Origin of the sequence: Pseudomonas sp. CFBP13528 (genome assembly GCF_005233615.1) — a bacterium.
Taxonomy (GTDB): Bacteria; Pseudomonadota; Gammaproteobacteria; order Pseudomonadales; family Pseudomonadaceae; genus Aquipseudomonas; species Aquipseudomonas fluorescens_AM.
On record NZ_QGAJ01000001.1, the window covers coordinates 1 to 56,028 of the forward strand.

General features: G+C 60.6%; 54 protein-coding genes. 32 read left to right on the top strand and 22 right to left on the bottom strand.

Annotated elements, in window-relative coordinates:
* Positions 1-261: 261 nt before the first annotated feature.
* Both PspCFBP13528_RS00005 and PspCFBP13528_RS00010 read right to left on the bottom strand, forming a co-directional pair.
* Positions 262-1,482 carry a CaiB/BaiF CoA-transferase family protein gene (locus PspCFBP13528_RS00005; RefSeq protein WP_137199439.1) on the bottom strand — a complete coding sequence of 407 codons (1,221 nt, stop codon included), beginning with the start codon at positions 1,480-1,482 and terminating at the stop codon, positions 262-264.
* Positions 1,483-1,495: 13 nt separating this feature from the next.
* The gene (locus tag PspCFBP13528_RS00010) at positions 1,496-2,677 is read right to left on the bottom strand and encodes an acyl-CoA dehydrogenase (RefSeq protein WP_065953426.1); all 1,182 of its coding nucleotides are present in this window, start codon (positions 2,675-2,677) and stop codon (positions 1,496-1,498) included.
* Between the two features lie 158 nt (positions 2,678-2,835).
* Here PspCFBP13528_RS00010 and PspCFBP13528_RS00015 point away from each other — a divergent pair, with 158 nt between their 5' ends.
* From PspCFBP13528_RS00015 to PspCFBP13528_RS00105, 19 genes are all read left to right on the top strand, one after another.
* Positions 2,836-3,735 (top strand): LysR family transcriptional regulator, encoded by a 900-nt coding sequence (locus tag PspCFBP13528_RS00015; RefSeq protein ID WP_162515413.1) that lies wholly within the window; start codon positions 2,836-2,838, stop codon positions 3,733-3,735.
* A gap of 451 nt (positions 3,736-4,186) precedes the next feature.
* Positions 4,187-5,308 carry a Re/Si-specific NAD(P)(+) transhydrogenase subunit alpha gene (locus PspCFBP13528_RS00020; protein ID WP_065953425.1) on the top strand — a complete coding sequence of 374 codons (1,122 nt, stop codon included), beginning with the start codon at positions 4,187-4,189 and terminating at the stop codon, positions 5,306-5,308.
* Positions 5,309-5,323: 15 nt separating this feature from the next.
* A complete protein-coding gene (locus PspCFBP13528_RS00025) occupies positions 5,324-5,644 on the top strand; it encodes an NAD(P) transhydrogenase subunit alpha (protein ID WP_003187417.1) in 321 nt (106 codons plus the stop codon).
* A complete protein-coding gene (locus tag PspCFBP13528_RS00030) occupies positions 5,644-7,080 on the top strand; it encodes an NAD(P)(+) transhydrogenase (Re/Si-specific) subunit beta (RefSeq protein WP_065953424.1) in 1,437 nt (478 codons plus the stop codon). Before PspCFBP13528_RS00025 ends, PspCFBP13528_RS00030 begins: the two co-directional genes overlap by 1 nt.
* Before the next feature lie 178 nt (positions 7,081-7,258).
* On the top strand, positions 7,259-8,752 hold the full coding sequence (locus PspCFBP13528_RS00035) for an acetyl-CoA hydrolase/transferase family protein (RefSeq protein ID WP_065953423.1): 1,494 nt from the start codon (positions 7,259-7,261) through the stop codon (positions 8,750-8,752).
* A 318-nt stretch (positions 8,753-9,070) separates the two neighbouring features.
* Entirely contained in the window at positions 9,071-9,286 is a 216-nt protein-coding gene (locus tag PspCFBP13528_RS00040; protein WP_003187413.1) for a DUF1127 domain-containing protein, read from the top strand.
* A 333-nt stretch (positions 9,287-9,619) separates the two neighbouring features.
* Positions 9,620-9,940: a DUF2388 domain-containing protein gene (locus PspCFBP13528_RS00045; protein WP_065953422.1), complete on the top strand. Its 321-nt coding sequence runs from the start codon at positions 9,620-9,622 to the stop codon at positions 9,938-9,940.
* Positions 9,941-10,032: 92 nt separating this feature from the next.
* Positions 10,033-10,341 carry a DUF2388 domain-containing protein gene (locus tag PspCFBP13528_RS00050; protein ID WP_137199441.1) on the top strand — a complete coding sequence of 103 codons (309 nt, stop codon included), beginning with the start codon at positions 10,033-10,035 and terminating at the stop codon, positions 10,339-10,341.
* 38 nt (positions 10,342-10,379) lie between these two features.
* Complete coding sequence (locus tag PspCFBP13528_RS00055) at positions 10,380-10,700, top strand: DUF2388 domain-containing protein (protein ID WP_065953420.1); 321 nt, start codon at positions 10,380-10,382, stop codon at positions 10,698-10,700.
* A complete protein-coding gene (locus PspCFBP13528_RS00060) occupies positions 10,697-12,658 on the top strand; it encodes a DUF4105 domain-containing protein (RefSeq protein ID WP_137199442.1) in 1,962 nt (653 codons plus the stop codon). The genes PspCFBP13528_RS00055 and PspCFBP13528_RS00060 overlap by 4 nt, the downstream gene beginning before the upstream one ends.
* Positions 12,659-12,964: 306 nt before the next feature.
* Complete coding sequence (locus PspCFBP13528_RS00065) at positions 12,965-14,272, top strand: CitMHS family transporter (RefSeq protein WP_017530601.1); 1,308 nt, start codon at positions 12,965-12,967, stop codon at positions 14,270-14,272.
* A gap of 68 nt (positions 14,273-14,340) precedes the next feature.
* Complete coding sequence (locus PspCFBP13528_RS00070) at positions 14,341-15,108, top strand: TerC family protein (RefSeq protein WP_065953418.1); 768 nt, start codon at positions 14,341-14,343, stop codon at positions 15,106-15,108.
* A gap of 212 nt (positions 15,109-15,320) precedes the next feature.
* Positions 15,321-16,979 carry a Na/Pi cotransporter family protein gene (locus PspCFBP13528_RS00075; protein WP_101220815.1) on the top strand — a complete coding sequence of 553 codons (1,659 nt, stop codon included), beginning with the start codon at positions 15,321-15,323 and terminating at the stop codon, positions 16,977-16,979.
* A 58-nt stretch (positions 16,980-17,037) separates the two neighbouring features.
* A complete protein-coding gene (locus PspCFBP13528_RS00080; protein ID WP_137199443.1) occupies positions 17,038-18,420 on the top strand; it encodes a pitrilysin family protein in 1,383 nt (460 codons plus the stop codon).
* 70 nt (positions 18,421-18,490) lie between these two features.
* On the top strand, positions 18,491-19,522 hold the full coding sequence (locus PspCFBP13528_RS00085; RefSeq protein ID WP_065953415.1) for a DUF5924 family protein: 1,032 nt from the start codon (positions 18,491-18,493) through the stop codon (positions 19,520-19,522).
* Between the two features lie 54 nt (positions 19,523-19,576).
* The gene (locus PspCFBP13528_RS00090; protein WP_137199444.1) at positions 19,577-20,725 is read left to right on the top strand and encodes an ABC transporter permease; all 1,149 of its coding nucleotides are present in this window, start codon (positions 19,577-19,579) and stop codon (positions 20,723-20,725) included.
* A gap of 5 nt (positions 20,726-20,730) precedes the next feature.
* The gene (locus PspCFBP13528_RS00095) at positions 20,731-21,525 is read left to right on the top strand and encodes an ATP-binding cassette domain-containing protein (RefSeq protein WP_164484675.1); all 795 of its coding nucleotides are present in this window, start codon (positions 20,731-20,733) and stop codon (positions 21,523-21,525) included.
* A 1-nt stretch (position 21,526) separates the two neighbouring features.
* A complete protein-coding gene (locus PspCFBP13528_RS00100) occupies positions 21,527-22,465 on the top strand; it encodes an MlaD family protein (protein ID WP_065953412.1) in 939 nt (312 codons plus the stop codon).
* Positions 22,462-23,073: an ABC-type transport auxiliary lipoprotein family protein gene (locus PspCFBP13528_RS00105; protein ID WP_101220818.1), complete on the top strand. Its 612-nt coding sequence runs from the start codon at positions 22,462-22,464 to the stop codon at positions 23,071-23,073. Before PspCFBP13528_RS00100 ends, PspCFBP13528_RS00105 begins: the two co-directional genes overlap by 4 nt.
* Before the next feature lie 93 nt (positions 23,074-23,166).
* Here the strand turns inward: PspCFBP13528_RS00105 and PspCFBP13528_RS00110 are convergent, their stop codons facing one another.
* The 5 genes from PspCFBP13528_RS00110 to PspCFBP13528_RS00130 form a co-directional block, all read right to left on the bottom strand.
* Positions 23,167-24,396 carry a spore maturation protein gene (locus PspCFBP13528_RS00110; RefSeq protein WP_005783476.1) on the bottom strand — a complete coding sequence of 410 codons (1,230 nt, stop codon included), beginning with the start codon at positions 24,394-24,396 and terminating at the stop codon, positions 23,167-23,169.
* Between the two features lie 98 nt (positions 24,397-24,494).
* Complete coding sequence (gene gltP, locus PspCFBP13528_RS00115) at positions 24,495-25,826, bottom strand: glutamate/aspartate:proton symporter GltP (protein WP_057725679.1); 1,332 nt, start codon at positions 25,824-25,826, stop codon at positions 24,495-24,497.
* A 712-nt stretch (positions 25,827-26,538) separates the two neighbouring features.
* Complete coding sequence (locus tag PspCFBP13528_RS00120) at positions 26,539-27,006, bottom strand: inhibitor of vertebrate lysozyme family protein (RefSeq protein ID WP_065953409.1); 468 nt, start codon at positions 27,004-27,006, stop codon at positions 26,539-26,541.
* A gap of 2 nt (positions 27,007-27,008) precedes the next feature.
* A complete protein-coding gene (locus PspCFBP13528_RS00125) occupies positions 27,009-27,173 on the bottom strand; it encodes a DUF1328 domain-containing protein (RefSeq protein ID WP_003187386.1) in 165 nt (54 codons plus the stop codon).
* A 78-nt stretch (positions 27,174-27,251) separates the two neighbouring features.
* Positions 27,252-27,536 (bottom strand): hypothetical protein, encoded by a 285-nt coding sequence (locus PspCFBP13528_RS00130; RefSeq protein ID WP_137199445.1) that lies wholly within the window; start codon positions 27,534-27,536, stop codon positions 27,252-27,254.
* A gap of 401 nt (positions 27,537-27,937) precedes the next feature.
* Here PspCFBP13528_RS00130 and algB point away from each other — a divergent pair, with 401 nt between their 5' ends.
* Positions 27,938-29,284, top strand: coding sequence for a sigma-54-dependent response regulator transcription factor AlgB (gene algB / locus PspCFBP13528_RS00135; RefSeq protein ID WP_057725682.1), 1,347 nt, complete (start codon positions 27,938-27,940; stop codon positions 29,282-29,284).
* A 10-nt stretch (positions 29,285-29,294) separates the two neighbouring features.
* Positions 29,295-31,082 (top strand): ATP-binding protein, encoded by a 1,788-nt coding sequence (locus PspCFBP13528_RS00140; RefSeq protein WP_065953407.1) that lies wholly within the window; start codon positions 29,295-29,297, stop codon positions 31,080-31,082.
* Between the two features lie 36 nt (positions 31,083-31,118).
* On the opposite strand, the gene PspCFBP13528_RS00145 is transcribed toward PspCFBP13528_RS00140, so the two are convergent.
* The 6 genes from PspCFBP13528_RS00145 to PspCFBP13528_RS27730 all read right to left on the bottom strand — a co-directional run bounded on the left by PspCFBP13528_RS00145 (position 31,119) and on the right by PspCFBP13528_RS27730 (position 36,523).
* Positions 31,119-31,895, bottom strand: coding sequence for an N-acetylmuramoyl-L-alanine amidase (locus tag PspCFBP13528_RS00145; RefSeq protein ID WP_101220822.1), 777 nt, complete (start codon positions 31,893-31,895; stop codon positions 31,119-31,121).
* 89 nt (positions 31,896-31,984) lie between these two features.
* A complete protein-coding gene (locus tag PspCFBP13528_RS00150) occupies positions 31,985-34,042 on the bottom strand; it encodes a GGDEF domain-containing protein (protein ID WP_137199446.1) in 2,058 nt (685 codons plus the stop codon).
* Entirely contained in the window at positions 34,039-34,917 is an 879-nt protein-coding gene (locus tag PspCFBP13528_RS00155) for an endonuclease/exonuclease/phosphatase family protein (protein ID WP_065953404.1), read from the bottom strand. Before PspCFBP13528_RS00155 ends, PspCFBP13528_RS00150 begins: the two co-directional genes overlap by 4 nt.
* A 10-nt stretch (positions 34,918-34,927) precedes the next feature.
* Complete coding sequence (gene dsbA, locus PspCFBP13528_RS00160; RefSeq protein WP_065953403.1) at positions 34,928-35,563, bottom strand: thiol:disulfide interchange protein DsbA; 636 nt, start codon at positions 35,561-35,563, stop codon at positions 34,928-34,930.
* Between the two features lie 168 nt (positions 35,564-35,731).
* Positions 35,732-36,343 (bottom strand): c-type cytochrome, encoded by a 612-nt coding sequence (locus tag PspCFBP13528_RS00165; protein WP_065953402.1) that lies wholly within the window; start codon positions 36,341-36,343, stop codon positions 35,732-35,734.
* 33 nt (positions 36,344-36,376) lie between these two features.
* On the bottom strand, positions 36,377-36,523 hold the full coding sequence (locus PspCFBP13528_RS27730; RefSeq protein ID WP_083218076.1) for a cytochrome C: 147 nt from the start codon (positions 36,521-36,523) through the stop codon (positions 36,377-36,379).
* Between the two features lie 268 nt (positions 36,524-36,791).
* Between PspCFBP13528_RS27730 and yihA the strand changes: the two genes are divergently transcribed.
* A complete protein-coding gene (gene yihA / locus PspCFBP13528_RS00175; protein WP_042943980.1) occupies positions 36,792-37,433 on the top strand; it encodes a ribosome biogenesis GTP-binding protein YihA/YsxC in 642 nt (213 codons plus the stop codon).
* Between the two features lie 269 nt (positions 37,434-37,702).
* Here yihA and polA read toward each other — a convergent pair whose 3' ends face one another.
* Positions 37,703-40,498: a DNA polymerase I gene (polA, locus tag PspCFBP13528_RS00180; RefSeq protein ID WP_137199447.1), complete on the bottom strand. Its 2,796-nt coding sequence runs from the start codon at positions 40,496-40,498 to the stop codon at positions 37,703-37,705.
* Between the two features lie 74 nt (positions 40,499-40,572).
* Here polA and PspCFBP13528_RS00185 point away from each other — a divergent pair, with 74 nt between their 5' ends.
* Together PspCFBP13528_RS00185 and PspCFBP13528_RS00190 are read left to right on the top strand one after the other, a co-directional pair.
* On the top strand, positions 40,573-40,863 hold the full coding sequence (locus tag PspCFBP13528_RS00185) for a DUF2782 domain-containing protein (protein ID WP_057725690.1): 291 nt from the start codon (positions 40,573-40,575) through the stop codon (positions 40,861-40,863).
* A gap of 56 nt (positions 40,864-40,919) precedes the next feature.
* Complete coding sequence (locus tag PspCFBP13528_RS00190) at positions 40,920-41,873, top strand: homoserine kinase (RefSeq protein ID WP_137199448.1); 954 nt, start codon at positions 40,920-40,922, stop codon at positions 41,871-41,873.
* A 113-nt stretch (positions 41,874-41,986) separates the two neighbouring features.
* Here PspCFBP13528_RS00190 and PspCFBP13528_RS00195 read toward each other — a convergent pair whose 3' ends face one another.
* Positions 41,987-42,916 carry a zinc ABC transporter substrate-binding protein gene (locus PspCFBP13528_RS00195; RefSeq protein WP_065953399.1) on the bottom strand — a complete coding sequence of 310 codons (930 nt, stop codon included), beginning with the start codon at positions 42,914-42,916 and terminating at the stop codon, positions 41,987-41,989.
* Positions 42,917-42,974: 58 nt separating this feature from the next.
* Here PspCFBP13528_RS00195 and PspCFBP13528_RS00200 point away from each other — a divergent pair, with 58 nt between their 5' ends.
* From PspCFBP13528_RS00200 to PspCFBP13528_RS00215, 4 genes are read left to right on the top strand one after another with little or no spacing between them, the layout of a single operon-like run.
* Positions 42,975-43,457, top strand: a complete 483-nt coding sequence (locus tag PspCFBP13528_RS00200) for a Fur family transcriptional regulator (RefSeq protein WP_101220827.1) — start codon at positions 42,975-42,977, stop codon at positions 43,455-43,457.
* A complete protein-coding gene (gene znuC, locus PspCFBP13528_RS00205) occupies positions 43,457-44,236 on the top strand; it encodes a zinc ABC transporter ATP-binding protein ZnuC (protein WP_065953397.1) in 780 nt (259 codons plus the stop codon). The genes PspCFBP13528_RS00200 and znuC overlap by 1 nt, the downstream gene beginning before the upstream one ends.
* Positions 44,229-45,017 carry a zinc ABC transporter permease subunit ZnuB gene (znuB, locus tag PspCFBP13528_RS00210; protein ID WP_065953396.1) on the top strand — a complete coding sequence of 263 codons (789 nt, stop codon included), beginning with the start codon at positions 44,229-44,231 and terminating at the stop codon, positions 45,015-45,017. The genes znuC and znuB overlap by 8 nt, the downstream gene beginning before the upstream one ends.
* A gap of 37 nt (positions 45,018-45,054) precedes the next feature.
* A complete protein-coding gene (locus PspCFBP13528_RS00215) occupies positions 45,055-45,774 on the top strand; it encodes a PA5502 family lipoprotein (RefSeq protein ID WP_065953395.1) in 720 nt (239 codons plus the stop codon).
* 100 nt (positions 45,775-45,874) lie between these two features.
* Here PspCFBP13528_RS00215 and katE read toward each other — a convergent pair whose 3' ends face one another.
* A complete protein-coding gene (gene katE, locus PspCFBP13528_RS00220) occupies positions 45,875-48,016 on the bottom strand; it encodes a catalase HPII (protein WP_065953394.1) in 2,142 nt (713 codons plus the stop codon).
* A gap of 265 nt (positions 48,017-48,281) precedes the next feature.
* On the opposite strand from katE, the gene PspCFBP13528_RS00225 reads away from it, so the two are divergent.
* From PspCFBP13528_RS00225 to PspCFBP13528_RS00235, 3 genes are read left to right on the top strand one after another with little or no spacing between them, the layout of a single operon-like run.
* Entirely contained in the window at positions 48,282-49,289 is a 1,008-nt protein-coding gene (locus PspCFBP13528_RS00225; protein ID WP_101220829.1) for a methionine ABC transporter ATP-binding protein, read from the top strand.
* Positions 49,289-49,981, top strand: coding sequence for a methionine ABC transporter permease (locus PspCFBP13528_RS00230; protein WP_038851116.1), 693 nt, complete (start codon positions 49,289-49,291; stop codon positions 49,979-49,981). The genes PspCFBP13528_RS00225 and PspCFBP13528_RS00230 overlap by 1 nt, the downstream gene beginning before the upstream one ends.
* A 51-nt stretch (positions 49,982-50,032) precedes the next feature.
* On the top strand, positions 50,033-50,803 hold the full coding sequence (locus PspCFBP13528_RS00235) for a MetQ/NlpA family ABC transporter substrate-binding protein (protein ID WP_137199449.1): 771 nt from the start codon (positions 50,033-50,035) through the stop codon (positions 50,801-50,803).
* A gap of 161 nt (positions 50,804-50,964) precedes the next feature.
* On the opposite strand, the gene PspCFBP13528_RS00240 is transcribed toward PspCFBP13528_RS00235, so the two are convergent.
* The 5 genes from PspCFBP13528_RS00240 to PspCFBP13528_RS00260 are packed head-to-tail and all read right to left on the bottom strand — an operon-like array spanning position 50,965 to position 54,888.
* Positions 50,965-51,600 carry an SCO family protein gene (locus PspCFBP13528_RS00240; RefSeq protein ID WP_065953392.1) on the bottom strand — a complete coding sequence of 212 codons (636 nt, stop codon included), beginning with the start codon at positions 51,598-51,600 and terminating at the stop codon, positions 50,965-50,967.
* Positions 51,597-52,496, bottom strand: coding sequence for a heme o synthase (gene cyoE / locus PspCFBP13528_RS00245; protein WP_137199450.1), 900 nt, complete (start codon positions 52,494-52,496; stop codon positions 51,597-51,599). The genes PspCFBP13528_RS00240 and cyoE overlap by 4 nt, the downstream gene beginning before the upstream one ends.
* Positions 52,484-53,563, bottom strand: coding sequence for a COX15/CtaA family protein (locus tag PspCFBP13528_RS00250; protein ID WP_101220831.1), 1,080 nt, complete (start codon positions 53,561-53,563; stop codon positions 52,484-52,486). The genes cyoE and PspCFBP13528_RS00250 overlap by 13 nt, the downstream gene beginning before the upstream one ends.
* Positions 53,564-53,573: 10 nt before the next feature.
* On the bottom strand, positions 53,574-54,158 hold the full coding sequence (locus tag PspCFBP13528_RS00255; RefSeq protein WP_101220832.1) for a hypothetical protein: 585 nt from the start codon (positions 54,156-54,158) through the stop codon (positions 53,574-53,576).
* Complete coding sequence (locus PspCFBP13528_RS00260) at positions 54,124-54,888, bottom strand: SURF1 family protein (RefSeq protein ID WP_137199451.1); 765 nt, start codon at positions 54,886-54,888, stop codon at positions 54,124-54,126. Before PspCFBP13528_RS00260 ends, PspCFBP13528_RS00255 begins: the two co-directional genes overlap by 35 nt.
* 32 nt (positions 54,889-54,920) lie before the next feature.
* Here PspCFBP13528_RS00260 and PspCFBP13528_RS00265 point away from each other — a divergent pair, with 32 nt between their 5' ends.
* A complete protein-coding gene (locus tag PspCFBP13528_RS00265; protein WP_057725706.1) occupies positions 54,921-55,124 on the top strand; it encodes a twin transmembrane helix small protein in 204 nt (67 codons plus the stop codon).
* A 6-nt stretch (positions 55,125-55,130) separates the two neighbouring features.
* Here PspCFBP13528_RS00265 and PspCFBP13528_RS00270 read toward each other — a convergent pair whose 3' ends face one another.
* Entirely contained in the window at positions 55,131-56,018 is an 888-nt protein-coding gene (locus PspCFBP13528_RS00270) for a cytochrome c oxidase subunit 3 (RefSeq protein ID WP_065953388.1), read from the bottom strand.
* Between the last annotated feature and the right edge of the window lie 10 nt (positions 56,019-56,028).

Consider the following 56,028-nt stretch of genomic DNA (forward strand, 5'->3'; position numbering starts at 1 on the left):
CGGGAGGCGAATTCTACAGCGTTACACGCTGCTGTCAACACCTCTTTTTCAACTTCCTGCTGGCTTCGATGAACTGAAGCAACTTGCTGCCGAAGCTACTTAACTCATTGTTTACCAAGGAATTTTCCGTTTCGACTGCGCCGGAAGTGGGGCGAATTATAGGCGCACAGAATCTGCCGTCAACGTCTAATTTCGTTTTCTTATCAAATAGTTAGAATTGATCAGAAAACGACCGAAGCTCCTCTATATAGAAGAGAGGTTTCAGATAACTCCAGCCTCTCTTAAAGCAGCCACGCTCGACGGCGCCAGCCCCAGCACACTTTGCAGCACTTGAATCGTATGCTCACCCAACAACGGGGGCGCACTGCGATACTCCACTGGAGTCTTGGAAAGACGAATTGGACTGGCAACCTGAGGCACCATCCCCGCCAAGGCATGAGGCAGCTCTATGGCCAACCCACGCGCCTTGACCTGCGGATCAGCAAACATCTGTGCCAGGTCATTGATCGGCCCACACGGCACACCTACTTTCTCCAGCTGCGATACCCACTCCGCCGTAGTCTTGAAGACAGTCGCCTGGCGAATCAGCGGAACCAGCGCCGCACGATTGGCAACTCGCATCTTATTGGTAGAGAACCGCGGATCATCCGCCCACTGGGGCTGCCCGGCCACCTCGGCGAACTTGCGAAACTGCCCGTCATTCCCCACGGTCAGAATGAAATCACCATCAGCCGTGGGAAAGTCCTGATAAGGCACGATGTTCGGATGCGCATTGCCCAGGCGTTTTGGCGAAACGCCGGTGGTCAGGTAGTTCATCGCCTGGTTAGCCAGACAAGCTACCTGCACATCCAGCAGCGCCATATCAATATGCTGTCCACCGCCGTCGTGATCCCGGTGAGCCAGCGCCGCCAGGATCGCTACGGTCGAATAGAGCCCGGTGAGAATATCGGTCAATGCCACGCCAACCTTCACCGGCCCCGCACCCTCATCACCCTCAGGCCGACCGGTGAGGCTCATCAACCCACCCAGCCCTTGAATCATGAAGTCATAGCCGGCACGGGTTGCATAAGGGCCGGTCTGGCCAAAGCCGGTGATCGAGCAATAGATCAGCTCCGGATTAATCTCCTTGAGCGACTCGTAATCCAAGCCATAAGCCGCCAAGCCACCCACTTTAAAGTTTTCGATCAGAATGTCCGACTTGGCAGCCAGATCACGCACCAGCTTCTGCCCCTCTGGCTTGGTGAAGTCGATGGTCACCGACTCCTTGTTCCGGTTGGCGGACAGGTAGTAAGCCGCCTCACTGGTGTTCTCACCATGAGCATCCTTGAGAAAAGGTGGCCCCCAGGCGCGCGTGTCATCACCATTGCCCGGCCTTTCGACCTTGATCACCTCGGCCCCGAGGTCCGCAAGTATCTGCCCGGACCAAGGGCCCGCCAGTACTCGCGATAAATCCAGTACCCGCAGATGCGAAAGCGCGCCCATGTCCGTGCTCCTATTAATAGAAGGCCTGAAGACCGGTTTGTGCGCGCCCCAGGATCAAGGCATGCACGTCATGCGTGCCTTCATAGGTGTTGACCACCTCCAGGTTGACCAGATGACGCGCCACCCCAAACTCGTCGGAGATGCCATTGCCACCCAGCATGTCCCGAGCCATGCGCGCGATATCCAGGGACTTGCCGCAAGAGTTGCGCTTCATGATCGAAGTAATCTCAACCGCCGCCGTGCCTTCATCCTTCATTCGGCCCAGGCGCAGACAACCTTGCAGCGCCAACGTGATCTCGGTCTGCATGTCGGCCAGCTTCTTCTGGATCAACTGCGTGGCCGCCAACGGGCGACCAAACTGCTGACGATCAAGGGTGTACTGGCGCGCGGTATGCCAGCAGAACTCCGCAGCCCCCAGCGCGCCCCAGGAGATGCCGTACCGTGCCGAATTCAGGCAAGTAAAAGGACCTTTCAAGCCACGCACGTCCGGAAAGATGTTCTCTTCGGGAACAAACACGTTGTCCATGACAATTTCGCCGGTAATGGACGCTCGCAGGCCGACCTTGCCGTGAATCGCCGGAGCACTCAGGCCTTTCCAGCCCTTCTCCAATACAAAACCGCGAATGTCGCCGGCGTCGTCCTTGCCCCACACCACAAAAACGTCGGCAATCGGGCTGTTGGTAATCCACATCTTCGCGCCGGTCAGGCTGTAGCCGCCATCCACTTTGCGCGCACGGGTAATCATCGCACCCGGGTCAGAACCATGGTCAGGCTCGGTGAGACCGAAGCAGCCGATCCATTCGCCGGACGCCAATTTCGGCAGGTACTTTTGCTTTTGCGCTTCGGTACCGAATTCATTGATCGGCACCATGACCAATGAGGACTGCACACTCATCATCGAGCGATAACCGGAATCGACACGCTCGACTTCACGGGCAATCAACCCATAGCTGACGTAGTTCAAGCCACTGCCACCGTATTGCTCGGGAATCATGGCGCCCAGCAAACCGGTTTCGCCCATCTCGCGGAAGATCGCGGGGTCGGTCTTTTCATGACGGAAAGCTTCAAGCACACGGGGAGCCAACTTGTCCCGAGCAAATTGCTCGGCACTGTCACGCACCATGCGCTCTTCTTCGGTGAGCTGTTGATCCAGCAACAGCGGATCGATCCAGTTGAAGCTTGCCTTGCCAGCCATGAATAAGTCCTCACGAAAAGAATCAAAACGTCGTGCAGGCAGACTAGGCCGGGGCGACGCAGAGGGCAAACGAGGTTTCTGCATGAGCTTGTGCTAATTTCTCACTTCGTGATGCCTTGAGAGGCCAAAAACGCGCCTTATCTGTGAGAACAATGTATATGCGCAGGAAAATCCCCAGCACCACCGCACTTGTCAGCTTTGAAGCAGCGGCCCGCCATGAGAGCTTCACCAAGGCGGCGCAGGAGCTTTCCATCACTCAAGGCGCTATCTGCCGACAGATCGCCAGCCTTGAAGAGTTTTTGAGTGTCGAGCTGTTTCGACGCTCGCGGCGCGGGGTAAAACTGACCGAGGCTGGGCTGTCCTATAGCCGCAGGGTGGCTACGCAACTGGATGCAGTCGAACGCGACACGCTGTCAGTCATGGGTCAACAGGGCGCGAATGTCATCGAACTCGCCGTGGTACCGACTTTCGGCACCCAATGGCTGATCCCGCGCCTGAAAGACTTTCAACAGCGGCACCCGGAAGTAACGGTCAACCTGACCAACCGCACGCGCCCCTTTCTGTTTGCCGACACCGAGTTCGACGCTGCGATCTATTTCGGCGATGCCGACTGGTCCGGCACCGAATCCCACAGGCTCATGGGTGAAAACCCTGCTCCCGTGTGCAGCCCACGCTTGCTCGGCGACCGCACACACTTGACCCCTCAGGAAATTGCCGACCAGCCTCTGCTGCAGCAGACAACGCGCCCTTATGCCTGGCGTCAGTGGTTCAACGCCCAACAGATGAGCGTTCCCCGCGACATGACAGGCCCGCGTTACGAGCTATTCTCGATGCTGTCCCAGGCGGCAATGCATGACATGGGCGTTGCATTGATCCCGCCCTTCCTGATCCAGCGAGAGTTGAAAGAGCAACACCTGGTGATCGCGAGCCATCAAACCCTGCGCAGCGACAAGGCGTATTACCTGATGATTCCGGAACGAAAGGTCGAATCCGCGTCCTTGCAAGCGTTCCGCGATTGGCTCATCGAGCAATCTCGGCGCTACGACCCCGATATTTAAGGCTAATCCACATTAGTTGACCCTGTAGTCAGTTAAATAAAAGCACTACAGATATACGTGGATGTCGCATTTAAACAGACTGTACCTGCTGAACAAAAAAGAGGCGCAAAGCCATGAACGATACGGCTTGCAGCGACTATCACGGTTCAATAACCGACTATTCACATTGACGATGGAAAAACCGAGCATTACTTCATACAAGCCCTTAAATACCTGTATTTAAAGAGGTTATTTCGGCGCATTGCGACAATCAGTCACAGGGTGACTTGTAGTTAATTTTTCGTCACCCGTCATAATCCCTTGAAGGCCGTAAAGTTCGCCTGCAAAATGCCGCGCCCCGCTGTCATTTCAGCGGGATCGTGCTGATCGGCCGCCCCAGCTGCGCCACTCACGGCGCACTGGCCTTTTTACAAAAAGATCAAAAGCAAAAAGATCATGCAGGAGATTTGACGTGCACATTGGTGTTCCTCTCGAAACCCAGACCGGTGAAACGCGGGTGGCTGCCACCCCGGAAACCATCAAGAAGCTGATCGGCCAGGGCCATAAGGTCACTGTACAAAGCGGCGCAGGCATCAAAGCCAGCATCGTCGACAGTGCCTATGAAACAGCAGGCGCAACCATTGGCAGTGCCAACGATGCGTTTGGCGCCGAACTGATCCTCAAGGTGGTTGCTCCCAGCGACAGCGAACTGGCGCTGCTCAAAAGCGGCACCGTATTGGTGGGCATGCTCAACCCGTTCAGCAACGAAACCATTGCCAAGCTCGCAGAGCGCGGCATCACGGCCTTCGCTCTCGAAGCTGCGCCACGTACCTCGCGGGCCCAGAGCCTGGATGTGCTGTCCTCCCAAGCCAACATCGCCGGCTATAAAGCGGTGTTGCTGGCGGCTCATCACTACCCGCGCTTCATGCCGATGTTGATGACCGCCGCAGGCACTGTTAAAGCGGCCCGCGTGCTGATCCTTGGCGCGGGCGTCGCAGGTTTGCAGGCCATCGCCACGGCGAAACGCCTGGGTGCGGTGATCGAAGCCTCTGATGTGCGCCCGGCGGTGAAGGAACAGATCGAATCCCTCGGCGCCAAGTTCGTTGACGTGCCTTACGAAACCGATGAGGAACGTGAATGCGCGGTCGGCGTTGGCGGATACGCGCGCCCGATGCCAAGCAGTTGGATGCAGCGCCAGGCCCTGGCTGTGCATGAGCGCGCCAAACAGGCCGACATCGTCATCACTACCGCCCTGATCCCGGGCCGCAAGGCGCCGACCTTGCTCAGCGCCGACACTGTCGCGCAGATGAAGCCCGGCTCGGTGGTCATCGACCTCGCCGCCGCGCAAGGCGGCAACTGCCCGCTGACCGTCGCCGACCAGGTGGTGGTGGAAAACGGCGTAATCATTTGCGGCCCCACCAACCTGGCCGGCGCCGTGGCAGCCGATGCGTCGGCCTTGTATGCGCGCAACCTGCTGGACTTCCTGAAGCTGGTCTTCACCAAGGAAGGGCAGTTTGAAATCAACCTCGAAGACGACATCGTCGCCGCGTGCCTGATGTGCCGCGACGGCCAAGTCATCCGCAAAAACGCCTAAGCAGGGATTCAGACGATGGAAGAGCTTATCTCCCCCGGTATCTACAACCTGATCATCTTTGTGCTGGCGATTTATGTCGGTTACCACGTGGTCTGGAACGTGACGCCCGCGCTGCACACGCCTTTGATGGCCGTGACCAACGCCATTTCGGCCATCGTGATCGTCGGCGCCATGCTCGCCGCCGCCCTCACAGTCACACCGCTGGGCAAGACCATGGGCACCCTGGCCGTGGCCCTGGCGGCGGTCAACGTATTTGGTGGTTTCCTGGTCACCCGGCGAATGCTTGAGATGTTCAAGAAAAAAGCCCCGAAAGTAAAAGAAGAGGCGCCCAAGTAATGAGCATGAACCTCGTCACGACGCTCTACCTGATTGCGTCGATCTGTTTCATCCAAGCCCTCAAAGGCCTCTCGCACCCGACCACTTCGCGGCGCGGCAACCTGTTCGGCATGCTCGGCATGGCGCTGGCGGTACTCACCACCGTTGGCCTCATCTATAAGCTCGGCGCTGAGCTGGCGACGGCCGGTATCGGCTATGTGATCGTCGGCCTGCTGATCGGCGGCACCGCCGGTTCGGTCATGGCCAAGCGCGTCGAAATGACCAAGATGCCGGAACTGGTGGCGTTCATGCACAGCATGATCGGCCTGGCCGCGGTGTTTATCGCCATCGCGGCTGTCGTCGAGCCGCAATCGCTGGGTATCGTCAAGCACCTGGGCGACGCTATTCCTGCGGGCAACCGCCTGGAACTGTTCCTCGGTGCCGCCATCGGTGCAATCACCTTCTCCGGCTCGGTGATCGCCTTCGGCAAGCTGTCTGGCAAATACAAATTCCGCCTGTTCCAGGGCGCACCGGTGCAGTTCGGTGGCCAGCACAAGCTCAACCTGGTGCTGGGACTGCTGACGCTTGGCCTGGGCCTGGCCTTCATGTTCAGCGGCAACCTCACGGCCTTCGCAGTGATGCTGGCCCTGGCCTTTGTACTCGGCGTGCTGATCATCATTCCAATCGGCGGCGCCGACATGCCAGTCGTTGTGTCGATGCTCAACAGCTACTCCGGCTGGGCAGCGGCGGGGATTGGCTTCTCGCTGAACAACTCGATGCTGATCATCGCCGGCTCCCTGGTGGGCTCCAGCGGCGCGATTCTGTCGTACATCATGTGCAAGGCGATGAACCGCTCTTTCTTTAACGTGCTGCTCGGCGGCTTCGGCAATGCGCCGGACGCCGGCGCTGCGGCAGGCTCCAAGGAAGCACGCCCGGTGAAATCAGGCTCGGCCGACGATGCCACTTTCTTGCTGACCAACGCCGACACCGTGATCATCGTGCCGGGCTACGGTCTGGCCGTGGCCCGCGCGCAGCACGCGCTCAAGGAACTGACCGAAAAGCTGACTCATCGCGGAGTGACGGTAAAGTATGCGATCCACCCTGTGGCAGGCCGCATGCCAGGGCACATGAACGTACTGCTGGCCGAGGCCGAAGTGCCGTACGACCAGGTGTTCGAGATGGAAGACATCAACTCCGAGTTCGGCCAGGCCGACGTGGTACTGGTGCTGGGCGCCAACGACGTGGTCAACCCGGCCGCCAAGAATGATCCGAACTCACCGATTGCCGGCATGCCGATCCTTGAAGCGTTCAAGGCCAAGACCATCATCGTCAACAAGCGCTCGATGGCCAGCGGCTACGCAGGCCTGGACAACGAGTTGTTCTACCTGGACAAGACCATGATGGTCTTCGGTGATGCCAAGAAAGTCATCGAAGACATGGTCAAAGCTGTCGAATAACACTGCGCCAGCGCAATACCCGAAACCCTGGCCTCCGATAGGCTGGGGTTTTTTATGAATGGATGAAACCGACCAAAGGCTCTAAATCGCCACTCGGCATTCGACCATGGTAGCGGGCCGAAACTTTTTGAAATCACTACACTGCCCAACTTGCTTCCGCAGCCTGAGATAACCATTCATGTACCGTGATCGTATCCGCTTGCCTTCGTTGTTGAACAAGGTCATGAGCGCGGCAGATGCCGCTGCACTGATCGAGGACGGCATGACCGTCGGCATGAGCGGCTTCACCCGCGCCGGTGAAGCCAAGGCCGTTCCCCACGCCCTGGCCGAGCGCGCCAAGACGTCACCACTGAAAATCACCCTGATGACCGGCGCCAGCCTGGGCAACGACCTGGACAAGCAATTGACCGAAGCCGGCGTGCTGTCACGTCGTATGCCGTTCCAGGTTGATAGCACCTTGCGCAAGGCAATCAACGCCGGCGAAGTGATGTTTATCGACCAGCACTTATCGGAAACCGTCGAGCAACTGCGCAACAACCAGCTCAAGTTGCCGGACATCGCCGTGATCGAAGCCGTTGCAATCACCGAACAAGGCCATATCGTGCCCACCACCTCGGTGGGCAACTCCGCCAGCTTCGCGATTTTTGCCAAACAAGTAATCGTCGAGATCAATCTGGCGCACAACCCGAACCTTGAGGGGCTGCACGACATTTATATCCCTTCCTACCGGCCAACCCGCACGCCGATTCCGCTGGTCAAGGTCGACGATCGTATTGGCAGCCCGGCGATTCCCATCCCGCCCGAGAAAATCGTCGCCATCGTGATCACCAACCAGGCCGACTCTGCCTCCACCGTGACGCCACCCGACAGCGACACCCAGGGCATCGCCAACCACCTGATCAACTTTCTGAAACAGGAAGTAGAGGCCGGGCGCATGACCAACAAGCTCGGCCCGCTGCAGGCCGGTATCGGCAACATCGCTAACGCAGTGATGTGCGGCTTGATTGACTCGCCGTTCGAAGACTTGACCATGTATTCGGAAGTGCTGCAGGACTCCACATTCGACCTGATCGACGCGGGCAAGCTGAGCTTCGCCTCCGGCAGCTCGATTACCCTGTCGGAACGACGCAATGCCGATGTGTTCGGCAATCTTGCGCACTACAAGGACAAGCTGGTGCTGCGCCCGCAGGAAATCTCCAACCATCCTGAAGTGGTGCGCCGCCTGGGCATCATCGGCATCAATACAGCGCTGGAATTCGATATCTACGGCAACGTGAATTCCACCCATGTCTGCGGCACGCGGATGATGAACGGCATTGGCGGCTCCGGGGACTTTGCGCGCAATGCGCACCTGGCGATCTTCGTCACCAAGTCGATTGCCAAAGGCGGCGCGATTTCCAGCGTAGTGCCGATGGTCAGCCATGTGGACCACACCGAGCACGACGTCGACATCCTGGTGACCGAAGTGGGCCTGGCGGACCTGCGTGGCCTGGCGCCCCGCGAGCGCGCCCGAGTGATCATCGACAACTGCGTGCACCCAGCGTATCGCGACGCGCTGAACGGTTACTTCGTTGCCGCCTGCGCTATCGGCGGGCATACCCCGCATATCCTGCGCGACGCACTGAGCTGGCACATTAACCTGGAAGAAACCGGGCACATGCTCAAGGCTTGATCGATACACGACCGGGTCGATACTTATACAGTTTTATCGACCCGGTGCTTTGATCGGCACATCTATCAAAAACTGTACTGCTGTACCGGTCATTTCCTACGGAAATATCCCACAACCCCCGTCAAAAAAGCCTAATTCGCACCGTTTAAGTGCGCACAGGTACAGTTGCCCCAATTTCGTACCGTACAGCCTCTATAAACAGTTAACTGGCCCCTCACAATACAGGTGAACTGTATCTAGAGACTCTTGCGTGCGAAGAGGATCATTGGCATCAGTTAAACCACTACCTAATCCCGCCACAAGCGGAAGGATGTCATCATGGAACGTACACTCAGTTCCGAACTGTTCTTCGAAGAAAAAGCTGTTAACACCCAGGCCTCCCTGCCTCTGCGCGTTCTCGCCAACCTGATGTTGTGGCAGCGCCGCATCTCCAGCCGCCACCAGTTGGCTCGCCTGGATTCGCGTCTGCTGGCTGACGCCGGTATCAGCGAAGCTCAACGCTACGAAGAGCTGAGCAAGCCGTTCTGGCGCTGATTGGCGCTCGCTGGCCCTGACCCGCCGGGTCCACCGCCAGCACTCTGATTTGCCAAAGCAAAGCCCGCCCCGGGTAACCGGAGGCGGGCTTTGTTGTATCTGGATAAATGAAACTGAAAACGGCAGTCTTCTGCCGGACAGGTACAGTTTTTACATTTCAAAATATAACCATAACAGTTAACCACAGGCTTCCGAATGAGCAAGCGGTGACCTAATATCCAGTCACCACGTGGCGAACCTTGTAGAACGGGCGTCAGATGCCCAATTGCCCAACGTCCGTTTCACTGTGGCCGTTCTGTGCCACCTTATTTGCTCATCTACAGGAGTTACCCCATGTCCCGTCTTCGCCTGCTGTGCACCGCCGCCCTGTTGGCCGTTGCTGCCAACGCCAATGCGAGCAGCTTTATCGTCACCACCGATTCGATCGTTGGCGCACTGAAAGCCACCTCCGACGCCACTTCCGATGCCACGTCTTCCCTGCGCGACAACAAGGTGGTGCGAGCCGCCCGTGACGACGCGGCCAGCTTTGTTGCCAGCGAAGGCGCCATCCGTGGCGTGAAACTGGAAAGCGCCCTGGCGCAGATCCGCCAACAGGCGCCGCAATTGACCACCGCCACTGACGCTCAGTTGGCCCAGGCCATCCTGGCGATCTAACGCCAGGGGCAAGCAGGGAGGGCCAGTCAGTGCACTGGCTCTCACCCGGTCATTGCGCTAGCCTTGGCGCTCGTTTTCGGTTGTCGAGTGCCATGGCTTTTTCATACCGCCTGTTGATTGTTCCCGTAATGTTCTGTGCCTGCTGGGCACCGTTGGCTTCGGCCTTGGATGTCTCCGTTCAGAGCACCGTTGTCAGCGCGTACGCCACCAGCAAGGTGACTTCCGCGCCGTTTGATAACAAGTTGGTTCGGGTTGCCAAGGATGATGCTGCTGCTTTCATTGCCACTGACGGCCAATGGCGGGGCGCACGCCTGGAGTCCGCGCTGGATTACCTGCGCCGCACCCAGCCAAAACTTCATGCAAGCGACCTTGAACTGGCGCAGGCAATTCTCGTCCAATAATCATCTTTGTATGTCCATCTTTGTCTTGGAGTCACCCCATGCGTAGCCCGTTGATCGTCGCCGCCCTCGGCCTGCTGTTTCTGGCTGATATCGCCCAGGCGCAAACCCTGAAGGCCACCAGTAACATCGTGGTTCGCGCTTCGGCGCGCACCATCGATTTCACCTCCGACACCACCACCTCCATCCGCGATTCCAAGATCGTGCGCCAAGCCCACGATGATGCCGCCAGTTTCGTCGCCACCCATGGCGAGATCCGTGGTGCACAACTCGAAGCGGCCTTCGACACCCTGCGCACCCGCGTACCGCAAGCCCGTGATGCCAGCGACCAGACGCTTGCCGAAGCTATCCTCGCTCTGTGAGGCGAGTCAAAGCCTGGCTCCTGGCCGGGGCTGTGCTGCTGTGTGCCGGTGCAGCCCAGGCCAGCCTGCAACTGCAGCTCAAGACCGATGGCCTGAGCCCGGCTGAACAGCAGGCCAGCCAGGCATTGCTCGATGAAGCGATGGGCGCCCTGCCGCCGCGCTTCATCGAGCAACTGGACCGCCGTATCGAGGTCGGCTGGACCGACAAGATGCCTGAAAACGCCTACGGCCAGGCCTCCCTGGTGTCCGAACTGGACCTGAACCGAAACCTGCTGGCCAGCCTGACCGACGGCAGCGCCGCCACCCGGAAAACCAACCGCCCCCACGGCACCGTGCGCCGGGAAATGCTCGCCACTGTGCTGCATGAACTGACCCACCTCTATGACCGTGCGCGCCTGTGGTCCAAAGACGAGCGCGCCCTGATTCAACGCTGCAGCCGCCAGAACAACATCACCGGCCTGATTGGCCTGCCCGATCAATGCCGTGGGCAGAACGACCGTCGCTTCACCCTGAGTGACGACCCTCGCCTGCTGGACCTCGCCGGCTGGCCGCAATACGTCGGTCGTCGCGGCGAACGCGAGCAGCACAACAACCAAGTGGTTCGCAGCCCGGATATCTACGAAACCACCAGCCCGCTGGAGTTCGTCGCGGTCAACATGGAGTACTTCCTTCTCGACCCCAGCTACGCCTGTCGCCGTCCCGCGCTGGCGCGCTATTACAAGGAACACTTCGGCTGGGCGCCGCCCGGGCAGGATAAGTGCGGCAATGCCTACGCTTTTCTGAACGCCGGCAACGATTTCGCCAAGACACCGCTGGGTCAGATTGACCCGGAACGCGTGTACGAAATCGACTACCTCCTCGCCGAAGCCAACCAGAACCTGGTGAGCCGCTGGGGCCATAGCATGCTGCGCCTGGTGATCTGTGCGCCCGGTCGTCCCCGCGGGCCGGATTGCCGCCTGGACCTGGATCAGCACCTGGTGTTGTCCTACCGCGCCTTCGTCGGTGACGTACAGCTGTCGAGCTGGGATGGTCTGGTGGGCAAATACCCGTCGCGACTGTTCGTGCTGCCGCTGGCCCAAGTCATCGACGAATACACCAAGACCGAACTGCGTGGCCTGGCGTCAGTGCCGCTCAAGCTCAATCGTCAGGAAATCAACGACACGGTCGAACATGCCGCCGAGATGCACTGGAGCTACGACGGCAATTACTTCTTCATTTCCAACAACTGTGCAGTGGAAAGCTTGAAGCTATTGCGCAGTGGCAGCGCGAATCCACAATTGACCGGCCTGGACAACATCACCCCCAACGGCTTGCTGGAGGTGCTCAACGCACGCGGGCTGGCCGACACCAGCGTGCTGGATGACAAGCGCGAAGCGTTGCGCCTGGGCTATCACTTTGACTCGTTCCGCGAGCGCTACCAGGCGATGTTCGATGTCTTGCGCAAGCGTCTGCCGATCAAGCAGACCCAGGTCGAAGACTGGCTGTCGCTGAATGCGCAGGAGCGCCGACAATGGTTCAGCCAGGCCGACTTGCGAACCAGCGCCGCGTTGCTGTTGCTGGAACAGGCCAGCTTTCGCAAACAATTGATGCTCGCCCAGGACGAAGTCAAACAACGCTACCTCAATGCCCGTGAGCTGAAAAACGGTGGCATGGAAAAAGCCAACAACACATTGCAGCAAATCCTCGCCAACAGCGGCTTCCTCAGTCGCCCCGCCGAGTTGCTCGACAGTGGCGGCTACGGCCTGCCGCAGCCTTCGGAGGCCAAGCGGCTGGAATCGGAAAGTGCCGAGCGCCAGAAGCAACTGCAATCGCTGACCGGTGAACTGGATAAAGAAGTAAGGGCGCTGCTCGATCCTTCCCGCGCTGCCGAGATTGCCGCTTGCGAGGCCAATCTCAAGCAAATGGGTGAGCATCTGCGAGCGTTGCATAAAGCGGCCGGCGGCCTCGAACTGCCGTAGATACTCAGCTAATCAAGTGATCCCAGTGTGGGAGGGGGCTTGCCCCCTCCCACACTTTTTATCTGCATAAGCCTCACGACCGAGTGTCACCTGTTTTCCCAACGAAAGCTGGCTGAAAGCTTACCCGTCTAGGATCGCCCCACTGTCGGCAATAGACCGACTGTTAACAACAACAATGGTGATTCCCGATGTCCGCCCGTACCCGTCTGTTTATCCCAACTCCCCCCGTACGCCTCGTGCCTTTCGTTCTGCGCTGACCCCACCCGGTTCGCCATTCCCTAGCCGCGCTACGCCTGGAGTATTCCTATGCTGACTTTCCTTGGCTTTGCCATGGTCATCACGTTCATGTTCCTGATCATGACCAAGCGCCTGTCTGCGCTGATCGCCTTGATCATCGTGCCTATCCTGTTCGCGCTGTTCGGCGGCTTCGCGCCGAAGATCGGCCCGATGATGCTCGAAGGCATCACCAAGCTTGCGCCGACCGGCGTGATGCTGATGTTCGCCATCCTCTATTTTGCCTTGATGATCGACTCCGGCCTGTTCGACCCGGCCGTGCGCAAGATCCTCAAGATGGTCAAGGGCGACCCGCTGAAAGTCTCGGTCGGCACCGCCGTGCTGGCCCTGGTGGTGTCCCTCGACGGTGACGGCGCCACCACGTACATGATCTGCGTGGCCGCCATGTTGCCGCTGTACCAGCGCATCGGCATGAGCCCGCGCATCATGGCCGGCTTGATCATTCTTGCCGGTGGCGTAATGAACATGACCCCCTGGGGCGGCCCGACCGCCCGCGCCGCCAGTGCGCTGCATGTGGACCCCTCGGATATCTTCGTGCCGATGATCCCGGCCATGGCCGCTGGCGTGGTCGCGATCCTGGTGATCGCCTACATGTACGGCAAGCGCGAACGTGCGCGCCTGGGTGAACTGCACCTGCAAGGTGACGAGATCGACCACAGTGAAATCAGCGTGTCGCAATTCCCGGATGCCCGCCGTCCCAAGCTGATCTGGTTCAACGGCGCGCTGACCCTGGCGCTGATGTGCACCCTGATCGCCGGTCTGTTGCCACTGCCGGTGCTGTTCATGGTGGCGTTCAGTATCGCAATGATCGTCAACTACCCGTGCCTGCAACAGCAGAAAGACCGCGTCGCCGCCCACGCCGGCAGCGTCTTGGCAGTGGTGGGGCTGATCTTCGCCGCCGGCATCTTCACCGGCATCCTGTCGGGCACCGGCATGGTCGATGCGATGTCCAAGAGCCTGCTGGCGGTTATCCCTGAAGCCTTGGGGCCGTACCTCGCGGTCATCACGGCGCTGGTGAGCATGCCGTTTACCTTCTTCATGTCCAACGATGCGTTCTACTATGGCGTGCTGCCAGTGCTGGCCGAAGCCGCCAGCCACTACGGCATCACCGCTGTGGAGATGGCGCGTGCGTCGATCGTCGGGCAACCGGTGCATCTGCTCAGCCCACTGGTACCCTCCACCTACTTGCTGGTCGCCCTGGCAGGTATCGAGTTTGGCGATCACCAGCGCTTCACCCTCAAGTGGGCAGTACTGGTATGCCTGTGCATAATGTTCGCCGCGTTGCTGATGGGGATTTTTCCGCTGTTCAGCACTCTATAATCGTACCGACTCACTCACCGCGCGGCGCTACAGTTCGCGCGGTCTAACACTTGCTCAAAGGAATACACATGGAATGGCTGACCAATCCGGAAATCTGGATTGCCTTCTTCACCCTGACGGCGCTCGAGATCGTCCTGGGCATCGATAACATCATCATGATTTCGATCCTGGTCAGCCGCATGCCCAAGCACATGCAGGCGCGCACCCGGATCTTCGGCCTCGCTCTGGCGATGGTCACGCGCATCCTGTTGCTGCTGTCGATCACCTGGGTCATGCAACTGACCGCCGACCTGTTCGTGGTCTTCGGCCAGGGCATTTCCGGTCGCGACCTGATCCTGTTCTTCGGCGGTTTGTTCCTGCTGTGGAAAAGCTCCCAGGAGATGTACCACGCCCTGGAAGGTGAAGACGAAACCCACGACGAGCCCAAAGGCGCCGGCGGCAAGTTCATCTACACCATCATCCAGATTGCGATCATCGACATCGTATTCTCCCTGGACTCGGTCATCACCGCCGTCGGCATGGTTTCCCATGTGCCGGTCATGGTCGCCGCGATCGTGGTTGCCGTATTGGTGATGATGCTGGCCGCCGGCACCATCAGCGAATTCATCGACAAGCACCCGTCGCTGAAAATGCTGGCGCTGTCGTTCCTGCTGGTGGTGGGGACCGTGCTGATCGCCGAATCCTTCGGTGTCCATGTACCAAAAGGCTACGTCTACTTCGCCATGGCGTTCTCGCTGGCGGTGGAAGCGGTGAACATCAAGATGCGCACCGCCATCGCGAAAAAGAAGAAGCAGCAGGATCCGGTGAAACTGCGCAAGGATATTCCGGGTCAATAAACCCGAGCCACACAAAAAACGGGGCGTTGATGCCCCGTTTTTTTCATCTGCAAAAAGCTGATTTCATGACAGTTTTGTTTCAATCCCGCGATCAGCTATGCGATGCTGGCGCAGAGCCCATTCGCCAACTACAGCTTAACTACAAGACGTAGAACGGCACGCGGCAACTTTCCTTCGCTCCTGCTGGAGCGCACCTATACGGGGGGCCGAGCATGCTGACCTTGCTCAATCTGCTTTCCGCCGTGACCCTGCTGATCTGGGGCACGCACATCGTCCGTACCGGCATCCTGCGGGTCTACGGCTCCAACTTGCGCCAGGTCATCGGGCAGAACATGTCCAAACGCTGGCTGGCGTTTGTCGCCGGTATCCTGGTGACCGCCATGGTGCAGAGCAGCAATGCCACGGCGATGCTGGTGACGTCCTTTGTCGGCCAGGGCTTGATGAGCCTTACGCCCGCCCTGGCCACCATGCTCGGCGCCGACGTCGGTACCGCGTTGATGGCGCGAGTGCTGACCTTCGACCTGTCCTGGTTGTCACCGCTGCTGATCTTCCTCGGGGTGATTTTTTTCCTGTCGCGCAAACAGACGCGGGCCGGGCAGTTGGGCCGGGTCGGGATCGGCCTCGGGCTGATCATTCTGGCCCTGCAATTGATCGTCGAAGCTGCCGGGCCGATTACCCATGCCCAAGGCGTCAAAGTCATCTTCGCTTCGCTGACCGGCGATATCTTGCTCGACGCCCTGGTCGGCGCGCTGTTCGCGATGATTTCCTACTCCAGCCTCGCCGCAGTGCTGCTCACGGCAACCCTGGCCGGCGCCGGCGTGATCGGTTTGCACGTGGCCATCGGCCTGGTGATCGGCGCCAACATCGGCAGTGGCATACTGGCCTTTCTCAGCACCAGCATGCAGAACACCGCCGGGCGGCAAGTCGCCCTGGGCAGTCTGTTGTACAAATTGATCGGTCTGCTGTTGATCATTCCGGTGCTCGACCCGCTCGTACGCTGGATGGACGGCCTGGACTACAGCACCCAGGGCATGGTCATCACCTTCCACCTGCTCTACAACGTCAGCCGCTGCCTGATTCTGCTGCCCACTATCGGCCCGATGGCGCGGCTGTGCGAATGGCTGCTGCCGGAGCGTCCCGAGACCAACGGCAAGGCCAAGCCGCGCCATCTGGACCTGGCCGCGCTGAACACGCCGAGCCTGGCGCTGGCCAACGCCGCCCGCGAAACCCTGCGCCTCGGCGACCTGATCGACAACATGCTCACCTCGATGCAGGAAGTGCTGCGCGGCAACCAAACCGCCATTACCCAGCAAATGCGCAGCCTCAGCGATGACGTCGAGGCGCTTTACAGCGCGATCAAACTTTACCTGGCACAAATGCCCCGTGAAGACCTGGGTGAGCAGGACAATCGACGCTGGGCAGAGATCATCGAGCTGTCGATCAACCTGAAGCTGGCAGGCGACCTGATCGAGCGCATGCTGCGCAAAGTCCAGCAGCAGAAGACTTCGCAACGTCGGCAATTTTCCGAAGTCGGCCTGGAAGAACTCAGCGGCCTGCACAGCCAGCTGATCGCCAATCTACGCCTGGGCCTGTCGGTGTTCCTCAGCGGCGACCCGGAAAGCGCCCGCCAATTACTGCGTGAGAAACGCCGTTTTCGTGCCCAGGAACGTCGCCTGGCCCACGCCCACGTCAGCCGCTTGCAGCGTAAAATCGTGCAGAGCCTGGAAACCAGCTCCCTGCATCTGGAGCTGATCGCCGACATGAAGCGCTTGAACTCGTTATTTTGCAGCAGCGCTTATGTCGTGTTGGAAACTTCCGACACTGGCGCACTCTCTGCTGAAGATATTGCCGACATCACCCATTCGCCCTGAACGTACGCCAGCGAGCGAAGTCAGTTAACAACGGACCTCACTCGCCAGGAAGCTTGTTATGCGTCGCCTGTTACTCGCCTGCCTGCTCATGGGCTCGGCACACACCTTTGCCTTTGACCGCCTGCAAGTCGAAGGCTATACCTTGCCCAATGGCCTGCAACTGCTGCTCAAACCGGGCACCGAGCGCGGGCATGTGGCCATCCGCCTGGTCGTCGGCGTGGGCCTGGACGATTTCAGCTGCGACCAGAAAGAACTGCCGCATTTGTTCGAGCACCTGTTGTTCAGCGGCATCGACGGCGGTAACGAAGGCGACCTCGAAGACCGCATGCAAGCCCTGGGCGGCGAATGGAACGCCTACACCAGCAACGCCGACACCACATTTGTCATCGAGGCGCCCGCGCAGAACCAGCGCAAGGTCCTGGACCTGCTGCTGGCAATCATCACCCGCACCCAACTGACCGACGCCAATATCAACGCCGCCAAGCAGGTGGTCGAGCGCGAGGACGGTGGCCATTACTCCCACTTGCAACGCCTGCTGGACCGCCAGGATCTCGGGCACAACGCCAGCAATCAGCTGGCCGTCGAGTTGGGCCTCAAGTGCGCCGAACGCGCCGAGGTCAACCCTCTGACCCGCGACCAGTTGGAGGCGCTGCGCAAAAACTGGTATGCACCGAACAACATGACCCTGATCGTCGTCGGCGATCTGGACAAACTGCTGCCTGCCTACCTGGAACGCACCTATGGCCAACTCGACCCGGTAGAGCCGAGCGAACATCGGCCATTGCCGCAAATCCAGCAGGCCGCCGCCAGCCATCGTGACCTGATCCACGGCTGGGTCGGCGACAATGCCAAACTGCATTGGCTGTTCCCGGAACCGTTGCTGGACGACCAGCATGATGAAACCTACGACCTGCTCAAGGACTACCTCGACTGGGCCTTGTACCGCCAATTGCGCCTCAGGCACGGCCTGTCCTACGGGCCGTGGAGCGAGCGAGAAGTGCTCGGCGGCGTCGGCTTCCTGAGCCTGAACGCCGACCTCGAACGGGAAAATCTCGAGGAAGCCGAACAGGTGCTGGAAGACCTCAAGGCAGGGCTGCTCAAGGATGGCCTCGAACCGGCGGTGTTCGCGCGCCTGCAGCAAGCGGCCATCGCACGCCAGGCCTGGGCCGTACAGGGCAACAGCGCGCTGGCCGACTATTACTGGAGCGCCGCCGGCGACTATACCGATGGGCGCTTCAGCAACCCGGCCAAACGTATCAAGGCCGTGAGCCTGGCCCAGACCAATCAGGCCATGCGGCAGGTACTGGAGCAGCCTGGCTACTGGCGCATCGAAAAACCGCTGTTGAGCTACAACGCCCTGAGCTGGATAGGCGCGGGCGTGCTCGGATTGATCGCTGTTGCGTGGGTCGCCCTACGGTTTTATCGCAAACGGATCGCGTAATGAGGCACCGAACAGCGGACCAAGACGTTATTCTGTCTGAGATTTCTCCCACACACTTTGTGAACCGCCCATGCCGAACCTGCCGCCCCTTATCCAGCGCGTCATAGAACTGATCAAGCGCTACCCGGGGGTGATCGCACTCGGCGGCTTCATCTCGGGTGTGGGCAGCTTCATCCTGGTGGACCGCCAGCAGGGCATGGCCAGCTGGATCGCCGTGATCCTGCTGGTGAGCTGGTTGTGGCTGATGCTGGAAAACAGCTTCACGCAACTGTTCACCAGGCTGTTCAACCGCGAGATACCGGAACCGCTGCTGCGCTATGCCACGCAGATGATCCACCAGGAAAGTCTGTTTTTCGTGTTGCCGTTCTTTTTCGTCACCACGGCCTGGAACAGCGGCCAATCGGTGTTCACCGGCCTGCTCGGCGCGGCGGCGTTGGTCTCGATCATCGACCCACTGTATTACAGGTGGCTGGCGCCCAAGCGCTCGCTGTTCCTCGCCTTGCATACGCTGACATTATTCGCCGCGCTGCTGACCGCGCTGCCGATCATTCTGCACTTGACCACCGCCGAGAGTTACAAGCTGGCACTGGGCGTCGCCATGGCACTGTCGATTCCGAGCCTGGCCGCCAGCCTGCCGCTGCGCAGCGTCAAAGGCTGGGTGATGCTGCTGGGAGTAACGGCCGCGATTGGCTGCGCCGGCTGGCTGCTGCGTAGCTGGGTGCCACCTGCCACCCTGTGGATGACCGAAGTGGCCATCAGCACCCAGCTGCAAGACCGCACACCGGGCGACGACCTCAAGCAAGTCACCGCCGCCCAACTGCGCAGCGGCGGGCTGTACGCCTATACCGCAATCAACGCGCCGCGCGGCCTCGATGAGCGGATCTACCATGTGTGGAAATTCAACGGCCAGGAAGTCGACCGCATTGCCCTGGATATCCACGGCGGCCGCAAGGAAGGCTACCGCGCCTGGACGCACAAGCAGAACTTCCCGGCGGATGCGGTAGGCCGCTGGCAGGTGCGGGTGCTCACCGAAGACGGGCAAGTCATTGGCGTGCTGCGCTTTAACGTCATCGACTCAGCACAAACGGACAACCCGGAGTAGGCCCGATCGTGCTATTACGTAGCAATTATGGATAGCCAAACACGCTCGGAGCTTATGACCACTCCCACCACAGCCGGCGCGGCCCAACTCGATACGTCCAGCACACCGCCGTTGCTGCGCATTACCGGTGACTGGACGCTTGCCCACTATGCAAACCTGAAGAAGCTGTCGAACACCCTCGACGGCCAATACGACGCCGGCGCGCACATCGACCTTAACGGCCTCGGTGCTCTGGATACCGCCGGCGCGTCGCTGCTGGTGGAGTTGCTCGGCCCCGACCGTATCGAACGCTCCGCCGAGCAGACCGATTGCAGTCTGTCCGCCGCCGACCGGGCACTGCTCAAGACGGTCTACCGCTCGCTGAATGATTTTTGCGTCCCGCTCAAAGAGCCGGAAGAGGGCGCCGGCATCCAACTGTTGGCGCGCATCGGCCGCGCCGTGGACACCGTCTGGCAAGACGGGATGAAACTGTTGGGCTTCATCGGCCTGATCCTCGAAACCTTCGTGCGCGGCATCCTGCGGCCCAAGCGCTGGCGCCTGACGCCGGTGGTCGCGCATATCGAACAGACCGGCCTCGACGCCGCGCCTATCGTCGCGCTGCTGACCTTTCTGGTCGGCGCTGTCGTGGCGTTCCTCGGCGCCACCGTGCTCAAGAGCTTCGGCGCGACGATCTTCACCGTGGACCTGGTGGCGTTCTCATTCCTGCGCGAATTCGGCGTGTTGCTCACCGCCATTCTGATCGCCGGCCGCACGGCCAGCGCCTTTACCGCACAAATCGGCTCGATGAAGGCCAACGAAGAAATCGACGCCATCCGCACCCTGGGCCTGGACCCGATGGAGCTGCTGGTGCTGCCGCGGGTCCTGGCGTTGCTGGTGGCGCTGCCGATGCTGACATTCCTGGCGATGCTCTCGGGGATTGTCGGCGGCGGAGTGGTGTGTGCGGTGGCCCTGGATATTTCGCCGGCGATGTTTCTGTCGCTGCTGCAATCGGACATCGGCGTGCAGCATTTTCTGGTAGGCATGGTGAAAGCGCCGATCTTCGCGTTCCTGATCGCCGCGATCGGTTGCCTGGAAGGCTTCAAGGTCAGCGGCAGTGCCGAGTCGGTCGGCGCGCACACCACCTCCAGCGTGGTGCAGTCGATTTTCGTGGTGATCGTGCTGGACGCGGTCGCGGCAATGTTTTTCATGGAGATGGGCTGGTGAATCGCGTGCATCGAGCGCCCACTGAGGCGGTGATTGAGGTTCGCGGCCTGTGCAACCGCTTTGGCAGCCAGAGCGTGCACGAGCACCTCGACCTGGATTTGTACAAGGGCGAGATTCTGGCGGTGGTCGGCGGCTCCGGCAGCGGCAAGTCGGTGTTGCTGCGCAGCATCGTCGGCCTGCGGCGGCCCAGCGAGGGGCAAGTGCGAGTGTTCGGCAAGAACCTGCCGAGTCTGTCCGAGCATGAGCGCTCACTGGTGGAACGACGCTTCGGCGTACTGTTCCAGAAGGGCGCCTTGTTTTCCTCGCTGACCGTCACCGAGAACGTCGCTTTGCCGTTGATCGAGCACGCCGGGCTCAGCCGCGCCGACGCCGAGCATCTGGCGGCGGTCAAACTGGCCCTGGCCGGGCTGCCGTTGTCGGCGGCCGACAAGTACCCGGCGTCGCTGTCCGGCGGCATGATCAAGCGCGCCGCCCTGGCGCGTGCGCTGGCCCTGGACCCGGACATCCTGTTTCTCGACGAACCCACCGCCGGCCTTGACCCGATTGGCGCGGCGCAATTCGACCAACTGATTCTGACCCTGCGCGATGCGCTGGGCTTGAGTGTGTTCCTGGTCACCCACGACCTCGACACGCTGTACACCATCACCGACCGCGTGGCGGTGCTGGCACAGAAGAAAGTCCTGGTGGCGGACGCCATCGATGTCGTCTCGGAAACCGACGACGCCTGGATCCACGAATATTTCCACGGCCCCCGAGGCCGCGCGGCATTGGATGCCGCTCAATCGCTCAACGAGGTATGACATGGAAACCCGAGCCCATCATGTGATGATCGGACTGTTCAGCGTAATAGTGGTGGTTGGCGCGATGCTGTTCGGCCTGTGGCTGGCCAAGTCCAGCGTCGACAGCGCCTTTAGGGACTATGAGGTGGTGTTCAACGAAGCGGTCAGCGGCCTGTCCCAGGGCAGTTCGGTGCAGTACAGCGGGATCAAGGTGGGCGATGTCACCAGCCTGCGCCTGGACCCCAAGGACCCGCGCCGCGTGCTGGCGCGCATCCGCCTGGCCGGGCAAACGCCGATCAAGGAAGACACCCAGGCCAAACTGGCACTGACCGGTATCACCGGCACTTCGATCATCCAACTCAGCGGCGGCACCCCGCAAAGCCCGGAACTCAAGGGCAAGGATGGCAACCTGCCGGAAATCATCGCGTCGCCGTCGCCCATCGCACGCCTGCTCAATAACAGCAACGACCTGATGACCAGCATCAACCTGCTGCTGCATAACGCCAACCAGCTGTTCTCGCGGGAAAACGTCGAACGCTTGAGCACCACCCTGGACAATCTGCAGCAAACCACCGGCGCCATCGCAGAACAGCGCGGCGACATCAAAGTGGTGATGCAGCAATTGATGCAAGTGAGCAAGCAGGCCGGCGGCGCGCTGGAACAGACCACCGTATTGATGCGCAACGCCAACGGCTTGCTCAACGACCAAGGCAAGCAAGCCTTTGGCAGTGCGGAGCAGGCGATGAAATCCCTTGAGCAAAGCACTGCCACCCTCAATACGTTACTGGCCAACAACAAGGACTCGGTGAACAGCGGCCTGCAGGGCCTCAATGAACTGGCGCCGGCCGTGCGCGAACTGCGCGAAACCCTCGGATCCCTGCGCGCCATCTCCCGCCGTCTGGAAGCCAACCCCAGCGGTTACCTGCTGGGCAGTGACAAGAACAAGGAGTTCACGCCATGAAGCGTGCTTACCGAATGATCGCCCCCTTGGCTTTTGCATTGATGAGCGCGTGCTCGATCCTGCCCAAGCCGGACCCGTCCGACGTGTACCGCCTGGCCTCCACCCAGCCCGTCAGTCAAGGCGCGCCGGTGAGCTGGTCATTGCGTGTGACCAAGCCACAGACCAGCGAATTTCTCGACAGCCCACGCATCGCGGTGGTGCCCAATGGCGATTTGATCAGCAGCTATGCCAACGCGCGCTGGAGCGATCCGGCGCCGGTGCTGTTGCGCAACCGTCTGCTGGATGGCTTCCAGCGTGACGGCCGGGTGACGCTGCTGAGTACCGACGAGACCAACCTGCAGGCGGACTATGAGCTGGGTGGCCAGTTGCAGGCGTTTCAGAGCGAATACCACGGCACGGCAGTGGAGGTGGTGATTCGGCTGGATGCTCGGCTGGTGCGCGGCAGCGATCAAAGGATCATTGCCAGTCGGCGGTTTGAGGTGAGGCAGCCGGTGGGGGATACCAAGGTGCCTTCGGTGGTGGCGGCTTTTGGGCAAGCCGGGGATCAGCTGAATAAGCAGGTAGTGGGTTGGGTCGTGGCGCAAGGCAACACTACACCTAAAGGTTGAGGGCCTCATCGGGGGCAAGCCCCCTCCCACAATTTGAATGCATTCACAGATCAACATGTGGGAGGGGGCTTGCCCCCGGTAGCAATCCAAGCCTCAACCAAAGAACCAGTAGCACACCGCAATAGCCGCCACGACCCCCGCGAACTCCGCCAACAACGCACACCCCACCGCATGCCGCGCCCGCTGGATGCCCACCGACCCGAAGTACACCGCCAACACATAAAACGTGGTCTCGGTACTGCCCTGGATCGTCGCCGCCACCAACGCCGGGAAACTGTCCACCCCCTGGGTCTGCATGGTCTCGATCAACATCGCCCGCGCCGCGCTGCCGGAGAACGGCTTGACCATCGCGGTGGGCAGCGCGTCGACAAACCGCGTGTCCATGCCGGTCCAGGCCACCACATGGCGAATCCCTTCCAGGCCGAAGTCAAGGGCCCCGGAGGCACGCAACACGCCCACCGCACAGAGCATCGCCACCAGATAGGGCAGCAGGTTCTTGGCAACGTCAAAGCCTTCCTTGGCGCCTTCGACAAAGGCCTCATACACCTTGACCTTGCGCAAGGCGCCGATCACCAGGAACAGCATGATCAAGCCAAACAACGTGAGGTTGCCAAGGATCGAAGACAACCCGGCCAGCGCCGTGGCGGACAGGGTCGCCAGCAACGCCATGAAGCCACCCAGCACCAACGCGCCGGGAATCAGGTAGGCGAGCACGACCGGGTCCCACAAGCGCAGGCGCTGCATCACCGCTACCGACAGCAGGCCCACCAGCGTCGAGGCGCTGGTGGCCAACAGGATCGGCAGGAACACCAGCGTCGGGTCGGCAGCGCCTTGCTGGGCGCGGTACATGAAGATGGTCACCGGCAACAGCGTCAGCGAGGACGCATTGAGCACCAGGAACAGGATCTGTGCGTTGCTGGCCGTATTGGGGATGGGGTTGAGTTCCTGCAGCGCTTTCATGGCCTTGAGGCCGATGGGCGTGGCGGCGTTGTCCAGGCCCAGGCCGTTGGCGGCGAAGTTGAGGGTGATCAAGCCGATGGCTGGGTGACCGGCGGGCACTTCCGGCATCAGGCGACGAAACAGCGGGCCCAGGGCCTTGGCCAGCCAGTCGACGATCCCGGCTTTTTCGGCGATACGCAGAAAGCCCAGCCACAGTGTCAGGGTGCCGAACAAGAGCACCATGACCTCCACCGACAATTTGGCCATGGCGAAAATGCTTTCCACCATCGCCGCAAAAATCCCGGCGTTACCGCCCACCAGCCATTGCGCCAGTGCTGACACCATTGCCACCACAAAGAAGCCAAGCCACAGGCCATTGAGCATCAGTTAAATCCCCCGAAAGATGGGGCGAATGATAGCGGGGCTGGCAGAAACGACAAACCCCGGAATTATCCGGGGTTTGTGTCAGCGCAATCGAGCGATCAGCCGCGAGTGATCTCGCCGGCCGGCAGCGCCTCTTTGCTGCGCCAGTGCGGCAGCGAATTCCAATAGCGCTCGCCCTTGGCATCGTCGTACATGCCTTCCCAGCGAGAGATAACCAGCACCGCCAGGGCGTTGCCGATCACGTTCAGCGCGGTACGCGCCATGTCCATCACACGGTCGACACCTGCGATAAACGCCAGGCCTTCCAATGGAATGCCCACGCTGCCCAGGGTAGCCAGCAGCACCACGAAGGACACACCCGGAACGCCGGCGATGCCTTTGGAGGTGACCATCAGGGTCAGCACCAGCATCAGTTGTTGGCCGATCGACAGGTCGATGCCGTACAGCTGGGCAATGAAGATCGCGGCGATGCTCTGGTACAGGGTCGAACCATCGAGATTGAACGAATAACCCGTCGGCACCACGAAGCTGCAGATCGCCTTTGGCGCGCCATAGGCTTCCATCTTCTCGATCACACGCGGCAGCACGGTTTCGGAACTGGCGGTGGAGTAGGCAAGCACCAGCTCATCTTTGAAGATGCGCATCAGCTTGAGGATCGAGAAACCGAACAGGCGGGCGATCAGGCCCAGCACCGCAAACGCGAAGAACAGAATCGCGACGTAAACCAGGATCACCAGCTTGGCCAATGGCAGCAGCGAGGCGAAGCCGAAGTTGGCGACCGTCACCGCGATCAGCGCAAATACACCGATAGGGGCGTACTTCATGATCATGTGAGTGACTTTGAACATGCTCTCGGACACGCCCTGGAACATGGTCACCAAAGGCTCGCGCAGTTCCGGCTTGAGGCTCGACAAGCCCAGGCCGAACAGCACGGAGAAGAAGATGATCGGCAGCATCTCGCCACGGGCGACGGCCGCGAAGATGTTCGACGGGATCAGGTTGAGAATGGTCTCGATGAACGCGTGCTCATGCTGCACTTCGGCGGCGGTGGCCTGGTATTTGGAGATATCGACAGTGCCCAGGGTACTCATGTCGATGCCCGCGCCCGGATGGAACAGGTTGGCCAGCAACAGGCCGACCACGATGGCAATGGTGGTGACGACTTCAAAGTAGAGGATGGTCTTGACGCCGATGCGGCCCAGCTTTTTCGCGTCACCCACACCGGCAATGCCGACGATCAGCGAGGAAATCACGATTGGGATGACGATCATCTTGATCAGGCGGATAAAGATATCGCCTGCCGGCTGCAGCACGTTGCTGATCCACCAGGCCTTTTCAGCACTGAAATGGTTGAGCACTGCACCGATCGCGATCCCCAGCACCAAACCGATGAGGATCTGCCAGGCGAGGCTTAGCTTTGCCTTCTTCATGTCATTACCCTTACTTCAAGTGAACTTAAGGCAAATGCGCCAGCTGGACCGCTCGAAAGCGAAAAAGTGTGAGCATCTGCCTCCATGGAAGGTCACCGCAGCGTGGCCGAAATGGCTTACTGGCAGGCGAAAAAAGGCGCAACTATTCCCATGCAAGGCAGCGACGTCTAATGCCGTAAACGCCTACCCTATGCCGAATCGGCATGGCTTTTTTTGAAAATAATTGTCTGAACGGTCAGTTCGAATCCGCCATTGAAGCGGGTGAAACGGCCGTGAAGCTGCCAATTCCGGCTTGCGTAGAGGTAGCTGAGAACTCGGGGTGTTGAGCAGAAATGCCTGGAATATCCGCGGCCTGGCGTAAGAAATAGCCTGTAGCGCTCGGAAAAACTTCTCGATGGATGGTCGCGTCGACACACTACGTAATGATTATCGAGAGGCAAAACGAAGAATGCCAGCTATGAGCGGCATACGTGAGCAATGAGAGTCATAAGCCCGCCGCAAGTTCAGCAAGCTTGAGGACTTGTGAACTTGCGTCGCAGCTTTTCACCTGACCCGGCCCTTGCGCAGGCACTCCCTGTACCCGTAGATCGCGCCGATCCTGATCGATCAGAGCAACCCGACCCCCTGGTCATGCATCGCGCGTGGTGCGCGATGCAAACAGAAAGAAGCGAACTGGCTTCTTTCTATGGACGCCGGCTCCGTAAGACGGAACCTAGTACCAATTCGGATCTTTCTTCAGCTGCTCCATCAGCAGCTTCTGCATGCCTTCATCCGGCTTACCGATAAAACGGTAATCGGCGTGCCGCGTCGGGGATTTGTCCGCCGGCAGGCCGGCCGGGACTTCCACCAACATGGCGTAGGCATCTTCCTTATCAAAGCTGAAGGCGACGATCAGGCGCTTGTTCAGGCAGGTATCTGCCGTTTCACACAGCGGCCCTACCAGATACTTGTCGCCATCCTCTTCGACAGCGTTCATCTGCTCGGCCGTACCCGACAGGTTCATTACCCATTCGGGCAGGCGCTCTTCTTTCTTCACCACGCCTTGCCAGGTTTCACGGTACTGTGGGTCCGCGCTGAGCAATTCATTGGCCCGGGATTGGCCGTCGTTGGCGGCCATCACCAGGCCGCTGCCGCCTAACAGCAGGGCGGCGGCAATGGCTTTAAAAGGCAGAGTGGTCATATTCAGCCTCGGCCTTTACGACCAAAGAAGAACGAAGCGATAAACATCACCAGGAAGACCACAAAGAGAATCTTGGCGATACCCGTAGCCGTACCGGCGATACCACCGAAGCCCAGGACTGCAGCCACAATGGCGATGATCAGAAATGTGATTGCCCAACTCAACATGGTGATTCTCCTTAAGCTTTCATAGAGGTAACAGCGGTGATGCCGTGCGGTCGCTCGGCGCGAGCGACGTTGTGTTGCTTAGAACACCCAGCGTTCTTGAACCGGCAGTTCGCTCAGGGTGGACTCCTGGTCTGCCAATCTCAGTCGCGGGGCGGTTACATCGGCAGCCGTGCTACCAACGGAACGAAAGTGGGTCTGGGTCATGACAGGCCGTTCAAACTGCGGGGCTTGCTGCTGACTCTGCTGCCAATGCTGCATCTGCTGGCCGGCAATCAGCGTGACCATCAAGGCCAGGCTGGCGAACAGACCTTGCTGCACGTACAGCGGCGATACACGCAATTGGCTGAGGCTTTGGCGAGTCATACTGCTTTCTCCCGCATTCTGATTATTCGTTCATGACGCTCTATGCACTACCTATTGCAGAGCGCATGCCAGGTTTTTTACAAAATAAAACCCAATGAAATCAGATAGTTATGAAATACACACAGGTGCGCGTCACAGCATCCTGCACGATACCCTCCCAACAGCCGTGCGAAATGCACGATGGCCAGTGGTCGGGTCGAGGGATCGAAAGCGCCTGAGTGATTGCCGAAGCGCCGAGAAGATATGAAAACGCCACTAGATCGGGCCTTTTACCGGCGCGTGTAGGAAGATGTGCAGATAGCTACGCCACGTTGCCTTTTATCAATCAGAATAAACCATGCAACTTGCCCGATTATTCCGGGACTAAACACCAACATTCACAGTTAAGGAGCGCGGGACAGATGGAATCAGCCAAGGAACTTCAAGGCCGCATTCTTTTAGTGGATGACGAGTCCGCGATCCTCCGTACCTTCCGCTATTGCCTGGAAGATGAAGGCTATACCGTTGCCACCGCCAACAGCGCAGCCCAGGCCGATGCGTTGATGCAACGCCAAGTGTTCGACCTGTGCTTCCTCGACTTGCGCCTGGGCGAGGACAACGGCCTGGATGTATTGGCTCATATGCGTATTCAAGCGCCATGGATGCGTGTCGTGATCGTGACCGCCCATTCGGCAGTGGACACCGCGGTAGATGCCATCCAGGCCGGCGCCGCCGACTATCTGGTCAAGCCCTGCAGCCCGGACCAGTTGCGCCTGGCCACCGCCAAGCAACTGGAAGTGCGCCAGCTCTCGGCGCGGCTGGAAGCCCTGGAAGGTGCGGTGCGCCAGCCCAAGGACGGCCTCGATTCCCACAGCCCGGCCATGATGGTGGTACTGGAAACCGCACGGCAGGTAGCGGGCACCGATGCCAATATCTTGATCCTCGGCGAGTCGGGCACCGGTAAGGGCGAGCTGGCGCGGGCCATTCACGGCTGGAGCAAACGCTCGAAGAAATCCTGCGTGACCATCAACTGCCCATCGTTGACCGCGGAACTGATGGAGAGCGAACTGTTCGGTCACAGCCGCGGCGCATTTACCGGCGCCAGCGAAAGCACATTGGGCCGCGTCAACCAGGCAGACGGCGGCACGCTGTTTCTCGACGAGATCGGCGACTTTCCGCTCACTCTGCAACCCAAGCTGCTGCGATTCATTCAGGATAAGGAATACGAGCGGGTGGGCGACCCGGTTACCCGCCGCGCAGATGTGCGCATTCTTGCCGCCACCAACCTGAACCTGGAAGACATGGTGCGCGACGGCCGCTTCCGTGAAGATTTGCTGTATCGCCTCAACGTCATCACGTTGCACCTGCCGCCGCTGCGCGAACGCAGTGAAGACATCCTGACCCTGGCCGACCGCTTCCTGGCACGTTTCGTCAAGGAATATGCCCGCCCGGCGCGCGGCTTCAGCGATCAGGCGCGCGAAGCGCTGCTCAACTATCGCTGGCCCGGCAACATCCGGGAGCTGCGCAACGTGGTGGAACGCGCCAGCATCATCTGCCCTCAGGAGAAGGTCGAGATCAGTCACCTCGGCATGGCCGAGCAACCGACCAACAACGCACCGCGCATTGGTGCGGCGCTGAGCCTGGACGAGCTGGAAAAGGCCCATATCGGCGCCGTTCTCGCCACCAGCGATACCCTGGACCAGGCTGCTCGCACCCTCGGCATCGATGCGTCGACCCTGTATCGCAAACGCAAACAGTACAACTTATGAGCTGTACCTCATGAAGCTCGCGATGAAACTGCGCACCCGGTTATTCCTGAGCATCTCGGCGCTGATCACCGTGGCCCTGCTGGGGCTGATTCTGGGCCTGGTCAGCGTCATGCAGATGGCCAAGACCCAGGAGTCGTTGATTCGCAGCAATTTCGTCACCCTCGACCTGGGCGTGAAATTGCGCCAGAGCCTGGGCGATCAACTGATCATGATGCTCGAAAAGCGCCCTGATCCGGCCGCCCTGCAAGCCTCCAAACAGCGCTATTTCGACCTGTTGGACCAGGGCATAGCCCATGAACAGCGTGACGGTCACGCCCACGGTTTCGAGCAGGCACGCAAGGACTACCAGAACCTGCTGCAGGCATTTGACGAATCCCAGCAAAACCCGTCTCTGCCGGCCAGCAGGGAAAAGCTCACTGAAACCTTCAATACCCTGCGCAACGGGCTGATCGTCCACCACAAGCTGGCGCTGGAAAATATCAGCACAAGCGAGCATAAATCCCGTGAACGGGCGCTATTGATCGCCAGCTTGATGGGGCTGGTTGGCCTCGCGGTGCTGATCATCGGCTTTGTGACCGCCCATGGCATAGCCCGGCGATTCGGCGCGCCAATCGAAGCGCTGGCCAAGGCTGCCGATAAAATCGGGCAAGGCGATTTCGAAGTGACATTGCCGATATCGACGGCGGCGGAAATGAACCAATTGACCCGTCGCTTCGGCATCATGGCCGAGGCATTGCGCCAACATCAGGCCACCAATGTCGATGAGTTGCTCGCCGGTCAGCAGCGGTTGCAGGCGGTGCTCGACAGCATCGACGATGGCCTGCTGATGATTGACCGCCAAGGCCACCTTGAACACCTCAATCCCGTCGCGCAACGCCAACTGGGCTGGGACGAAGAGCGCCTCGGCCAGGGCCTGGGCGAAGCGCTGGGCCGCCCGGAAATGGATGAACAACTGCAGCTGGTGCTGCGCGGCGGCAACCTGGAGCGGGCGCCGGAAGATCTGGAAGTGGAAGTCGAAGGTGAGCTGCGCCTGCTGACGTACAGCCTGACCCCGGTCAGTCACACCCAGGGGCATATTCTGGGCGCGGTGATGGTGCTGCATGACGTCACCGAGCAACGTGCCTTTGAGCGAGTGCGCAGCGAGTTCGTGTTGCGCGCTTCCCACGAGTTGCGAACGCCGGTAACCGGCATGCACATGGCCTTCGGGCTCTTCCGCGAGCGAGCCAAGTTCCCGGCTGAATCACGCGAAGCGGACCTGCTGGATACGGTCAACGAAGAAATGCAGCGGTTGATGCAGTTGATCAACGATTTGCTCAACTTCTCGCGCTATCAGAACGGCCTGCAGAAACTCACGCTGGGGCCGTGCGATGTCACCGACCTGCTGGAACATGCCCGGGCTCGGTTCGCCGAGCCGGCGAACGCGCAACGTATCGAACTGGTGGTGGAAGCCCAGCCCGACCTGCCACGCCTGTATGCCGACCAGGCGCAACTGGAGCGTGTACTCGACAACTTGCTGGGTAACGCCCTGCGGCACACTGCCGAGGATGGGCAGATTCGCTTGCAGGCGCGACGTCATGGCGAACGGGTGATTATCAGCGTCGAGGACAACGGTGAAGGCATTGCCTACGGCCAGCAAGGGCGCATCTTCGAGCCTTTCGTGCAGGTAGGGCGCAAGAAAGGCGGCGCCGGCCTGGGGCTGGCGCTGTGCAAGGAGATCGTGCAATTGCACGGCGGCCGCATGGGTGTGTATTCGCGGCCGGGGCAGGGAACGCAGTTCTATATGGCCTTGCCTTTGTAAGAACAGGCGCCCTCGCTACCAAAGGCTCGTTATCCTTCAGCGCTGGTTCAAGGCGCGCAGGATCGCCGCACTTTGCGCATCGGGAGTGCCGTCGAACAACGATGGGCGGAAACGCATCTGGAACGCTGCGATGACGTGACGCGTGGCCACATCCAGCTCACCGGTTTGCGGTGTGGGGTAGCCTAGGCGCGCCAGTTCTTCCTGGAACCAGGTGATGCTCGGCAGTTGCGCGGCGTACTGCTGCTGGAATCGAGCCACTGCCTGGGCATCCGGCCAGACCCCCAAGCCCTCATCGGCCAGACGCTTCCATGGGAACAACGGGCCCGGGTCCAATTTGCGCAGCGGCGCGATGTCGCTATGCCCGATGATGTTTTTGGGCTCGATACCGTTACGCTTGCTGATGTCCTTGAGCAACACCACCAGCGACTTCACCTGCGCTTCGGAGTACGGGTACCACACCCGGCCGGTCGGGGTATCGCTATAGCCAGGGTTGACGATCTCGATGCCGATGGAGCTGGAGTTGAGCCAGGTACGCCCCATCCACTCGCTTTCCCCCGCATGCCAGGCGCGCTGGCTTTCATCAACCAGCTTGTAGATCGTGCCTGATGCGTCATCGCCGATCAGGTAATGGCTGCTGACCTGGCCGTGGGTCAGCAGCGCCAGGGAGCGCTCGAGGTTGGCCGAGGTGTAATGCACCACCACAAATTGCACACGATTGTCGTGATTCACAGAGGGATGGCTGGTATTGAGGCGCGGACCGCTGGAGCAGCCGGCAAGCAGAACCACGGCAACGGCGATGAAGAAAGATTTCATAGGAGAAGGCATTACACAAAGGACGATAATGCAACAGTGTAACGTAACGCTGACGGGCAAGCGGTCAAATTACAAATTCAGAACATCTTTTACGCCGCCTGCACCCGATTACGCCCCGCCGCCTTGGCCCTGTAAAGCGCTTCATCGGCGCGCTTGAGTGCCAAGTCACTGCGCTCGCCCGGTTGGAACTGCGCGATCCCCATGGATACCGTGATGGTCACGGGCTCGCCCTTGAAGTGGAACGGGCAAGCCTCAATGGCCAGTCGCAACACTTCGCCCACAGCCAGGGCATCCGCCAAGGCCGAGTCGGGCATCAGCAACACAAACTCTTCGCCGCCGAAGCGCGCAATGAAATCGGTCGGGCGCAGGTGCTTGCGCAGCACATTGGCGATGATCTTCAGGACCTTATCGCCGGCCAAATGGCCGTAGCCGTCGTTGATGCGTTTGAAGTGGTCGAGGTCCAGCATGGCCAGTGACAGGCTGTTACCACGCTGGTGCCAGGCATTGACCTCATGATCCAGGCGCTCACTCCAGGCCGCGCGGTTAGGCAGGCCGGTGAGCGGATCGATCAGCGCCTTCTGGCGCTGTATCTCCAGATGCTCACGATAGCCCTGGGCTTCCTGCTCCATGTTCGCCACTCGCTCAGCCAGGCCCTGGAGGCGCGCAGCCACTTCCTGTTCGCGTTGGTCGCGCTGTTGCCGGTGTTCGTCCATGGTGCCGAGCAAGCCTTCAAGGTGGCTCTCCAGCACCTGCTTGAGGCTGTCCAGATCGGCGGCTTCCTGCACGCTGCTTTGCAGGCCGTCTACCTGTTCGCGAATTTGCGTGTCCAGCTCCCGAGCGGCGGAGCGGCTGTCGGCATGCTCGTCGCTGGCGAACTGCAAATGGCCCTGGAATGCCTCAAGACGCTCGTTGAGCTGTTTAAGGTAAGCCTCGAACTCATGCTGGCCGCTGTCGGTCACCGCCAGCATCAGCACCGCCAGGTCATCGAGGATCGGCAGCAGCTCGTACCAGTTCAAGCCATGGGCCAGGCGCTCGCGCATGGCTTCGGCTTGGGGCCGGTGGTGCTCGGGCAGGGACAGGTCTTCGAGCAGGCCGAGCAAGGTGTCTTCAATATGCTTGGCCACCGAGCTGTAGGAAGGCTCGGGCGAATCGGGCAGGGCGTAGACACCGTCCGGTTGCAGGGCGTCGGGGTCGGGCTCTGCGGTCTCCAATACGGGCGGGAGCGAAAGGCTGCCGATCAGCGTTTCCTCAGGCGTATCGACGGGGTCTTGCGGCGCATCTATAAAAGCCGCGAGCGCGCTTTCGGGCGCATCGTCCTCGGCGGGCGCTTCAGGCGACTCAGGCACCTCGGGTTCGTCAGGCGTGGGCGCGGGTGACGCTTGAACAGGCGCTTCGAACTCAAACGTTACACTGGCCGGCGCCTCTTCCTTGACGGGCGCCGCCGGTTCAGGCAAGGAGGCGGCCGTAGCTGGCGGCAATGGCGCAAAAGCCCGCAATGCCTGGGCCAGCTCCTCCGATTGCGCGGGCTCTGGAGACTCAGGCGCAGCAGGTGGGGCTGCGACAGGTTTTGGCGCAGGAGGTGTCTCAAGCTCGGGCGCTGGCGTTTCGTTCGAAAGCTCCTTGGCACCGAACAAGCGCTGCAATAGCCCAGGCCCGGAGCGCGGCGTTTCGCCATCCGGCCCCAGGTTATGCAGCGCCTGTTCCTGCAGGCTGCTCAACTCGCTGAGCAGCAGCGGGATTTCCCGTGCCTGCCCGACTCGACCGTCAAGCTGCTTGGCGAAGGTCTTCAGCGGGCGCGCCACCTCACGGGGCAGCGGCAGTTTCTGCAATTGCGCGACCAGGGCGGTGAGGGCGGTACTGATCTGGTCGACCCGGGTTTCACGGCGTTGCTCGGAATCCAGTACGGCCTTTTCCAGACGCGGCAGCAGGGCGGCCAGGGCAGCGTCCATGTCATCAGTGCGCACGACATCGCGCATTTCCTTCATGCATTGATCGACAGCGCGGTCAGTACCCTCCGCCGCCAGCGTGCTGCGCACCAGCCCTCGGCGCAGCAGGTCGAGGCGGGCGGCCCAGCGGCGTTCGAGCTTGTCTTGTTGCTCGACACTTTTAAGGTATTTTTCTTTCCAGCGCTGGGCGTCGTCGCTCATGCAAGAGGACCGCCGGTACCGGGGCTCAACGCGGGAAATGCATCAGCCGTCAGCGAACCCGGCAGACGAATCTCCACCGCGACCGGCAAATGATCGGAAATGGGCTGCGCCAGTACCTGCACACTTTCAAGTGTGAGGCTCGGGCTGAGCAGTATATGGTCCAGACAGCGCTGCGGGCGCCAACTGGGAAACGTGGCTTCGACTTGTGGCGCCAGCAAGCCCAGGTCACGCAGCGGGGAGTTCTGCAGCAGGTCGTTGGCGTGGGTGTTCATGTCCCCCATCAACACTTGGTGCTTGTAGTTGCCAATCAAGTCGCGCACATAGGCCAACTGAAGGTTGCGCGTACGCCCGCCGAGCGCCAGGTGCATCATCACCACCACCAGGGCTTCCGGGCCTTCGCCGAAACGCACCAGGATCGCACCACGCCCCTTGGGACCCGGCAACGGGTGATCCTCGATGACCGTCGGCTTCAAGCGACTGAGCACGCCATTGCTGTGCTGCGCCAGGCGCCCGAGGTTGCGATTGAGTTGCTGGTACCAGTAGGGGAAGGCACCGAGCTGGGCAAGGTGTTCCACCTGGTTGATGTAGCCGGAGCGCAGGCTGCCGCCGTCGGCTTCCTGCAGAGCGACCAGGTCGAAGTCGCTGAGCAGGTCGCCGATTTTCTGCAGGTTGCTGGTACGCCCCTTGTGCGGCAGCAAGTGCTGCCAGCCACGCGTGAGGTAGTGCCGATATTTCTCGGTACTGTTACCCACCTGAATATTGAAGCTGAGCAGGCGCAAGCGGCTGTCTGCCGGCAGGCCTGTGGACTCCAGGTGATGTTCGTTGACCTGCGGGTCATGCCGGCCAACGACACGTTCGGTACCCCAGCGACGCATGGCGAGCCCCTTACTTGGCTGCGCGCTCTTTGGCGATCAGCTGGTCGGCGACATTGAGGGTTTGTTCAGGGCCACCGGTACTGCCCAGGTCGAAACGGTACTTGCCGTTGACGATCAGGGTCGGTACGCCTTGCACGCCATACTTCTGCGCGAGTTCCTTGGCCTGTTTGATCTGGCCCTGGATGGCAAAGGAATTGAAGGTGGCCAGGAACTTGTCTTTGTCGACGCCCTGGGTGGCGACGAAGTCAGCCATTTCGTCTGGCTTGGTCAGGCGCTTGCCTTCTTTCTGGATCGCGTTGAATACCGCGTTGTGGACCTTATGCTCCACACCCATGGCTTCCAGGGTCAGGAACAGCTGGCCGTGAGCATCCCATGGGCCGCCGAACATGGCCGGAATGCGCTTGAAGTTCACGTCCGTCGGCAGCTTTTCGGCCCAGGGGTTGATGGTCGGTTCAAAGGCGTAGCAATGCGGGCAGCCGTACCAGAACAGCTCCACCACCTCGATTTTGCCGGGCACCGACACCGGGACCGGGTTAGTCAATTCAACGTAGGTTTTACCGGCTTCAAGCGGCACGTCGGCGGCTTGCGCGGTCATGCCGAAGAGACTGGCAGTGACGAGAGCGGCGCTGAGGATCAGATTACGCATGCTTTACTCCTGGACAAATAAAGTCGCCTCACGCGACCTTTAGGTGTGACAGGTCTACGCGGACATGAGTTCGTTAGTGTAACGGCAGCGGCCACAAAAAAGGGCGGCCTTGGCCACCCTTTTTATGCTTGCATCGATGGATTAATCGAGCGTTAACGTTGCAGGCTGTCAGTGCAAGCCCTGGATGTAACTGGAGATTGCTGCAATGTCTTCATCACTCAATTTGCGGGCGATGGTGCGCATGGTCATTGCGTCGCCATCATTGGCCCGGCCGGCTTCTTCCTTGCGGAAATCGGTCAGCTGTTTGGCGATGTAGGCAGCGTGCTGGCCGCTCAAGTGCGGGAAGCCGGCGGCGGCGTTGCCTGCGCCATCGGGCGAATGGCAGCCAGTGCAGGCGGGCAGGCCCTTGTCCAGGTCACCGCCACGGAACAGTTTCTCGCCACGAGCGACCAGTTTCGGATCAGCAGCTCCCACACTGCCTTTCTGGCTGGCAAAATACGCCGCGATGTCAGCGATGTCCTGATCACTGGAGTTGGCCAGCAAGCCGGTCATTTCCAGCACCACGCGCTTGCCATCCTTGATGTCGTGCATCTGCTTGGCCAGGTAACGTTCACCCTGGCCTGCCAGTTTGGGAAAGTTCGGCGCCGGGCTGTTACCGTCCGGTCCATGGCAAGCACCACACACGGCGGCTTTCGCCTGCCCCGCGGTAGCGTCGCCTGCAGCATGGGCAACACCGGTGATGCCCAAGGTCAACAGCAGACTCACGATCAGTTTGTTCATCAGCTAATCCAACTACGGCTAAGGGTTTAAGAGTTATCTACCGGGTTTACTCACCATCAACTCATTGATGGCCTGGTAATCCTCAGTACTGCAGTCCATGCACAAACCACGCGGCGGCATTGCCTTGAAACCCCGGGTCACGCGTTGCATCAGCGTAACCACGCAAACTCGGTTGTACAGCGCTTCCGGTTCCTGTGTAGCCTGAGCGTCTTACAGGCGCGATCAGGACACCGAAGCGAGTCACCATCAGGTCATACATCGACCTTTTCAGGGTTTGAGAGCGTTTTGCGTTCTAATGCGCAATAAAGGTCTTTTCGCTCCCGTGAACTTCATCCTTCGCTGGGACAAAGCACACACAAAATCTGCGGCATTATATACTGGCGCTACTGAAACGGAAACGACACCGCTTGCCGCACCCTTTTTCGGCACCGCTCACATCGGAAAACTCATGCAACTCAAGAATCCCATCCTTGGCCTGTGCCAACAGTCCACCTTCATGCTCAGCGCCGCCAAAGTGGACCAATGCCCCGATGACGAAGGCTTTGAAGTCGCCTTTGCCGGCCGTTCCAACGCCGGCAAGTCCAGCGCACTGAACACGCTCACCCATGCCAGCCTGGCGCGTACCTCGAAAACCCCGGGTCGCACGCAGTTACTCAATTTCTTCAAGCTAGACGATGATCGGCGTCTGGTCGACCTGCCGGGCTACGGTTATGCAAAAGTCCCTATCCCGCTGAAGCTGCACTGGCAGCGTCACCTGGAGGCTTACCTGGGTGGCCGGGAGAGTTTGAAGGGTCTGATCCTGATGATGGACATTCGTCATCCAATGACCGATTTCGACCTGTTGATGCTCGATTGGGCAGTCGCCAGCGGCATGCCGATGCATATCCTGCTGACCAAGGCCGACAAGCTGACCTACGGCGCGGCCAAGAACACCCTGCTCAAAGTGCAGTCTGAAATCCGCAAGGGTTGGGGCGATGCGATCACCATCCAATTGTTCTCCGCGCCAAAGCGCATGGGCCTGGAAGACGCCTACACCGTACTGGCCGGCTGGATGGAATTGGCGGACAAGGGCGCGGAAATCGCCGAATAACTTTTCTGCAGGCAAAAAAAACCCCGGACTTCGTATGGGGAGGGGAAGTTCGGGGTCCAAGTTCCGGACCGCTAGGGCGGGGCCCGGATATCTGCCAACACTTAACACAACATAGGAGCATTGAAGGGCTTCACCACCCATTCAGTAACTCTGAGTGTCAGTTCACAGGTTAAGTTCCGGCAAGCTCGAAAAACACTTGGAAATAACTGACGGCGGCTTCCGATCCAAAGCGCTTCGCCATCACCCGTTGCGATGGCGAAGCAGCAGGATCAATGGGCCTCGTCCCAGTTATCGCCAACGCCCACGTCCACCACCAGGGGTACGTCCAGCTGAGCCGCAGCGCTCATGTGCTCGCGAATTCTCTCGCTGACCTCGGCGACCAGATCCTCACGGACTTCCAGTACCAGTTCGTCGTGCACCTGGAGGATGACCTTGGCATCCAGGCTCGACTCGGTCAGCCAGTTGTCCACCTTCACCATGGCTTTTTTGATGATGTCCGCTGCCGTGCCCTGCATCGGCGCGTTGATCGCGGTGCGTTCTGCCGCTGCGCGCTCCTGGGGCTTGTTGGAGTTGATGTCCGGCAAGTACAGGCGCCGTCCGAAGAAGGTTTCCACATAGCCCTGGTCCGCTGCCTGGGCACGGGTGCGCTCCATGTACTCGCGCACCCCGGGGTAGCGGGCGAAGTACACATCGATATAGGCCTTGGCGGTCTTGGTGTCGACGCCAATGTCCTTGCCGAGCTTCTGGGCGCCCATGCCATAGATCAGGCCGAAGTTGATCGCCTTGGCGCTGCGGCGCTGGTTGGAGGTGACCTCGGTCAATTCAACCTTGAAAACTTCGGCAGCCGTGGCGGTGTGCACGTCCAGGTCGTTGCGAAAGGCATTCATCAAGCCTTCGTCCTTCGACAGGTGCGCCATGATCCGCAGTTCGATTTGCGAGTAGTCCGCCGCCAGCAGCTTGTAACCCTTGGGCGCGATAAACGCCTGGCGAATGCGTCGCCCCTCGGCCGTGCGCACCGGGATGTTCTGCAGGTTTGGATCGCTGGAAGACAGACGCCCGGTCGCCGCCACCGCCTGGTGGTAGGACGTATGAATACGCCCGGTACGCGGGTTGATCTGTTCCGGCAGGCGGTCGGTGTAGGTGCTTTTGAGCTTGCTCATGCTGCGGTACTGCATGAGTACCTTGGGCAACGGAAAATCATCCTCGGCCAGTTTGGCCAGCACTTCTTCGGCGGTGGATGCCTGCCCCTTGCCGGTCTTTTTCAGTACCGGCATGCCGAGTTTCTCGTAGAGAATCGCTCCAAGCTGCTTGGGCGACCCCAGGTTGAATTCCTCGCCGGCGATTTCAAAGGCCTGGCGCTCCAACTCGACCATCTTGTTGCCCAGCTCGATGCTCTGGATGCCCAGCAGCTCCTTGTCCACCAGGGCGCCCTGGCGCTCGATACGCGCCAGCACCGGCACCAGCGGTATTTCAATATCCGTCAGCACACTGGCCAGGCTCGGGATCGCGGTCAACTTCGCGTGCAGTTCCTGATGCAGGCGCAAGGTCACGTCGGCATCTTCGGCCGCGTAGGGCCCGGCTTGCTCCAGGGCGATCTGGTCGAAGGTCAGCTGCTTGGCGCCCCTGCCGGCGATGTCCTGGAAACTGACGGTGGCGTGGTCCAGGTACTTCTTTGCCAGGCTGTCCATGTCATGGCGGGTCGCGGTGGAGTTCAGCACGTAGGATTCGAGCATGGTATCGAAGGCGATGCCGCGCACGGTGATGCCCTGCGCCGGGTCGCCACCGATGGCGCAGTTGGCCAGGATGTTCATGTCGAACTTGGCGTGCTGGCCGACCTTGAGCTTGGCCGGATCTTCCAGCAAGGGCTTCAAGGCCAGCAGTACGGTGTCGCGGTCCAATTGCTCCGGCGCGCCCGTGTAGGCATGCGTCAGCGGGATATAGGCGGCTTCGTGGGCCTGCACCGCAAACGAAAGCCCTACCAATTGGGCCTGTTGGGCGTCGATCCCGGTGGTCTCGGTATCGAAGGCAAACAACGTCGCGTCGTGGAGTTTCTTCAGCCACAGATCGAACGTGGCCTGGTCAAGTATGGTGGTGTACACCGTCTCCACGGGCACTGCGATAACCGCCTCGGCAGGCACCTCGGCGGCAGGTGCAATTTCGTTGGCCGCCTTGAGTTCGACACGCTTGCTATCGCGCTGAATCTCGTCGTACCAGCTCTTGAACTCAAGCAGCGTGTACAACTCCAGCAACTTTTCGCGATCGGGCTCGATCAGGTGCAAGTCGTCCAGGCCGATGTCCAGGGGCACGTCGATTTTGATCGTCGCCAGCCGATAGGACAGGAACGCCATCTCCTTGTGCTCTTCCAACTTGGCCGGCAGCGTCTTGGCGCCACGAATCGGCAGGGTCGGCACAATGTCCAACTGCTCATACAGCTCTTTCAGGCCGCCATTCACCCCCACCAGCAAACCGGAGGCGGTCTTCGGACCAATGCCGGGAACGCCAGGGATGTTGTCGGAGGAGTCGCCCATCAACGCCAGATAATCGATGATCTGCTCCGGAGCGACGCCGAATTTCTCCTTTACGCCCTCGATGTCCATCGAGCTACCGGTCATGGTGTTGACCAAGGTAATGTGCCCGTCCACCAGTTGCGCCATGTCCTTGTCGCCGGTGGAGATCACCACCGGGCGGTCAGCGGCGGCGCTGCTGCGGGCCAGAGTGCCGATCACATCATCGGCCTCGACGCCTTCGACGCACAGCAACGGGAAGCCCAGGGCGATCACGCTCTGGTGCAGGGGCTCGATCTGCAGGCGCATGTCATCGGGCATGCTCGGGCGATTGGCCTTGTAGTCGGCGAACATTTCATCGCGAAAGGTCCCGCCCTTGGCGTCGAATACCACGGCGAACGGGCTGTCCGGGTATTGCCTGCGCAGGCTCTTGAGCATGTTCAACACGCCCTTGACCGCACCGGTCGGCAGGCCTTTGGAGGTGGTCAGCGGTGGCAGCGCGTGGAAGGCGCGGTACAGATAAGAAGAACCGTCCACCAGGACGAGGGGCGCTTGGCTCATGAGCAGGATCAACCTTTTCGGCGGGTCAGGCGCTAGAATAGCCGGACCAATGAAAACAAAGGGACAAGGTTATCATGCGTACATTCAATCGCCTGCTGTTCACTGGCTTGATTGCACTTGCTCCGATGGCTGCCATGGCGGCAGACGATGCCCCGTCGGGAGATCCGGAAGTGACCATTCGCACGGAGGGCGACAAGACCATCCAGGAGTACCGTCAAAACGGCTTCCTGTACGCCATCAAGGTAACGCCAAAAGGGGCTCCACCGTATTTCCTGGTACGCGCGGATGGAACCGACGCGAACTTCATCCGTTCTGACCAGCCGGATATGCTGATCCCGTCATGGAAGATCTTCGAATGGAAATGATTCCCTAATTTCAACCGGCGCTGCCCTGAGCGGCGCCCGTAATGGCAGTTTTAACCATGTCTGTGTTCACCCCCCTGGCTCGGCCCGAGCTGGAAACCTTTCTTGCCCCTTACGGGCTCGGCCGCCTGCTTGATTTCCAGGGGATTGCCGCCGGTAGCGAAAATACCAATTTCTTTATCAGCCTGGAGCAGGGCGAGTTCGTCCTGACCCTGGTCGAGCGGGGCCCCGTGGCAGAAATGCCGTTCTTCATCGAACTGCTCGACGTGCTTCACAACGCCGACCTGCCGGTGCCATACGCCCTGCGCACTACCGACGGTAGCGCTTTGCGCGAACTCAAGGGCAAACCTGCCTTGCTGCAACCGCGCCTGGCCGGCAAGCACATCAAGGACGCCAACGCCCAGCATTGCGCCCAGGTCGGCGACCTGCTCGGCCACCTGCACCTGGCAACCCAGGGCGACAAGGTACTGGAACGCAAGACCGATCGCGGGCTGGACTGGATGCTCAGTGAGGGTGCAAAGCTGATTTCGCACCTCAACGACGCACAACAGCGCCTGCTGCGGGACGCATTAAACGAGATAGAAGCCCACAAGGCGCAGATTCTCGCCCTGCCGCGCGCCAACGTTCATGCCGACCTGTTCCGCGACAACGCGATGTTCGAAGGCACGCACCTGACCGGCCTGATCGACTTCTACAACGCCTGCTCGGGGCCGATGCTGTATGACGTCGCCATCGCCTTGAATGACTGGTGTTCGGACGCCCATGGCGTGATTGATGGGCAACGCGGCCGCGCGCTGCTGGGCGCTTATGCGGGGTTGCGGCCGTTTACCGCCAAGGAAGCCGAGCTATGGCCGACCCTGCTGCGCGTGGCGTGCGTGCGGTTCTGGCTGTCGCGCCTGATCGCAGCCGAGTCGTTTGCCGGGCAGGATGTGCTCATCCACGATCCTGCCGAGTTCGAGCTTCGCTTGCTGCAACGCCAACAGGCCACTGTGCATCTGCCGTTCGCGCTCTAAAAAAGTGTGGGAGGGGGCTTGCCCCCCGATGACAGTGGGTCAGTCACTGATGTATTCACTGACACTCCCTCATCGGGGGCAAGCCCCCTCCCACACTTGATTTACGGCGACTGTCAGAGTGATTCAAGGCACCCGGCCAGGTCGTTGCCCAATTTCTCCAGCACCTGCTCATAACCCTGAGCAGTGGCCGGGGTGTAGCCGCCCAGCGCATCCAGCTCTGCCAATTTAACCGGCAACCCGGCAACCAATGTTTCAGCCAATCGTGGCCGCAACGGCGGCTCGCTGAACACGCAAGTCTTGCCCACTTCCTGTAACCGCGTACGCATCGCCGCCACATGCTGGGCCCCGGGCTGCACTTCGGCGGCAACGCTGAACACGCCGGCGTGCTTCAAGCCGTAAGCGTCTTCGAAGTAATCAAAGGCTTCGTGAAAGACAAAGTAAGGCTTGCCTTCAACGCCTGCCAGACGCTTTTTCAGGCGTATATCCAGCGCATCCAGGCGACCCTCGAAGGCTTTGGCGTTGCTCTGATAACGCTCGGCGTTGGCCGGGTCGGCCGCACTGAGGTCAGCCGCCATCCGCGCGGCGATGACGCGCGCGTTCACCGTCGACAACCACAGATGCGCATCGACGCTGCCAGGGCGATGATCGTGATCATGCTCGTCGGCTTCGTCGGCATGGGAGTGGCTATCTTCGCCGAAACGGCGCAGTTTCATGCCTGGCAGATCCTGCACGGCCACCGTCGCAGCCGTGCGGCCCTTCAGCACACGCGGCAGGAACGTTTCCATGTCCGGCCCGATCCAGTACAGCAAGTCGACCGACTGCACGCGCCGTACGTCGGATGGGCGCAATGCAAAGTTATGCGGCGACGCACCCGGCGGCAGCAACACCTCTGGAACGGCCACCCCGTCCTGCACAGCCGCGGCGATCAGTTGCAGCGGCTTGATGCTGGTCAGCACCTTGACCTCGGCCTGAGCGGCGCCAGCCACGAACAAACTGGTGACAAATACGACAAAAACGGGAAAAAGTCGGGACACGATGACCACTCAATGGCGTAGGAACAGGTAACATAATAACGTCTCTATCAAATATCTGTCGCCGCTCATGCCTATAACACCGCTTGCCAGCCGTCCCCATGACCATTCCCACTGCGTTCACAGCGCGCTGTCGGAGGCCGACACCCTATGCGCGCAGAAGGGCTTGCGCCTGACCGCGCTGCGTCGACGCGTGCTGGAGCTGGTGTGGCAAAGCCACAAGCCGCTGGGCGCCTACGACATCCTCGGCGTCCTCAGCGAACAGGACGGCCGCCGCGCCGCGCCGCCTACGGTTTACCGTGCGCTGGATTTCCTGCTGGAAAACGGCCTGGTGCACCGTATCGCCTCGCTCAATGCCTTTGTCGGCTGTAACCACCCGGAACACGCGCATCAGGGCCAGTTCCTGATTTGCCGCGAGTGCCACGCCGCCATTGAGCTTGAACAGAAAAGCATCAGTGATGCCATCATCAAAAGCGCCGCCGAAGTCGGCTTCAGCGTCGAAGGGCAAACGGTCGAAGTGGTCGGCCTGTGCTCGGGCTGTCAGGGGGCTTGATGAGCAATGCGTTAATCCGCCTGGAGCAGGTGGGGGTCACGTTCGCCGGGCAACACGTGCTGGACAACATCGCGCTGAGCGTGGAGCCGGGGCAGATCGTTACTCTGATCGGCCCCAATGGCGCCGGCAAAACCACCCTGGTGCGCGCCGTGCTGGGCCTGCTCAAGCCCGATCGCGGCAGCGTGTGGCGCAAGCCCCGGCTGCGCGTGGGCTATATGCCGCAAAAACTGCACGTGGACCCCACATTGCCGCTGTCGGTATTGCGTTTTCTGCGCCTGGTGCCGGGTGTCGACCGCGCGCGCGCGCAGGCGGCGCTCAAGGAGGTCGGCGCCGAACAGGTGATCGACAGCCCGGTGCAGAGCATCTCGGGCGGCGAAATGCAGCGCGTGCTGCTGGCCCGCGCCCTGTTGCGCGAGCCTGAGCTGCTGGTGCTCGATGAGCCGGTGCAAGGCGTCGACGTCGCCGGTCAAGCCGAGCTGTACAGCCTGATTACCCGTTTGCGCGACCGCCATGGCTGCGGCGTGCTGATGGTCTCCCACGACTTGCACCTGGTGATGAGCACCACCGATCAAGTGGTCTGCCTCAACCGTCACGTGTGCTGCTCCGGCCACCCCGAACAGGTCAGCGGCGATCCGGCGTTCGTCGAGCTGTTCGGTAAGAACGCCCAGAGTCTGGCGATTTATCACCACCATCACGACCACGCCCACGATCTGCATGGCGCCGTTGTCGATGACGCTTCTACCCCCCACGTTCATGGAGATAGCTGCAAGCATGGCTGATTTTCTGCTCTACGCCCTGCTGGCAGGCTTGGCTTTGGCGTTGGTGGCGGGCCCGTTGGGTTCGTTCGTGGTCTGGCGGCGCATGGCGTACTTTGGCGACACGTTGTCCCATGCGGCGTTGCTGGGCGTGGCCATGGGCTTCCTGCTGGACGTGAGCCCGACCATCGCCGTAACCGTCGGCTGCCTGCTGCTGGCGGTGTTACTGGTGACGCTGCAACAGCGCCAGCCGCTGGCGTCCGACACGCTGCTGGGCATCCTGGCGCCGAGTACCTTGTCCCTGGGCCTGGTAGTACTGAGCTTCATGCATGAAGTGCGCATCGACCTGATGGCCTACCTGTTTGGCGATCTGCTGGCGATCAGCCCTACCGACCTGGCATGGATCCTCGGCGGCAGCGCGGCGGTGCTGGTGGTACTGGTGAGCCTGTGGCGCCCGTTGCTGGCGATCACCGTGCACGAGGAGCTTGCAACGGTCGAAGGTTTGCCCGTGCCGGCCCTGCGCCTGGCGTTGATGCTGTTGATCGCGGTGGTGATCGCTGTTGCGATGAAGATTGTCGGCGTATTGTTGATTACCTCGCTGCTGATCATTCCAGCCGCCGCCGCTCAGCGCCATGCGCGTTCGCCGGAGCAAATGGCCATCGGCGCCAGTCTGCTGGGCATGCTGGCAGTGTGTGGGGGCCTGGCGTTGTCATGGTTCAAGGACACGCCGGCCGGGCCGTCGATTGTGGTGTCGGCGGCCGCCCTGTTTCTGCTGAGTTTTGTCCTGCCCCGTCGAGGGGTGTAGACTTGCTCGCTTTTTGCGCAAATAGAGAGTCGCAGGAATGAAGCCGTTCACTTTCCGTTATCTGCTCCTTGCCGCATTTTCCCTGCTGCTGGGCGCCTGTCAAAGCACGCCGCCCGCCGCTCCCGAAGCGCCGGACCCGCGCGCTGCGGCCATCGCGCAGCTGGAGCAAAACCTGGCCAGCAGCGAATTGGCCACTGCCGAAGACCAACTCGCCACCTTGCAGTCCCAATCGCCCAACGACCCGGCGCTTGAGGCTTACCAGCGGCAATTGGCCGAAGCCTACCTGCAGCGCAGCCAGATCGTGCTGCAAAAGGGTGACGTCAACGCCGCCGCCACTGCGTTAAGCCGTGCCCGCGCGCTGATGCCCAAGGCTCCGGCCCTGACCGGTGGCGTCAACAGCGCCATCAGTCATGCGCGCAAAGCCGAGCTGGATCAGGCCGAGGCCGCCTTGAAAGCGGCCGAAGCCAAGCCCGCCGCCAAGGTCATCGACCCGGCAGCGCCGAGCACCACCGTGGCGCTGAACCTGGCGGATGTCGAAGCCATGCGCCATCAGTTGGATGCCATCGCCACCGACGTGGTGAATTACCAGTGCGACGTCAGTATCCAGGTGCCACGCACCGAGGATTACCCGTGGTTGGCCACATTGCTGACCAAACGGGTGAAGCGGATTGATTCGGGGTATGAGCTGAAGATTCACCGGCAGATTCTGAAGCACATTCCGGCGCAGGTTGTGCTGATTCCGCGTAAGACGGACTAAAAGCATCGGGGGCAAGCCCCCTCCCACATTTGAACTGTGAATACATTCAAGTGTGGGAGGGGGCTTGCCCCCGATGACGATCTAACAAACAACCAACAAATTAAGCCGGAATCGCCTTAGCCTTCGGCTCCCGCTCCCACACCCGATGCTGGGCAATCGCCGCAAAGAACGTCTTGAACGCCTTGGCATCCGCGCCCACGATCAACCCCGCATCCGCCTCCAGCTTCAACAGATCGAGCAATGGCTTCACATCGCTGGCGACCGCAATGGCCTTCAGGTGCTTGTACGCTTCCAGCACGTAATGCAGCGCCACGCCGTCGCCGCTCAGGGCCTTGACCGACTCCTTGCCGCCCGGGATAAACACCGCGTCGAACGCAATGGACGGCATGCCCTCCATCGATGCATCCACCGGCAGCGACTTGCCATCGGCCGTGGTCACAGGCGCCGACGTCGGCCCGAGCAGCTTGGCATGCGCACCTTCAGCCTCCAGGGCTGCCTTGAGTGCATCAATCGCCGCACCGTCCACACCGTTCGCCGCCAGGATCGCCACTTTGCGCGTCTTGATGTCGCCCGACAGCAAATTCACCTGGCTCAAGGCTGGCGATGCCTTCAACGACGTTTCACGCACTGGCACCGTGCCTTTGGTCGGCGCCGGCAAGCCCAGGTTCTGCGCAACGCGCTTGGCCAGTTCCAGGTCGATGTTGGCCAGAATCTCATTCACCTGGCGGGCACGAATATGTTCGCGCTCGACCTTGCCCAGCTCGAAGCTGTAGGCGGCGATGATGTGCTCTTTCTCGTGATGGCTCATGCTGTTGAAGAACAGCGTGGCCTGGGAGAAGTGGTCGCCGAACGACTCACTGCGCTCACGCACCTTGTTGGCATCCACGCGTTCGTAGTAGGTCTCGAAGCCACCATCCGTAGGACCGGGAGGTGTTTCCTTCGGCCAGCCGCCATCGATGGAGTTGGGCTCATAAGCCGCACGCCCTTTGTCGATCACCGTGCGATGCTGAGCGTCGCGCTGGCCGTTATGGAACGGCGCCACTGGGCGGTTGATCGGGATCTCATGGAAGTTTGGCCCGCCGAGACGGCTGATCTGGGTGTCCGTGTAGGAAAACAGACGACCTTGCAGCAGTGGATCGTTGGTGAAGTCGATACCCGGCACGATATGGCCCGGGCAGAACGCAACCTGCTCGACCTCGGCAAAGAAGTTGTCCGGGTTACGGTTGAGCACCATCTTGCCCAGCGGAGTGATCGGTACCAGTTCCTCCGGGATGATCTTGGTCGGGTCGAGCAGGTCGAAGTCGAACTTATGCTCGTCTTCTTCTGCAACGATCTGAACGCCCAGCTCCCACTCAGGGTAATCGCCGCTTTCGATCGACTCCCACAGGTCGCGACGGTGGTAGTCGGTGTCTTTACCGGCCAACTTTTGCGCTTCGTCCCATACCAGCGAGCAGGTACCGACTTTCGGCCGCCAGTGAAACTTCACAAAGCTCGATTTGCCTTCGGTGTTGATCAAACGGAAGGTATGCACGCCAAAGCCCTGCATGGCACGCAGGCTTTTTGGAATGGCGCGGTCAGACATTGCCCACACCACCATATGCGCCGACTCCGGCACCAGCGAGACAAAATCCCAGAACGTATCGTGCGCCGACCCGCCGGTAGGAATCTCGTTGTGCGGTTCAGGCTTAACGGCATGCACGAAGTCGGGGAACTTGATTGCGTCCTGAATGAAGAACACCGGCATGTTGTTGCCCACCAGATCGAAGTTGCCTTCGTCGGTGAAAAACTTCACGGCGAAACCGCGCACGTCACGCACGGTGTCACCGGAACCACGCGGGCCCTGCACCGTGGAAAAACGCGCGAACACCGGCGTTTTATGCTCTGGCGTCCGTAGGAAACCAGCTTTGGTCAGCGCCGAATGGTCGCCGTAGCTCTGGAAATAGCCATGGGCGCCAGTGCCACGTGCATGCACGATGCGCTCCGGGATACGCTCATGGTCAAAGTGCGTGATCTTTTCACGCATGATGAAATCTTCCAGCAGCGACGGGCCGCGCGCGCCGACCTTCAGGGTGTTCTGGTTGTCGGAGATCTTCACGCCCTGGTTGGTGCGCAGGGCCTGACCGGTCGCATCGGAACGGAATTCTTCCAGCGCCTGCAGTTTGGCGTTGGTATTGCCTCGGTCCAGGGTATCAGTGCCCGCGAGTTCACTCTTCGGCGGGGTGGCTGGCTTCTTGGTACTCATCAGTCAAAACTCCTTAGTCAACGTGGCCAGAGCGGTCCCCGGCTCGTTTGAGCGAAACCCCGGGCACGGCACCCGGGAGATCGAATTGCCTAAGTAGTGACTGACAGGGTTTTGGGCCGTTCCCTTTTTATGACCTTTGGTCTCGTTATTGCCAAATCGCTGGATGGATACGAAATAAATGCTAAGAAACGCTGGATGGACAGGCTAAAATGCGCGCCCGGCTAACCGCTGATCCCTTTTCCATGCGCCCCACAAGGTTCGCTACGTGATCGAGTTTCAAAACGTCCATAAAACCTACCGCGTCGCCGGTAAGGATATTCCCGCCCTGCACCCCACCAGCCTGCGCGTCGAAAACGGCCAGGTGTTTGGCCTGATTGGCCACTCGGGTGCGGGAAAAAGTACCCTGCTGCGCCTGATTAACCGCCTCGAAGAACCCAGTGGCGGGAAGATCACGGTTGATGGTGAAGAAGTCACCGCGCTGGATGCCAACGGCCTGCGCCGTTTCCGCCAGCAAGTCGGGATGATCTTCCAGCACTTCAACTTGCTGGCGTCCAAGACCGTTGCCGACAACGTGGCGCTGCCGCTGACATTGGCCGGCGAATTGTCGCGCAAGGACATCGACCTGCGTGTGGCTGAACTGCTCGCCCGCGTCGGCCTGTCGGACCACGCCAGGAAATACCCGGCGCAATTGTCCGGCGGCCAGAAACAGCGCGTCGGCATCGCCCGCGCCCTGGCCACCAAACCCAAGATCCTGCTGTGCGACGAGGCCACCAGCGCCCTCGACCCGCAGACCACCGCCTCGGTCCTGCAACTGTTGGCCGAGATCAACCGCGAACTCAAGCTGACCATCGTGTTGATCACCCATGAAATGGATGTGATTCGCCGCGTCTGCGACCAGGTGGCCGTGATGGACGCCGGCGTGATCGTCGAGCAAGGCTCGGTGGCCGACGTGTTCCTGCATCCCAAGCATCCGACCACCAAGCGCTTCGTCCAGGAGGCCGAACAGGTTGACGAAGGCGAGCAACGCGATGACTTCGCCCACGTACCGGGCCGTATCGTGCGCCTGACCTTCCAGGGGGACGCGACCTACGCGCCATTGCTGGGTACCGTCGCCCGGGAAACGGGGGTGGACTACAGCATCCTCGCCGGTCGTATCGACCGCATCAAAGACATTCCCTACGGGCAATTGACCCTCGCCGTCACCGGCGGCGACATGGACGCCGCGTTTGCGCGCTTCACCGCCGCCGACGTTCATATGGAGGTGCTGCGCTAATGGACCTGTTCCTGAATTTCTTCGCCGACATCGATTGGTCCGAAATCTGGCTCGCCACCGGCGATACCATGACCATGCTGTTCGGTTCGCTGTTCTTCACGGTCGTGCTGGGCCTGCCCATAGGTGTGCTGTTGTTCTTGACCAGCCCACGTCAGCTGTTCGAGCAGAAAGGCTTGTACGCCTTTCTGTCGCTGATCGTAAACATCCTGCGTTCGCTGCCGTTCATCATCCTGCTGATCGTGATGATTCCATTAACCAAACTGATCACTGGCATATACATGGACGAGCCCACCTCGCTGGGCGTTGCGGGCGCGATTCCGCCGCTGGTTATCGGCGCCACACCGTTCTTTGCACGCCTAGTGGAAACCGCCCTGCGTGAAGTAGACCGCGGCATCATCGAGGCCACGCAGTCGATGGGTGCCAGCACGCGCCAAATCATCACCAACGCCTTGCTGCCCGAAGCACGGCCCGGCATTTTTGCGGCAATTACCGTAACGGCGATTACACTGGTTTCCTACACGGCGATGGCCGGCGTGGTCGGTGCCGGTGGCCTGGGCGACCTGGCGATCCGTTTCGGTTACCAACGTTTCCAAGACAATGTAATGGTGGTCACCGTGGTGATGCTGGTGATCCTGGTGCAAATTCTGCAAACCGTCGGCGACAAGCTGGTGGTGCACTTTTCTCGAAAATAACGGCCATGGCCGGCCTTGTGCCGGCAGATGCCCGAACAAGGAGCTTGCTGGATGAAAAAACTACTGGTTGCTTTCGCCGCCGTTGCCGCGTTTTCCGCCCATGCCGAGACCCTCAAGGTCGCTGCTTCGCCGGTGCCGCACGCGGAAATCCTCGAATTCGTGAAACCTGCGCTGGCCAAAGAAGGCGTGGACCTGCAGGTCAAAGTCTTCACCGATTATGTGCAGCCGAACGTACAGGTGGCTGAAAAGCGCCTGGACGCCAACTTCTTCCAGCACCAGCCGTACCTGGATGAATTCAACAAGGCCAAGGGCACTCACCTGGTGAGCGTCGGCGGCGTGCACCTGGAACCGCTGGGCGCGTACTCGAGCAAATACAAGAAGCTGGCCGACCTGCCGGACGGCGCCAACGTGGTGATCCCGAACGACGCCACCAACGGCGGCCGCGCCCTGTTGCTGCTGGCCAACAATGGCCTGATCACCCTGAAGGACCCGACCGACATCCTGTCGACCATCAAGGACATCACCGGTAACACCAAGAACCTGAAATTCCGCGAACTGGAAGCCGCCACCCTGCCGCGCGTACTGACCCAGGTCGACCTGGCGCTGATCAACACCAACTACGCGCTGGAAGCCAAGCTGGACCCGTCCAAGGACGCCCTGGTGATCGAAGGCAGCGACTCGCCTTACGTCAACATCCTGGTGACCCGCGAAGACAACAAGGATTCGGACGCCGTGAAGAAGCTGGTTGCCGCCCTGCACACGCCTGAAGTGAAGCAATTTATCGAAGAGAAGTACAAAGGCGCGATCAAGCCGGCGTTCTGATTCAAGGCGGACGCAGAGCGTGGGAACGATCTCCAACACACTGGAGATCAAAATGTGGGAGGGGGCTTGCCCCCGATAGCGGTAGGTCAGTCAACAGCTTCATCGACTGACACGCTGCTATCGGGGGCAAGCCCCCTCCCACATTTGTTTTGTGTCGTGAGCTATTTACGCTGCAGCAGCACTGGCAATTGCGCCACCAGCTTCTGGTTGTTCAACGGCGCACGGATAAACCCGCGCTGGGTGCCATCCGGGCCGATCAGCGCCAGGTTGCCGCTGTGGTCGACGGTGTAGTTCGGCTTGCTGGTGTCTGCGGGAATGAAGGGAATGCTCACCGCATTCGAGACCTTCTGCACATCCTGCACATTCATACCGGTCAACCCCTGGAACTGCGGATCGAAATAGCCCAGGTACTGCTTGAGCTGGGCCGGGGTGTCGCGGTTCGGGTCGACGCTGACCAGGATCACCTGCAACTTGTCCACCGCCTCTTTGGGCAGTTCGCTCTTGATCTGGCGCAGCTGGGCGAGGGTGGTGGGGCAGATGTCCGGGCAGAAGGTGTAGCCGAAGAACAGCAGGCTCCATTTGCCTTGCAGCTCATTGACCAGCACCGGCTGGCCGTCCTGGTTGGTCATGCTCACCGCAGGCAACTGGCGGCTTTGCGGCAGCAGGATAATGCCGGCGTCGATCAGCGCGGTCGGATCGCCCTGGCCCTTGCCCGAGAGCACCTTGTTGACGGTCAGGCCCATGATCAATGCCACTAGGGCCACAAGAATGAAGACAGTTTTTTGAGTTCGAGTCATAGGTTCAACAGTAGGTAGTGGTCTACGAGCAGGGCGATAAACAGCAACAGCAGGTACCAGATAGAGTACTTGAAGGTGCTGACCGCCGCGTGCGGCTTGCTGCCACGGTACAGCACCCAGGCCCATTGCAGAAAGCGCCCGCCCAATACCGTCGCACAGGCCAGGTACAACAACCCGCTCATATGGATGACGTAGGGCATCAGGCTCACCGCCAGCAGGGCGAAGGTGTAGAGCAGGATATGCACCTTGGTGTAGTGCTCGCCGTGGGTGACCGGCAGCATCGGAATATCGGCCTTGGCGTACTCCTCCTTGCGATGGATGGCCAGCGCCCAGAAGTGCGGCGGCGTCCAGGCGAAGATGATCAACACCAGCAGCAGGGGCTCGGCGCTGACATGCCCGGTCACGGCGACCCAGCCCAACAACGGCGGCGCGGCACCGGCCAGGCCGCCGATGACAATGTTCTGCGGCGTTGCGCGCTTGAGAAACCCGGTGTAGATCACCGCGTAGCCCAGCAACGAAGCCAGGGTCAGCCAAGCCGCCAAGGGGTTGGTGAACGCCAGTAACAGCGCCAGGCCCGCCACCGCCAAAACCAACGCAAAGACCAGCGCCGCAACGGCCGAGACCCGCCCCTCGGCCAGTGGCCGTTTGTGAGTACGCGCCATCAGCGCATCGATGCGTCGATCCACCACATGGTTGACCGCCGCCGCAGCGCCCGCACACAAGGCAATGCCCAGGTTGCCGAACACCAGCACCGTCCACGGCACCCCGGCGCGGGTGGCGAGGAACATGCCCACCAGCGAAGTGATCAGCATCAGCACCACCACTTTCGGCTTGGTCAGCTCCAGATAGTCACGCCAGACCGCCTGGCCGTGACGCGCGCCGATCAAGGACGCCATGGCATCTCTCCTTTAAGGGTTATCAGGCCCGATGCCGGTTTGCGCGCAATGAACCGCCAGGTGATTGGCCGTGGATGGCGCACCCGAACCAGGCTGGTGCGCGCGTGATAATTGACCAGCACCAGGCTCAGCAAAAGCGCTGCGCCCCCGGCGTTGTGCGCCACCGCCACCGACAGCGGCAAGCCGAACGCCACATTGCTCAGGCCCAGGCTGATTTGCGCCGCCAGGGCGATCAGCAGCAAGCCCGCCAGGCGCGTCATGCCCACCGCGCGCAACTGCCAGGCCAGGCCCAGCAGCACCAGCGTGACCAGCACCGCACCCACGCGGTGGGTGAGATGAATGGCCGTACGCGCATCGCTGTCCAGTTGACCGCCCAGGTAATTAGGCCCGATATGCTGGGTCAGGTGAAAGCCATTGGCAAAGTCCGCCGCCGGCCACCATTGACCGTGACACGTCGGCAAATCGACACAGGCCACCGCTGCATAGTTGGCGCTGACCCAACCGCCCAAGGCAATCTGCCCGATCACCAGCACCAGCCCCGCCGTTGCCCAATATTGCAGGCGCCTGGGTATGATCAATGCAGGCAGCACGCCGGACAGACGCAGGGTCAGCAGGAACAGCAGGCTCAAGGTGGCAAAGCCGCCCAACAAGTGGCCCGTCACCACCTGCGGCCACAGCTTCAGCGTCACCGTCCACATGCCAAAGGCTGCCTGGGCGCACACCACCATCAACGCGAACAGCGGCAATTTCACCGGCTGGCCGGGGTCACGCCGGTGGCTCCACGCCCGCGCCGCCAGCAGCGCGATCAGCAAGGCGAGGGTGCCCGCAAAGTAGCGGTGGGTCATCTCGGCCCAGCCCTTGTCAGCCTCCACTGGCGTATCAGGAAAATGCAGTTCGGCATGGGCCAGTTGGGCTGCGCTTTGCGGCACGCTGATAAAGCCATAGCACCCCGGCCAGTCCGGGCAACCAAGGCCGGCATGGGTCAAGCGGGTATAGGCGCCGAGCAACACAACGATCAGCGCCAGCAAGGTGGCAAACAACGCGAGACGAAATCCAGGCTTGGCCATGACGATGCCCTTATCCGATGTTCGACAGTTTCAGCAGTAAGCGCAGGTCGTTGAGCAAGTCCTTGCCGTTGACCTTGGCGTCGTAGCGCAGCACCAGGTTGCCGTGGGGGTCAACGATCCACAGTTGCGCATCGCCAGGCGCGGCGGCGTTGCGGTTGAAGGTCGAGAGGTCCAGTGAATAGCGCTGCAATTGCGGGTATTGGGCCTTGAGCCGGGCGTCGTAGTCGTTGCCGACCGGCTGCGCACTGGCCAGCGCGTGGCTGGCGCGGGACGCGTCGCGACCCAGGCCGATCTGCAGCTGGCGCGCCAGATACACAAGTTGCCGGCAATCGGCGGCGCAGCTGGCTGGCGCGGTGACCAGCAGCTGCCAGCGCCCTTCATCGGCCTGCACGCCGATATCGGCGCGGGTCTGGCCGTTACCGATCAGCTCACCGTGATAACTGCGACTGTCCGGCACCCAGAATTGCAGTTTGTACATGAAGGTCGCCAGCACCATCGGGCCCACCACCATCAGCAGGATCAGGATCAACTGCCAGCGACCTTTACGCCGGTCAGGCGCTTCAGACACGTTGAGTGGATTCATGGCGGCTCCCATGGAGCTTCTCCTTTGCGTTGTGCCATCCGAGGTAGAGGTAGAGCGCCAGCAGCGCCAGCGACATGGCAAACCACTGCACCGCATACCCCAGGTGTTTTTCCGGCCCCATGGCGACCACAGGCCAGTGGGTGTCGTACGTGCCGGGCCCGGCTTCGGCGCGCAGTTCAAAAGCGAATCCGCTGCGGCCCAACTCGGCCCACAGGGCGACGGGGTGCAACGCGGTCAACAGGCGCGGCCATTGCGCGGTCGCGGGGTCGACATGCAACTGGAAGGTCTCGCCGGGAGCGACATACACCCAGGCCACCAGATTCACCGGCTGATCCGGCGTGGTGAACGCCGGTGGCGTGCGGCGGTCCGGCCAGGGCAGCCAGCCGCGATTGAGCAACACCCAAAGACCGCTGGCCTGGTCGTGAAAGGGTTGCAGCAACTCGACACCGGCCTTGCCATCGCGCATACGGTTGTCGAGCAACACACTGTGGTCAGCATCTAAGCTGCCACGCAGATGAACCCGGCGAAAGGCTGGATCAGCGCTTGTCCCAAGCTGCTCGCTGCCAATAGGCTGCGCCGCGCGCCGCTCTGCATAGGTGTCGACCCACTGCTGTTTTTCCTGACCGCGCGACAGTTGCCAGAACCCCAGGCCAATCATCAACGGCAGTAGCATCAGCACCACCAACGTCGGCGCGATGCCGGGCCTGAAGCGCTGCCGGGCACTGGCTATACTGGATTTCATTGCCCCCTCCCCGTATGGCCCGGAGCCAGACCATGCTCAAAGCACTGATTGCCCTGATGCTCATCGCGACCGTTGCGAGCCTGTTCAGTGGCTTGTTCTTTCTGGTCAAGGACGAAGGTCGTTCCAACCGCCTCGTCACTGCCCTGACCGTACGTGTGGTGTTGGCCGCAATCACCGTGGGGCTGATCGCCTGGGGTTTTTTCAGCGGCCAGTTGGTCTCGCATGCGCCGTGGTAGAACGGCTCACAGCACATACACAAAGAAAAACAGCCCAATCCACACCACATCCACGAAGTGCCAATACCAACTGGCCGCCTCGAAACCGAACTGGTGTTCGGCATTGAAATGCCCCTTCAGGATGCGCATCAGCATCACAAACAGAATGATCGTGCCGATGGTCACGTGGGCGCCGTGAAACCCGGTGAGCATGAAGAAGGTCGCGCCGTACACGCCCGAGCCCAGTGTCAGGCCCAACTCTTTATAGGCGTGGATGTACTCCTCGGCCTGAAACCCGAGAAACGCCAGGCCCAGCAGGACGGTGAGCGCTAGCCAGATCTTCAGCGCGCCGCGATGCCCTTTGCGCAGGGCATGGTGAGCAATGGTGATGGTCACGCTGGAGCTCACCAGCAGGAGGGTGTTGAGCAGCGGCAGGCCCCACGGACTGATGGTGCCTTTGGGCGCCGGGTACAGCGTGGGGTCCGGGTTGTTCAGCAATGGCCAGGCGAACTCGAAATTCGGCCACAACATGTGTGCGATGCCCTTGGGGCCTTCACCCCCCAACCATGGCCCCGACCAGGTGCGCACGTAAAACAGCGCGCCGAAGAACGCGATGAAGAACATCACTTCGGAAAAGATGAACCAGCTCATGCCCCAGCGAAACGAACGGTCCATTTGCGCGCTGTACAAACCGGCGCGGCTCTCCTTGATCACTGCGCCGAACCAGCCGAACAGCATGTACGCCAGCAACAGGCCGCCAACGAAAAAGATCCACGGACCGTGGGATTCCGGGCGCAAAGCCTTGAGATCGTTGAACCACACGGCCAGTCCATACACAGTCACCAACAGGCCAATCGTGGCAATTATCGGCCATTTGCTTTGCGCCGGTACGTAGTACGTATCATGAGTCGACATGTATTCGCTC

Coding starts and splice junctions, on each gene's coding strand:
- PspCFBP13528_RS00005 (WP_137199439.1), bottom strand. CDS start 1,482: ATGGGCGCGCTTTCGCATCTGCGGGTACTGGATTTATCGCGAGTACTG.
- PspCFBP13528_RS00010 (WP_065953426.1), bottom strand. CDS start 2,677: ATGGCTGGCAAGGCAAGCTTCAACTGGATCGATCCGCTGTTGCTGGAT.
- PspCFBP13528_RS00015 (WP_162515413.1), top strand. CDS start 2,836: ATGCGCAGGAAAATCCCCAGCACCACCGCACTTGTCAGCTTTGAAGCA.
- PspCFBP13528_RS00025 (WP_003187417.1), top strand. CDS start 5,324: ATGGAAGAGCTTATCTCCCCCGGTATCTACAACCTGATCATCTTTGTG.
- PspCFBP13528_RS00030 (WP_065953424.1), top strand. CDS start 5,644: ATGAGCATGAACCTCGTCACGACGCTCTACCTGATTGCGTCGATCTGT.
- PspCFBP13528_RS00035 (WP_065953423.1), top strand. CDS start 7,259: ATGTACCGTGATCGTATCCGCTTGCCTTCGTTGTTGAACAAGGTCATG.
- PspCFBP13528_RS00040 (WP_003187413.1), top strand. CDS start 9,071: ATGGAACGTACACTCAGTTCCGAACTGTTCTTCGAAGAAAAAGCTGTT.
- PspCFBP13528_RS00045 (WP_065953422.1), top strand. CDS start 9,620: ATGTCCCGTCTTCGCCTGCTGTGCACCGCCGCCCTGTTGGCCGTTGCT.
- PspCFBP13528_RS00050 (WP_137199441.1), top strand. CDS start 10,033: ATGGCTTTTTCATACCGCCTGTTGATTGTTCCCGTAATGTTCTGTGCC.
- PspCFBP13528_RS00055 (WP_065953420.1), top strand. CDS start 10,380: ATGCGTAGCCCGTTGATCGTCGCCGCCCTCGGCCTGCTGTTTCTGGCT.
- PspCFBP13528_RS00065 (WP_017530601.1), top strand. CDS start 12,965: ATGCTGACTTTCCTTGGCTTTGCCATGGTCATCACGTTCATGTTCCTG.
- PspCFBP13528_RS00070 (WP_065953418.1), top strand. CDS start 14,341: ATGGAATGGCTGACCAATCCGGAAATCTGGATTGCCTTCTTCACCCTG.
- PspCFBP13528_RS00075 (WP_101220815.1), top strand. CDS start 15,321: ATGCTGACCTTGCTCAATCTGCTTTCCGCCGTGACCCTGCTGATCTGG.
- PspCFBP13528_RS00080 (WP_137199443.1), top strand. CDS start 17,038: ATGCGTCGCCTGTTACTCGCCTGCCTGCTCATGGGCTCGGCACACACC.
- PspCFBP13528_RS00085 (WP_065953415.1), top strand. CDS start 18,491: ATGCCGAACCTGCCGCCCCTTATCCAGCGCGTCATAGAACTGATCAAG.
- PspCFBP13528_RS00090 (WP_137199444.1), top strand. CDS start 19,577: ATGACCACTCCCACCACAGCCGGCGCGGCCCAACTCGATACGTCCAGC.
- PspCFBP13528_RS00100 (WP_065953412.1), top strand. CDS start 21,527: ATGGAAACCCGAGCCCATCATGTGATGATCGGACTGTTCAGCGTAATA.
- PspCFBP13528_RS00105 (WP_101220818.1), top strand. CDS start 22,462: ATGAAGCGTGCTTACCGAATGATCGCCCCCTTGGCTTTTGCATTGATG.
- PspCFBP13528_RS00110 (WP_005783476.1), bottom strand. CDS start 24,396: ATGCTCAATGGCCTGTGGCTTGGCTTCTTTGTGGTGGCAATGGTGTCA.
- gltP (WP_057725679.1), bottom strand. CDS start 25,826: ATGAAGAAGGCAAAGCTAAGCCTCGCCTGGCAGATCCTCATCGGTTTG.
- PspCFBP13528_RS00120 (WP_065953409.1), bottom strand. CDS start 27,006: ATGACCACTCTGCCTTTTAAAGCCATTGCCGCCGCCCTGCTGTTAGGC.
- PspCFBP13528_RS00125 (WP_003187386.1), bottom strand. CDS start 27,173: ATGTTGAGTTGGGCAATCACATTTCTGATCATCGCCATTGTGGCTGCA.
- PspCFBP13528_RS00130 (WP_137199445.1), bottom strand. CDS start 27,536: ATGACTCGCCAAAGCCTCAGCCAATTGCGTGTATCGCCGCTGTACGTG.
- algB (WP_057725682.1), top strand. CDS start 27,938: ATGGAATCAGCCAAGGAACTTCAAGGCCGCATTCTTTTAGTGGATGAC.
- PspCFBP13528_RS00140 (WP_065953407.1), top strand. CDS start 29,295: ATGAAGCTCGCGATGAAACTGCGCACCCGGTTATTCCTGAGCATCTCG.
- PspCFBP13528_RS00145 (WP_101220822.1), bottom strand. CDS start 31,895: ATGAAATCTTTCTTCATCGCCGTTGCCGTGGTTCTGCTTGCCGGCTGC.
- PspCFBP13528_RS00150 (WP_137199446.1), bottom strand. CDS start 34,042: ATGAGCGACGACGCCCAGCGCTGGAAAGAAAAATACCTTAAAAGTGTC.
- PspCFBP13528_RS00155 (WP_065953404.1), bottom strand. CDS start 34,917: ATGCGTCGCTGGGGTACCGAACGTGTCGTTGGCCGGCATGACCCGCAG.
- dsbA (WP_065953403.1), bottom strand. CDS start 35,563: ATGCGTAATCTGATCCTCAGCGCCGCTCTCGTCACTGCCAGTCTCTTC.
- PspCFBP13528_RS00165 (WP_065953402.1), bottom strand. CDS start 36,343: ATGAACAAACTGATCGTGAGTCTGCTGTTGACCTTGGGCATCACCGGT.
- yihA (WP_042943980.1), top strand. CDS start 36,792: ATGCAACTCAAGAATCCCATCCTTGGCCTGTGCCAACAGTCCACCTTC.
- polA (WP_137199447.1), bottom strand. CDS start 40,498: ATGAGCCAAGCGCCCCTCGTCCTGGTGGACGGTTCTTCTTATCTGTAC.
- PspCFBP13528_RS00185 (WP_057725690.1), top strand. CDS start 40,573: ATGCGTACATTCAATCGCCTGCTGTTCACTGGCTTGATTGCACTTGCT.
- PspCFBP13528_RS00190 (WP_137199448.1), top strand. CDS start 40,920: ATGTCTGTGTTCACCCCCCTGGCTCGGCCCGAGCTGGAAACCTTTCTT.
- PspCFBP13528_RS00200 (WP_101220827.1), top strand. CDS start 42,975: ATGCCTATAACACCGCTTGCCAGCCGTCCCCATGACCATTCCCACTGC.
- znuC (WP_065953397.1), top strand. CDS start 43,457: ATGAGCAATGCGTTAATCCGCCTGGAGCAGGTGGGGGTCACGTTCGCC.
- znuB (WP_065953396.1), top strand. CDS start 44,229: ATGGCTGATTTTCTGCTCTACGCCCTGCTGGCAGGCTTGGCTTTGGCG.
- PspCFBP13528_RS00215 (WP_065953395.1), top strand. CDS start 45,055: ATGAAGCCGTTCACTTTCCGTTATCTGCTCCTTGCCGCATTTTCCCTG.
- katE (WP_065953394.1), bottom strand. CDS start 48,016: ATGAGTACCAAGAAGCCAGCCACCCCGCCGAAGAGTGAACTCGCGGGC.
- PspCFBP13528_RS00230 (WP_038851116.1), top strand. CDS start 49,289: ATGGACCTGTTCCTGAATTTCTTCGCCGACATCGATTGGTCCGAAATC.
- PspCFBP13528_RS00235 (WP_137199449.1), top strand. CDS start 50,033: ATGAAAAAACTACTGGTTGCTTTCGCCGCCGTTGCCGCGTTTTCCGCC.
- PspCFBP13528_RS00240 (WP_065953392.1), bottom strand. CDS start 51,600: ATGACTCGAACTCAAAAAACTGTCTTCATTCTTGTGGCCCTAGTGGCA.
- cyoE (WP_137199450.1), bottom strand. CDS start 52,496: ATGGCGTCCTTGATCGGCGCGCGTCACGGCCAGGCGGTCTGGCGTGAC.
- PspCFBP13528_RS00250 (WP_101220831.1), bottom strand. CDS start 53,563: ATGGCCAAGCCTGGATTTCGTCTCGCGTTGTTTGCCACCTTGCTGGCG.
- PspCFBP13528_RS00255 (WP_101220832.1), bottom strand. CDS start 54,158: ATGGGAGCCGCCATGAATCCACTCAACGTGTCTGAAGCGCCTGACCGG.
- PspCFBP13528_RS00260 (WP_137199451.1), bottom strand. CDS start 54,888: ATGAAATCCAGTATAGCCAGTGCCCGGCAGCGCTTCAGGCCCGGCATC.
- PspCFBP13528_RS00265 (WP_057725706.1), top strand. CDS start 54,921: ATGCTCAAAGCACTGATTGCCCTGATGCTCATCGCGACCGTTGCGAGC.
- PspCFBP13528_RS00270 (WP_065953388.1), bottom strand. CDS start 56,018: ATGTCGACTCATGATACGTACTACGTACCGGCGCAAAGCAAATGGCCG.